Below are 57,671 nucleotides of genomic sequence, written 5' to 3' on the forward strand. Positions count from 1 at the left end.
GCGTCAGAGTTATGACAATGGCTGTTTAGGGGGAAATAGTTGTAAGTAAAGCAGTAGATCTGATGGAAAACTTTATTGAAAGGTCACTGGGCGCTCCCCTTTTAATCAACTAATTTTCTGTGCACTGCAGTCTGTGGCTTTGCTTATCTTTGACTGGCTCAATTGAATACACCTATTATATTATTCATCACAAATTAAAATGTTTCACATATAAAAATATAATTATATTTATGTGTTTAAAATCTCCATACTCCTGCCTCTCAAAATTCAGTAGAGGCAAGGAAATAAATTCCTGTCTATTTGCCTTGTGCTGAGAACGTTAAATTTTATTTAGGATCTATTGGTATGCGTTGGTTATTTTTATTTTTGGGTATTTCTGTTTTCTCGCTTTCTAGCCCAAATGTGCAGGCTAGCGGACAATCTGTAGCAGTTGACTATTTGCATGGTGAAAGCGACCTAGTGGGGGTACGCTTGGCTTATCGTCCCTATCACACTCAAGTCACAACCTTTGAATGGCTGGGCGAGCTTGATTTGTATTGGGAGCTTAGTTTGAACTTCTGGGAATTTGGTCAGGAAAACCAACATGAAACGAATTATGCGATTGCATTGTCACCAGTGTTTTCGAATCAGTTCGATACTTTATATGGTAAATATCCTCTTAAATGGGAATTTGGTATAGGTGTGTCCTTGATCACAGATACTCGTTTTGCTGGCAAAGATATTGGTTCCCACTATCAGTTTGAAGATCGTTTAGGTTTGATCTTGGAGTTTGGGGAGCAACTAGAAGAGTCTTTGGCTGTGCGTTATATGCATTATTCAAATGGCGGATTGAATGATCATAATCCTGGTATGGATTTTCTGAATGTGTCGTATGCAAGGAAGTTTTGAAAACCTATGTGATCTGGCTGACACTGAGCAGAGAACAACTTTATTTAATGCGCCTTGGGGCAATGGACCGATTGTATTAACGAATAATCCCTCACAGGCACTATTTTTGAGGTTGTGATGTCATGTGCCATCCCTTACATAGGTCACAGTAATAGGTGAATAGTTGTGAGGTACCTGCTCCCTTTTTTAGCCGGTATATTACTGCTGCCTTGGCTTTAGATTGTGTGCTAAACAGATGTTTGCCACAGTGACCAATCACCGCTTTTATTTTTTCTCGTTTGGGATGTAAAGGCAGTTCAACTGAAGATTGGTCTTTTGGTGCTGACTGACTCAACGAGTCAATCAGCACCATAAGCCTTAGCCTTTCTTTTTCTTTATGATGTTTCATATATTAAAAAATACGAATTAGCGCTGGTGTATTATTAGTTGTCATTGGAATTGGATCTTTTAATAAATTTAAGTAAAACAGCAACAATGACAACTATGCATGATTTATTGAAGTGACTTCAATAGGTAAAGTCAATTAGTGTTGTTGTGTTTTACTTTTTATTCGCCTGCACACAACTCTGGATTGCTTTTACATAAACTGTCCATCACTTGAGCTGTTTCGAGTTTTACATTGCGGCTTATGATGCGTTTTAATTGATCACGTAACCAGACTAACCCTTGATCCGAGTCCTGACGTTTGTGCCAAATGGCGGAAATTTGTTGGGGCATGATTTCTATAGGAGGCTTAGTGGCAGAAATTTCTCCTGAGATGATTTCTTTGGCTACCGCTGATATGGGGATGACGCATATCAAGTTGCTGCGCTTGACTAAGTTAGCAGCTGAGGAGAAATGATTAACTGTTGTGGCAACACGTCGCGATAAACCATGTTGCAGTAAAACTTGATCAGTATAGCCAGTGACATCACCGGATAATGACACCAAAAGGTGATCCGCATCGGCAAATTCTTGCAGACTTAGATCCGCTTTTGCTAAAGGATGGTCATGGTGCATGATACAAATATAAATAGGCGCAAACATATATTCGGCTCTAAAGGTGCTTGAAATTACCCCTGTGACACCAATCACCATATCCACTTCAGCATCTTCCAAAACCTGATCTGTATTAACTATGGTATAGGGAACGGCATGAATATTAATGCCTGGTGCTTCTCTCTCGATAACGCAGCGTAATTCCGCCCAAGCCATATCAACGAATATGTCATTTGCAGCGATTCGAAAGGTACGTTTGGCAGTGGCCGGATCAAAACTTTTGGGATCAACCGCTTCGGTAAGTGCAGTAAGAGGGGCACGGATCTGATTCCAGAGATTTTGTGCATGTAAGGTTGGCTGTATATTACGGCCATCTTTGACAAAGAGTTCATCTTTCCAAGCGGCTCGCATTCTGCTGACCGAGTTTGATACCGCGGGTTGTGTCATAGATAACCTATGGGCAGCTCGGGTAATTGAACGTTCGGTCATGATGGCATCAAATACCATTAAAAGGTTGAGTTCTTGTGGGCGCATAACTTGTCCAGATGAAAAATTATAACTTAATAATACATCACGTTATGAAATGTGTCATATATAAATATATAATTATATTTATGTCAAATTGAAGTCCATACTCTCGCCATTAAGATAAATGAGTTAAGCGGTTACACACATGAATACAAAATTGTCGAAAATGGTGGGTCATTTCAGTCGAACTGGACTGCTTATATTGGTCACTTTGTTTGCGAGCTTAAGTTATGCAGACACCATCAACCCTCAGGTATTGTTAGAAAAAGTCACTAAGGCTACCTTTGAGCGAATTGAATTAGAGCAAACAAACATCCAAGCCAACCCGGATCAACTACGAGTAATAATAGAGCAGGAGTTGATGCCCCATATTGATCATAAATTTGCTGCGTTTAAAGTGTTGGGTAGTCAATTTAGATCTGTACCTAAAGACAAAATTCCTGAATACGTAGACGAATTTAGGGAATATTTGGTGTCTAACTTTGCCGTAGTATTATCAAGTTATGGCGGCCAGGAACTGCTTTTTGAACCTGTTAAAAGTGCTGAAAATCAAGATGATATGACTGTTAAGGCTATTATTAGAAAGGCCGGTAACCCAGATATACGCATTAGCTTTAAGTTACGTAAAAACAAAAAAACGCAAGAGTGGAAAACTTACGATCTAGTGGCAGAAGGGATCAGTTTGTTATCCAGCAAACGCAATGAATTTGCCTCTATAATTCGCCAACAAGGGATAGAAGCTGTAATAGATGTAATGCGAAGCAAAAATAACAAACCTTTGAATATTGCTTCAAATACTAACTAGGTTTTTCATCGCTAGTTGATGGCCAATAACGATACCTAGTCACTGTGTGCTTATTTTTCCATTAACAGACTTTTATTACTAAACGAGTGTCAAGGAAACCCCTTAAAAAGACCTGTAATATTATAGGACTAAAAATTAACTTTGACTGTCTAGTAATTGCTTTTCAATTTTTATCACTATTTCGAGCATCGCCTGATTAAAACGCATTAATTGTGTTGCGAATTTTGGGGTGCTCTCTTGTTTTTCATTATAGATAGTGGATTCAATTGATTTTGCCAATTTTGCTAAGTTATCGGCGCCAATATAAGTGAGCGCCGGCAGTAGGTCGTGAGTAATTTTATAAATGTCTTGGTATGCATTTTTTGCGATGAGTGTGCCCAAGGTATTAATGGTGGGTTTCTTTTCAATAAAATCCATTAATAGGCTGACAAAGGTATCTTCGTCTACAAATAGCCTTTGCATGGCGTTGGGTTGATCCATTATCAACAGTGTTTCGATGGGATCTATTGCAGATTGATTCTCAGTATTTAACTCAGATTGTTGTAAGGTTTCGGGTAGTGCCTGCGGACTAACCAGCAAAATTTCAGCTAGTACTTGATAAAAATATTCTGGATCGATTGGCTTAGTGATATGTGCAGTCATTCCTACTGAAGCACTCTTTTGTAAATCCTGATTCATGGCATTGGCCGTCATGGCGATAATTGGTAAGTTGCACTTTAATTCCTTACGCAGAGTCAATGTCGCTGATAACCCATCCATCTCTGGCATCTGCACATCCATTAAAATACAGTCAAAGTTGCCTTGATGTTTAAAGGCTTCAATCACCTCTAAACCATTTTCAACTAGCACGACCTCTGCATTAGTATATTTTAAGAAACCAAGTGCTACTTTTTGATTCATCTTGTTATCTTCTGCTAATAAAATACGCTTGGTGCTTAGATCTGGAACATTTTTCATTTCTGTAAAGAAAAGTGAATTATTCGGTTTTAGATTAAATGCTACTTCTTGCAACTTATTGATTAACTCGCTGGCACTAAAGGGTTTTTCAATAAAAACGCTAATGCCTAATTGATTGGCTTTATGCTGCATTTTTAGGAAGTCAAAGGCAGACAACATAATGATTTTGGGTTTATTAGCGTTAAATTCCTGATTAATAATGGCCGCTACTTCTAGACCGTCGATATCTGGCATTTTCCAATCTAGTATCAATACGTCATAAGGCTGGTGATTTGCAGCCGCAAGACGCATTTTCTTTAAGGTTTCTTGCCCGCCGTCAGCTAAATCTGACTTAATGTTTGCCTGCAGTAGGATCTCTGAGATGACTTGGCGTGACAAATGTATATCGTCTGCGACTAATACTTTAAGGCTAGAGAGTTGTTTTGATGGCGAGATAATGTGCTGAGTTTTATCCTCTTTAAGTGGCAGGGTAAAATAAAACGTGGTGCCTACACCAAGCTGGCTTTCCACCCAGATTTTGCCACCCATTAACTCAACGAGTTGCTTGCAAATGGCTAGGCCTAACCCGGTACCGCCGTGTTTGCGAGAAATAGACTCGTCTACTTGAGCGAAAGACTCAAACAATCCATCCATTTGAGTTTGAGTGAGTCCAATGCCGGTATCTTTGACTGCAAACTCTAGTACCCCTCCTTGCTCAGAGACTTTGTTTTTTACAGTGACATATACCAAACCTTCATCAGTAAATTTCACTGCATTACTGAGTAAATTAACGAGTACTTGTTGAATTCGAAACCCATCACCTTGCAAATGTATAGGCACGTCTCGAGCAATATGCTGAATGAGTTCAATATTTTTTTGGTGGGCATGTATCAATTGTAAACGAATAGCCTGACTAACCGTTTTATCCAGCTGAAAACTCGTGGTAGAGATATCTAACTTGCCAGCTTCAATTTTTGAAAAATCCAAGATGTCGTTAATAACGCCTAACAAAGAATGTGAGGCTTCATCAATTTGTCGCAAGTTGGTCATGTCGTCATGATTCACTGCGGATCGTTGCATCAACTTAGTCAAACCAGAAATAGCATTAATAGGCGTGCGAATTTCGTGGCTCATGCGTGCAAGGAAGTTTGACTTAGCTTGAGTGGCTTGTTTGAGTTCTTGTGAGTAACGATTAAGTTGCGCTCGCTGCTTGAGAGTGCGTATTAACAAAGCAACGACTATCAGCAGGGCGGCAAATACAGTCAGGGTGAAATACAGTTGATATTGATTATTCTGATCTTGAATGAGGTTCTTTTGCAGCTGTAATTCGTTTTCTTTTTGTAATAGATTAATTTCTTTTTCTTTTTCAAAGACATTGAGGCGAACATTATTTAGCGCCAACAATTGTGACTGTTTCTGGTTAAAATTCTGTTTGTATAGCTCGTTGTATTGTTTTAAATAACCAAGTTGTGCGCTTTCATCTCCTGTTATTTCTGTAAGCTCAAGGAGCTTTTCTAAAATTTGTAGGTACTGAGTTTGGTCTTTCTTCATGGCGTCCATACGAACGCTTTTCGTCAACTCGGCTATGGCCTTAGGGGTATCTCCTTGTTGATGGTAGATATCAGTTAACAGCAAAAGTCGCGGAACTTCATTGTATAAAAAGTTTACTTTTCTATCGGCTTCAATGGATTGACTAATATTTTTTAACGCTAGGTCAAAATTGCCTTGGGCAATGTTGAGCTCAGCAAGTAAGCAATATACAACGCCAATAAAGGGGTAGTCAGTTTGCTTTAATATTTTTATTGCTAAGGTGGAGTTGACTTCAGCATCGGTCAATTTGTGCAACATGGTTTGTGCCATTGCGATACGGTAAAATGCAAGTCCTTCAAAATTTTTATCGTTGTACTCTTGCGCCGCAGCAAGTTGTCGATAGGAATTCTTTAATATGGCTTGGTAATCGTTTAATGAAAGGTAAACGTTTGATAATGAGCTATAAACACTTAGAACTTTTGGGCTTTTTAATTCATTGAATAGCGCAAACGCTTTATTTAATGCTTCTATCGCAACGCCAAATTTTCCAATTGTGTCTAATATCGCGCCCTCAAGCCGAAAGGTTTCCGCTAGTTGTAGTTTATTCTCAGAAAGTTCTGCTTTTGAACGCGCCTGTAGTAACTTTTCGTACGCCGCTTCTAAATCTTGATTTAATAAATTGGCGTAGGCCCAAACATTTAAAAACGCACTTTCATTAAATGCGTCTGAATGGTTCAAAAAGAAATGTCTAAAATACTCAATTTTATCAGGGACAGCGGGGTCATTAGTTTGAATTTGTGTTCTTAATAATTCGAGTTGCTCGTTGACACTTTCATCAACCTTTGCATAAAGGCAAGTTGAAAACACAGCACAAGCTAAAAGACCGCTGATAACAACGGACTTAACTTCTCTTATTAAAGTGTTAAAGGTCAAAGTTTAATATGTGTGGACTTTGGATCCTTTTCCTGAACTTTCAAATAGTTTTTTCACCGTATCCCAATCTTTATTTTTAATCACATTAACGTCTTCATCGGTTAGACCATAAGTCTTAGCGGTGGCCACTGGATCTTTAAGATAAGCTTCTTTAAGTTCAGCATTCGAATCTAGTTCTTCTAAAAAATCAGCGAGGGACTTAGCCATCATATTTTCCTTTTAGGTTGATTAAAATAAGTACAGTTGTGAAATTAAGTATTCCGGAAACCCGTTACCTGTTCTTGAGTCAACCCCAGTTTTGCTAAACGTACCTGATGATAGTCGGGTAACCCCAACGAAGGCACCACTAGGGTTGAAATGAGTGTGGGTTTACAATTGGTTAAATTAAATAATGGGAAACGTTCAATTTTAGGGCCATACAATGGCATGGTGGCCGCTTCATACAGAATGATTTCGTGATTCGCTGGGTACATTTCCATTAAAATTTCTTGATAAAGCGTTAAGCCCGCTTTGCAGTGTTCTGCATTCAACACGCCAAGTGTGGCTTCTCCTGCTAAGCCTATTTGCCAGATAATCTGAGTCATATGCGGGTCGAGCTTATAATCACGAAATAAAAACTGAGTGGCTTCGTAAGACTGACAACCATATCGAGCCGGGTCGATACCTAAATCAGCGACCAGGCAATCTTCGGCAGAAATACCGGGCAACATTTCAGCCCGTAACCCCAATTCTTGTACTTTTTGTATTGCCCCATGGGATGGGTTAACAAATACCCCGGGGTGACCATAAAAGGCAGCACAGACTTTTTTCCCTGCTTTTACTGCGTCTACAATTCGATCTGTCATCTGTTGGTATGTAATAGCGCGAGATTTACCTGCTTGGTACAGGTCATCTAACTGCACAGTATTTGGGTTTAGTTTTTTAACCACATTTTCGGCGATAGTATTGCTGATACCCATAAACACTATGTCTGCGTTTTCAATATAACTCTGGGTTAATAGAGTCATTTGGCCCGCAACACTAATACCTGTACCAACGACTACTAAAGAGCCTAGTTGTTTTGTCAACATACAGTCCATGTTCATATTTTTGTTATATCTAACAATAACAGTACTTAGGTTTTAAGAATAGAGTGTTTATTTACCCAGTGGCGATTTTCATTCCTAAAGGTGTTTGTGATGGCAAAACATATTTTCTAACCATTGATTTACAAGAACAAGAACAAGAACAAGAACAAGAACAAGAACAAGAACAAAAACAAAAACTGGAATGCGGTCATGAATATCAATTATTACCTGTCATTGACTAACCCCCACTGTTGCTAAGCTACTCACAAGATAACCTCTTTCAATAAGTGAATATCGTGAAAATGCCGATTTAAAACAATACCGACTCAATCTATCAATATACACAGCATCATTGTTACGGATTAATCAGGGGAGTGTGTTCTTGATTTCCCTTACACATTTCTGGATTATTCTTGCATAAACTATCCATAACCTGCGCTGTTTCCAGTTCGACGTTTTTACTGATGATCCGTTTAAAGTGTTCTCGCAACCAGATTAATCCTTGGTCTCTGTCTTGGCGTTTGTGCCAAATGGTGGAAACTTGTTGGGGCATTAGTTCTAATGGGAGTTTGGTGGCTGCGATCTCTCCGGCAATGATTTCGTTAGCAACAGCAGAAATTGGGATCACGCATATCAGGTCACTACGCTTTATTAAATTGGCAACTGAAGAGAAATGATTAACCGTTACGGCAACGCGTCTGGATAATCCGTGTTGCAGCAAAACCTGATCGGTATATCCGGTGATATCGCCCGACAAGGATACCAAGAGGTGATCTGCCGCAGCGAATTCCTCTATACTGAGGTTTGCTTTTGCTAATGGGTGATCATGATTCATGATACAAATATAAGTAGGTGAAAATAAATATTCAGCTCTAAAGGTGCTTGATATCACTCCAGTTCCACCAATCACCATGTCTACTTCGGCATTTTCCAAAACCTGATCTGTATTAACTATGGTATAGGGAATGGCATGGATATTAACGCCCGGCGCTTCCTTCTCGAAAATGCAGCGTAATTCTGCCCAAACCATATCCACAACTATGTCATTTACTGCGACACGGAATGTTCGTTTGGCGGTTGCAGGATCAAAACTTTTGGGATCAACCGCTTCGGTAAGTGCAGTAAGAGGGGCACGGATCTGATTCCAGAGATTTTGTGCATGTAAGGTTGGCTGTATATTACGGCCATCTTTGACAAAGAGTTCATCTTTCCAAGCGGCTCGCATTCTGCTGACCGAGTTTGATACCGCGGGTTGTGTCATAGATAACCTATGGGCAGCTCGGGTAATTGAACGTTCGGTCATGATGGCATCAAATACCATTAAAAGGTTGAGTTCTTGTGGGCGCATAACTTGTCCAGATGAAAAATTATAACTTAATAATACATCACGTTATGAAATGTGTCATATATAAATATATAATTATATTTATGTCAAATTGAAGTCCATACTCTCGCCATTAAGATAAATGAGTTAAGCGGTTACACACATGAATACAAAATTGTCGAAAATGGTGGGTCATTTCAGTCGAACTGGACTGCTTATATTGGTCACTTTGTTTGCGAGCTTAAGTTATGCAGACACCATCAACCCTCAGGTATTGTTAGAAAAAGTCACTAAGGCTACCTTTGAGCGAATTGAATTAGAGCAAACAAACATCCAAGCCAACCCGGATCAACTACGAGTAATAATAGAGCAGGAGTTGATGCCCCATATTGATCATAAATTTGCTGCGTTTAAAGTGTTGGGTAGTCAATTTAGATCTGTACCTAAAGACAAAATTCCTGAATACGTAGACGAATTTAGGGAATATTTGGTGTCTAACTTTGCCGTAGTATTATCAAGTTATGGCGGCCAGGAACTGCTTTTTGAACCTGTTAAAAGTGCTGAAAATCAAGATGATATGACTGTTAAGGCTATTATTAGAAAGGCCGGTAACCCAGATATACGCATTAGCTTTAAGTTACGTAAAAACAAAAAAACGCAAGAGTGGAAAACTTACGATCTAGTGGCAGAAGGGATCAGTTTGTTATCCAGCAAACGCAATGAATTTGCCTCTATAATTCGCCAACAAGGAATAGAAGCGGTAATAGATGTAATGCGAAGCAAAAATAACAAACCTTTGAATATTGCTTCAAATTCTAACTAGGTTTTTCATCGCTAGTTGATGGCCAAGCACTCTTTTTGAAAGGGATTTCACGCACTCTTAGTGCGCTCAAAAATGTCCTGTCGTTAAAGAGTGTTGCGGCTATTTAGTGTTCTCTAGTGATTCATTTATTCAAACAAGAAATCTAGCTGTGACTGTAACGCTAGACCTAGATGAACCCTGCTACCTTAATATCTTAAATAACTCCTCCAAACTAAAACGATTAAAAGTCGCCTTCTATGCACACGCCTCTCTGTATTCAATAGGGCTATAGGTTAGGCGACATGTCTTTTAAAAAATCACTTATTCCCGAGTGAAAAAATTTAGCGAATATTGAGTTTGTGGATAGGGATATGTTTGACTGTTTTATGGGTTTTGCTGTTATTTTGTGAGAGCTTGCGCCACTCAAAAGATTGAAAAAAGTGACAAACAACTTCTCACATTTACAAACGTCTTCTATATATAAATGCTACGTTAAGTCATTTGATAGGGCAATGCTGCATCGTATTGTTGTAGGAACAAATTATTCTTAACATTATTAATGTAAAAAAACTCAGCATGTTAGTTTGCTTTTATGGCTGTTTTTTTTATTGCCTAGCTATATCTGCCAGTGAGACCTTAGCAGATACACTTGATGTCATAGAAGTGACGGCGCAAAAGCGTATTCAATCAGTTCAAAATATTCCCATTTCCATTACGGCACTTTCTGCAGAAACCTTAGAATCAGTCACTATTCATCAGTCTTCAGAAATAGCGACTCTGATCCCAAATGTGAACAGTACCCGTTCGATAAGTGGTATGAGTAATTTTTATATACGCGGTGTGGGAATGGACGGATTTAATCTTTCTTCTGTTGCAGCAGTGGGGATTTATGTCGATGACGTCGCCATTTTTAATCCTATGTTGGCTAATTTCACCTTGTTTGATATTGATAGAGTGGAGGTGCTCAAAGGCCCACAAAACACGCTCTATGGTAAAAATACCACAGGTGGTGCAATTAATTTTATAACAAATAGACCTCTCAAGGATGAATTCACTAGCGGCTATGGTCAGGTCACTTTAGGCAATAACAGCCAGGTTTTTGCTAAAGGCGCTTTTTCTTCTAATGTCAGCGAACAACTTAGTTTCAGATTGGCTGGTTTTTCCCATCACAGAGATGGTTTGGTCAGCAGTGAAATAGAAGGCAATAACACTGAATTTAACGATATAGATCAGCATGGGATACGGTTGCAACTGGCTTATCAATTAGCAAAAAATATAAGCTTAACGGGCAATTTATACGGTGGTAAACAAAGGCAAATAGCTGAAGTTAAAACCCCAATTAACGCTGTAAGTGCTGAGGGTCTCATTGATTTAGACGACCATGACTTGTCTAAAAATCACTCTTCGATCATCAATCCACCTAATGATATCGATGCCTTAGGTGGTTACTTTAAAGTTAATTTACAGCAGGATAATTATATATTTAACGGTATATCCTCTTTTGAAAACGTTAAGTCTAAACGAATGGATGATTGGGGCAGTCAACATTTAGAATCCAGTGTTTATCAGTCGTTAATCTATAACTCCACAGATACTGCTTCTGTTTCACAAGAATTTCAGTGGCAATCGAATTCGCAACAGCCATTACAGTGGATCGCTGGGGTACTTTACAATGATGAAAAGGGGGATTTATTACAAGCTGCGTTAATTGATCCTGCAGGCCCTGGTCGACCTGATGATAATATTGAGGATGCCGGTATTGGTCCTATGTTTGACAGAGGCGCTTGGGTTGAACATAAAAGTCAAACTTTCTCAGCATATACACAATTCATTTATGAGCTTAAGGAAAAACTCAATGTCACCACTGGGTTTCGCTGGACAAGACAAAAATTAACACCCACAGTAAATTCTGTTGGCATGATGATGGATCTTGCAGGCCAAGAATACCCCTTAGGTAGTTTAGGTTGGCTTAGTTTAGGCAATGAAGATTTTGATCGTTTTTCTGATTATTTGGGATTTGATAGAGCCAATCGCTTTATTGAGGCAAACGGTGGTTTTCCTGCTTCAGCGCAAATAGACGAGCGGTTTAATGAATGGGGAGGCAAGTTTGCATTGGACTACCGTGTATCCCCAAATCTGATGATTTACAGTGCTTTGTCTCGGGGATTTAAGATGGGCGCGGTTAATTCCAACCCGACAACCACTGCATATCAAAGCTTACTTGATAAAGTGGTTAAGCCTGAAACCTTAATCACCACTGAGATAGGTTTTAAAACGGACCTATATAATAAATCTCTACGTATCAATGCTGCCGTTTTTAAAAATCTATGGCAGGATTATCAATTTTTCTTAGTCTACAATCCAGGTAATCCCGCTGATTTATTTGCGTCTTTAGTGAATTTACCAGAGGCTGAGTCTCTAGGTGCTGAGTTGGATCTAAGCTGGAAAATATCACCATCATTACGGGTTAATTTAGGCATCGGCTGGTTAGATAGCGAGATAACTAACGGCAATCTAGATACCACAGGTATTCCTGAAGACAATATCGCGGGCTTTCAAAGCCAAGTGATAACAGGAAACACGTTAACCAATACACCTAAATGGAGTTATAGTGTTTTTGCGGCTAAAAATTATCAATTGAATCATAGTGATATAGAGCTGAGTTTTCACTACGCCTATTTCGGTAAACATAACCATCAGTTGGCTGGTAGCAATAGTGAAATATGGATTAATAATTTTTCAGAGAGTTCTACTGCTATATTAACGGTTAACGCATTATGGATATTTGGTAACAATAGAGAATATCAACTTGCATTTTGGGCTAAAAATCTAACAGATGAACAATATTGTAGTGAACGATCTGTCGCTCCAGGCGCCTCGCCAGAAATTACTCGGTTGTGCGCCCAAGGTGAGTCAAGATCTCTTGGTCTAACTGGGAGGATAAGATTTTAAATGTCTATGAAACAGAAACTAAACAGTTTGATATTTACAAATACTAAGTACTACCCTTGGATAGTCTTAATAATTGGTATTATGTGTTCTGTATTCATGTATCAATCGGCGGTCACTAAAGAAAAAAGTATCACCTTAGATAAATATCAACAACGAGCAAAAATTTACGCCAAAGATATTGAAGCTGAATTCCAACGTTCATTTTTTCAAATATCCTCAGTTGCGAATCTTTTTACTTCTTCCAGTTGGGTTAATTATGCGGAATTTTCGGAGTTTGTTAACAGGGTTTTTCCGGAGTTTCCAGAGGGCAGGCGGGTATCCTCTATCTATCGATTTCCTGCTGAAAAAATCAATGATGTCATCACTAAATTTAGAGAAAACCCCGAACCTCAATATAGCAATTTTTCAATTTTTGATTTTACGCCTCCAAAACAATTTTCGCCGGCCACTATAGTCGATGGTCACTATTCAGTATTAAGTTACACCTTTCCTGAGATTACTGACCAATCCTTTATCGGGCGAAATATTTTGCGAGAGTCTCCTATAGGCCCGTTAATTTTTCCAGTCATTCAGAATCAAACCCCCGTCATTTCTGACTTTTCTAAACCAATAAAAGGCATAACAACAGAGCCATTTATTCTTTATGTGCACCCTATTCTAACCAAAGAAACAGCAAACGCGGATACGCCAGAGACCAAAGGTTTAATTGTTTCTAGTCAGTATATTTCAAGTTTATTTATACAGAATGTCACTGGCGGGGAAGCTGGAAATTTTACTTATTTACTTAAAGATCAAAGTAACAATTTTTATCACTACCCTGATAAGCAATTACTAGAATCGGGAGATATCAAGCAACCTAAGATAAGTTTTACTTTTCCCATACAACTAGTGAATAATCGATTCGAATTAATTATCACGCCCCTTGACCAAAAGCTGGAAAATCCCGACAGCTTATTATTTGAATTATTTATCGCCGGAGTTTTATTAACTTTTGCCCTTACTTTTATTGTTCATTCATTATTATCGATTCAAAGTAACTTAACCCTAGAGGTTGAGCGTAAAACCTCCGAACTGGTTAAGCAAAAAAATCAGTTAATTAATAAAAATAAGCAGTTAGCTACAGCAGTTGAAGAAGCAAAAGTCTCTGAGAATGCAAAGACTGAGTTCTTGGCCAATATGAGTCACGAAATAAGAACACCGTTAAATGGCGTAATAGGGTTAAGCGGATTATTAAAACAAACAAAACTGGATAATGTACAACGGGAATACCTCGCAAAATTAACTTTTTCTGGTAAACATTTATTAACTGTAATCAATGATATTTTAGATTTTTCTAAAATTGATTCCGGCAATATCATCTTAGAGCAAAAAGCATTTTCAATTCACAGCGTGATAGACAACCTTAAAGTGTCATTTGATGAACAAGCCAAAGCAAAAGGTATTCGCTTTACTATCAAACTAGAGGGTGTGTTTTACCCTGATTTAATTGGAGATGTTTTTCGTATCAATCAAGTTTTGATTAATCTTTGTGGTAACGCCCTCAAGTTCACAGAAAGCGGTGAGATTGAAGTGATTATTTCCATGGAAAAGGTGCCATTTTCTGAGCAAGATTTTAAGGTGAAATTTAAAATTTCCGATACTGGTGTCGGTATGGAAGAAAGTGATATCAAACATTTATTCACCAAGTTTAGCCAAGCAGACACCTCTACTACTCGAAAATATGGTGGCACTGGCCTAGGGTTGGCAATTAGTCAAAAACTTTGTCATACAATGGGTGGGGACATCAGTGTTACGAGTCGTAAAAATGTAGGCAGTAGTTTTACCGCCTCGATGCTTTTACAGGTCAATAAAAACGTACTGATTAGCACTGGTGAGCATGACTATATTCCAGGTAATGTGGATATTCTTGTTGTTGATGACAACCCTATTGCACTAGAAGTGTTATCAGATTTTTTTGTCAATATAGGTGTGAGGCCTATTGCTGTGCTTAGCGCTGAAGAGGGATTACTGGCATTACAAAATAAAGAGTATGACATAAAAGTACTAGTTACGGATTGGACTATGCCAATCATGGATGGCGCGAGTTTTATTAAAGAAGTCAACAAATTAGATTTATTATCAGCACCCAAAATTATAATCATTTCAGCCTACGAAACCTCGATAATAGAAAATACTAAAGAACTGCTGAACATTGATTATGTGTTAAGTAAGCCTTGTCCTTCTGACATCTTATTCAACACTATTGAGCAATGTATTACTAATAGTAAGGTGACGGATACGTCGGTAAACCTAGAGGCTACGCTAGAAAACGTGCATGTATTGGTAGTTGAAGATAATGAAATAAATCAAATTGTAATTAACCATTTATTAGTCGAAAAAGGGGCGATTGTTACTCTTGCTCATCATGGTAAAGAAGCCATTGATTTACTTAACCAAGACAATGATTTTCAAATTATATTAATGGATATTCATATGCCTGAAATGGACGGAATACAGGCAACTAAAGTCATTCGAGCACACCCTGACCCTAAAATTTCGCAGCTTCCTATCATTGCACTATCGGCTAACGTTCTTGAAAAAGATGTGGCCATTTACCTTGCAGCTGGCATGAATGCCCATAGTGGAAAACCCGTTGATATTGATGTACTGATGGCAACTATGGCACCCTTTATTCAATCGTGATTAAAATTAGTTTCTAGGGGTATTTAAACAACAAAAGCAGTGACTTCTATTTAGACGTCACTGCTTGGATTTAACTTTTGACAGTTGCTTTTTCAACTGACTTTTTTGTGGGTTTTTCAGTCGATGTTTCAGAAGGGAGTGCAACCGCTGTGCTTTCACTAAGGGCAAGTAATTCTTGGTGTGCATCTTTCATATACTGCGCCAGTTCGTGTATGTCGGGCATCAATTTCTGACAAGAGATTAAACCAAAGTCGAGCCAACCGTTGTAGCTTTGCAAGGTAATATTCAGTCCCATTCCGTGATAAGGGATCGAGACTGGGAAAGTACTGATTTGCTTAGCACCTGCAAAGTACAGGGTAATGTTAGGTCCGGTAACATTAGAAATCAAAACGTTAGCAAAGGGTGGCACGGCATTGACGACTCTGGTTCGCGTCAGTGTTGAGGCTAAGCTGCTCATTAGCCAAGGCGCACCAATCGAAGGGAAATCAGTCGGCATGATGGCTTTTACATCAGACATCAATGATTTGGTGTGGGTCGAGGAGGCTTTGATTGCTTGTAGCCTTTCCAGTGGATCTTTAATGGTAGTCGCTAGGCTCATTCGGGCTATTGATACTTGATTGCTCAGCTCGGTGTTGCCTTCAGGTCTAACACTGACAGGAATGGCCGCCAACAAAGGCTCCGCTGGATAAAATCCCTCATCAGCAAAATAACGCAACATGCCTTCCCCTGAGATAGCCATAACGACGTCATTGAGGCTGACATGGTTGATTTTAGCGATTTTTTTAGTTTCGGAGTATGGAATGGAAAAGCGCGCAAAACTACGTTGATTGGTAATAGTCGCGTTGAGCGGAGTTTTCGGCGCAAGCCAATTTAAACGCTCGGCATTACTGCCGTCGGGCGCTTTAGCCGGTTTAAACATATCAAAGGCTTTAAGTGTTAACTTTGGCAGGTTTTTGGTCAATTTAATGGATTGGCTGACGTTGTGCATCACCCCTGAGGCAGTGAGTTCGGCAATACCGTAGTTATCACCCCTAGTTGATTCTCTGCGGCGTTTACGTTTATTCGGGGCACGGGGCACGGCAGAGATATCCATAATGGCTTCCATTAACACTTGCCCACCCATACCGTCGAGCGCTGCATGGTGCATTTTAGAATAGAGTCCCACATAGCGGGTGCCCTTAGGTAAGTCATCGGGAACAGGTAAACCATCGAGAATATGCATTTCCCACAAAGGGCGGCTGCGATCCAATAAACTAGAATGTAATCGCGCTACCAGTTTATCTACGTTTGCACGTGTTGCTGGGGGCGGAACAATGACATGGCGAATGTGATAATCAATATCGATAGCTTCGTCCATCACCCATATAGGGTTGGCAATATCGAATGGCATATTAATAAGCTTACGCTGAAAAATAGGGGCCATGTGCATACGGTTTTGGATGTGAGTACGCACATCATCCATAAAATTTCCTGAATATTCAGGAGGCAGCTCCATAATACTCAGGCCGCCAACATGCATAGGCGTTTCAGGTGATTCCAAGTGTAAAAAGGCCGCATCTAAGCCGCTTAGGTGATCCATTGCGTTTCCTTCAGGTTATTGAAAAACGATAAGTATCTTGGTTTTGGAAGTGTTAGTTTTTGGCACAAAGACCTTAACCCCCAAAACGCTGCAATAACAATAATGTCAACTGACAACCTCATGATTCAAATAACTCAATGCAATTGCACCGCGCTCTGTTGTTTCATGTTCTAGCGACAAATCTAATGTAGCACAGTCAAATGCAGTAAGTACAAGAGTCACTGCTCATGCCAGTGCTGCGTTCACCAAAAAAATATAGGCGAATTAAGTTTCTCCTATTCAAGAAGCTGCTGTAGTCCTCACATCAAGCATTTTTAACCTACACACCATGACATTATTTTCACTATAAATGGATCTAATATTTATACCTCCTGGACTGCTTTGAAATCTCACTTTTTATAAAACGACCAAGTTAACCGAGGTTTATTGTGTCCTAGTAAATAATATTTAACCAATTTAAATTAATAAAATGTTGTTTAAATTATTTTATATGGGTAATATTATTTTGACTTAGGCAAATAAGAAAGCAAAATGAATAATCAATATCTGGCAATTTACGATAATAAGGTGGTTTCAAGGGGCTCACTTGAAGACATCATTTATCAGGTAAAAGCGTTACAAACTCCAATCGAACCTTTGGTATTCGAGCAACAAAGTTGCCAAAGAATTGACTTTAGTTGGCACGGCGATGCGGCCACAGTGTTAAAGGCAGCTACTGGCGGGAATACAACGGCTAATAAACGGGGGCGACCCAAACTCGGTGTTAAAGCAAAAGAAGTGACTTTATTACCCCGTCATTGGGAGTGGTTATCTACTCAAAGGGGAGGGGCTTCGGCGGCATTGCGGCGCTTAATTGATGAGGCTCAAAAAAATGCCTCAACGGAAGACGTGATATGCACTAAACAACAGCAATTAGATAAATTTATGCTGACATTTTTGGGAGATGAACCGGGCTTTGAAGAAGCAAGTCGTGCCTTATATCGTAACAGTAAAGTCAGCTTTGAAGCGGCGATTGCGACATGGTCTAGCGATATTAAAGAGTTTGTTATGGCCAAGTTTATGGCTATTTCAGATTTACATAGTGGCGCAACACCCACATGACAGAGTCATCTAAAAGCAACCGTTTTCTGAATGCGCCTTTGCCTTTGGTTTTTTTTAAAACGGCTGCACCTATCATTTTGATTATGTTGGTAAATGGTTCGTTTTCATTGGTCGATGCGTATTTTCTTGGCGTGTTTGTAGGTGCTGACGCGTTAACCGCTGTTACTTCTATGTTTCCAGCTTTTATCATGATTGTGGCTTTGTCTACTTTAGTTTCTAATGGTTTTGCAAGTTTGATGGCGAGGCAGTTAGGGGCTGGAGATCGCGCTAATTCGGTAGAAACTTTTTCCCAAGCCATAAGTTTGTCTTTAGTAGTGTGTGTGTTGTTGATTGTTTTATTTTCTATGGGAGGGAAGGCATTAGTCGCATCGGTGAGTAATGATGTCACTGAGATTGCAGCTATGAGCTATAGCTATATTGCAATTTTGGTTTTTTTCTCGCCCTTGGTCTTTATTTTAAGCATAAATGGAGACAGCTTACGGTGTGAAGGTAAAGTCGCATTTATGGCCTTTATCTCTCTTTTTTCGGTGCTGTTAAATGGGCTATTTAATTATTTGCTGATTGTAGAAATGAATTGGGGGGTACAAGGTTCAGCTTATGGCACTGTTTTGGCACAGGCCATGTCACTGCTAATCATCTATTTCTATCGTAAGTACCAGCCAAGTGACCTTGAACTTCAGGTTATTCGATTTTCAAAATCACGACAGCATTGGTCGCGGTTTTTAGCATTAGGTGCGCCATCTAGCTTAAATTATATAGGTTTAGCCCTATCGTCGGCAGCAATTCTATATAGTTTGCAAAGCTGGGGAGCCGAAAATTATACCTCCACAGTAGGCGCCTACGGCATTATCACGCGTTTAATGACCTTTATCTTTTTGCCTCTTTTAGGTTTGAGCATGGCCTTTCAAGCAATAGTGGGCAATAACTTTGGGGCAAATGAGCTAGGCAGAGTGAATGCAAGTATCAAAATTGCGTTAGGTGTGTCTTTTATTTACTGCCTTTGTTTACAGCTTATTGTTTTTAGTTTTAAAGGCGAATTAGGCGCACTCTTTGTCAGTGATCAAGTTGTTATTAGCGAAGTGATTCGAATTTTGCCTTTGACCATCTTAGCGCTTTTTTTAGTTGGGCCGCAGATGATGGTTAGTATGTTTTTTCAAGCAATTGGTGATGCAAAGCGGGCTGGTATTTTAGGCATAATGAAAACCTATGGGTTTTCATTACCTTTGATTTTTATTCTGCCTTTTTTCTTTGACGAATGGGGAATATGGTACGCGGCGCCTAGTACTGAGTTGTTAGCCTTGTTGTTGACTGTTTTAGTGTTAAGTTATCGGAATAAACAAGCCAACATGAGTTTTGGTTTGTTTTTTAAAGATAATTAGTAACGGCTATCAGACTTGTAATTGAAAACAATATGTCAGTCTTATATTTATTGACGCACATCTTGTATGATTTGCTGAGATTACCCTAACTTTTAAATAAAAGGGCGACAGATGCCTACTGTAGGTTCCAGTAAACTCAATGTGTTGGTGGTTGATGACCGAGTAGATGTGCGTATTAGTGCGCGCTTTGTACTTGAAGACAACCATTATCAAGTCACCGAAGCTGAAAGTCCCGCTATGGCAAAGGAGTTAATCAAACAGCAACAGTTTGATCTAATACTTCTGGATATGAATTATTCTCGTGATACCACCTCTGGTGAGGAAGGCTTAGAGTTATTGAGCTGGTTAAATAAGGCTGAGTTAGGTATTCCCGCGATCGCCATGACCGCTTGGTCTAACGTCGAATTAGCTGTAAAAGCCATGCAATTGGGTGCCGGAGACTTTCTTGAAAAGCCCTGGAAAAATCAACGCTTACTGCAAGTGGTGGCGCAACAAATCAAAGTGAGTGGTCTTAAAAAACAAAATCAAAAACTGCAGCAACGATTAGAGAATACTGAGATAGAAAAAGGTGATTATCAATGGCTTTCGCCATGTATGGACGAGCTGATGCAGCAGATTCATAGTGTCGCGGGTGCCAATGTTGCCATATTGCTTACCGGTGATAATGGGACAGGTAAAAGCCAATTGGCCAGTTACATTCATGCACAGTCACAGGTGAGTAGTGGGCCATTTATTGCCGTTAACATGGGCGCCATTTCAGAGTCTTTATTCGAAAGTGAAATGTTTGGGCACACCAAAGGTGCCTTTACTGATGCCAAGTCTAGTCGCATCGGCCGCTTTGAATTGGCTAAAAATGGGACCTTGTTTTTAGATGAAATTGCCAATATTCCTTTATCACAACAGGCCAAACTATTACGGGTATTAGAAACCGGTGAATACGAGGTGCTAGGCTCTAGCCAAACTCAATTTACTTCAATACGTATGATCAGCGCGACTAACGGCAATTTTAAAGAGTTGATTGAAAAAGAGTTATTTCGTGAAGACTTATTTTATCGGATCAACACCATCGAATTTAGAGTGCCATCCTTAAAAGAGCGTACTTTAGATATTGTTCCTTTGGCGGAACACTTTATTGACATGTACTGTAAGAAGTACACAAAACCTAATATTACACTGAGTCATGACGCTATGAGTGCTTTGCAAGATTATCACTGGCCAGGCAATATTCGAGAGTTGAGTCACCTAATGGAAAGAGCGGTTTTATTATGTCGGGGTGACACTTTATCTGTTGGTGATCTCAATATAAGATCCAGCCAAGAGGTCGATTCAGTAAGCACTAACTTACCTATGATGACCTTAGAAACCGCTGAAAAGCAGCTTATTACTCAAGCCCTTAATCAAGTTGACCAGCACGTACCTAAGGCCGCAAAATTGTTGGGCCTCACAAAATCCTCACTTTATCGAAGATTAGAAAAATATGCCGATCTTCAGAAGTAACAGTTTAAGCGTTTACCTTTTTACTGTTTTAGCTTGTTTTTCGTTACTGTCGTTGTTGTTACTGTGTTGGATTTTAGTGTCTGCACAGTGGCAAGCGTGGAATATTGGTTTGACCTTAGTTGTGGTCAGTTTGTTTTTATTATTGGTGGTAATGCGTGTCAAACATAGGGTGATTTCGTCTTTTGACCGCGCGCTGTTACATATCGAAGCAGTCAAAGTGGAAGATTATAATCAGTACGCTAAGTCTGAGTTTAAAGAAGGGGTCACTGCTCACTTTCATGATGAGCTGACTATGCTCAGTAAACAAATGCAGACCCATAAATCTCAATATGATCAACATGCTTTACTCTTGTATCAACTGATAGATCAATTGGACACACCTATGTTGGTGTTTAATCAAAAACAAAAGTTAAGCTATGCGAATGCCGCTTTTTCGAGTTTATTTGGGCAACCATGGCAAATGTATCGCCTTGCTTCGCCTAAATTACTCGGGTTAGTTTACACTGACAAAGGCTGGCAATTACCGAGTCAAGATCAGCAGTGGCATGTGAGTCAAAGTGAATTTATTGACAGTGGTGAACGCCATCAATTACTGGTATTTACTAATATTGACTCAGCTATTCGTGCTAGCCAGTTGAATGCTTGGCAGCAAATCATCCGTGTTATGGGCCACGAAATTCGTAATTCACTTACACCCGTATCTTCCTTGGCTGAAAGTCTAGCGAGTAAGTCCGTTTCAACCAGAGATCAACAGGCATTAGCGGTAATTTCCGAGCGATGCCATCATTTGCAAGATTTTGTTAATCGATACTCCTCTTTGTCACAAACTTTGGCTCTGGATATCCAAAAAATTCACGTCCCTGTGTTTACGGAGCGTCTAAATGCTTTGTTTTCCCAACATAACCTGACTTTTGTAAATAAGACGCAATGGCTTTGGGCAGACCCCACTTTTATTGAACAAGTATTTATCAACCTATTCAAAAATGCCTTTGAAGCAGAGGCCACAGAAGTCAAAGTGGAAATCAAAGAAAAGGCGCAACAATCTTTGATTAAAGTCGTTGATAACGGTCATGGCTTGGCGAATACAGACAACCTATTTGTGCCGTTATTTACCACAAAACAACAAGGGCAGGGAATAGGCCTCACTTTTTGCCGCAACATTGTTGAACAGCATGGCGGTACCATTGATATTAAAAATAATATAGCGCCTCAAAAAGGAATGACAGTTACGCTGGTCTTGCCTGTATTACACAATACGGATACCTAAAAATACTAGAGTGTATTTTTTGAGGAGTAAAGTTGGATGCTAATGGTAAGTATTAGCCTGCGAAATGTGTTCTAGGCCATAGTTCCAATATGCCATCTGAGTTAATGGTTTGTAAGTGCCCTTGCTCGTTAATACCCCAATCAAGTAAATGGGTGCCTAAAGTTACTATCTTTAATTGCCAATGGCTGAGCATTTTCCCGGAGTGGCTGTCCCACAACCAGATGTTTTGTTTTGTTGAGGCCGTGAGTAATTTTGTATTATTGTCGACAAATAAGGCTTTTTTCAAAAATAACCAGTCATGTTCAATATCTAATTCGGTAATCACTTTATCATCACCTCGAGTCCATATCTTTTGTGAGTATAAGTTGTCAGCCGCAAACATGAATTTCTCAGATACGGCTAAAGCCATCACTCTATGAGGTAATTGTTTCTCGTCCACTAGTTTACCATCTGTAGCTTGCCAAAAAGCGATGCTACCGTCTGTGCTGGCAGACCAAATCTCCATTGAAGACTGGTAAATTAATTGGGACACGGGTCCGGTATGCATGGCAAATTTAGAATGTATACCTTTATGTAAATCGAAGAATAGAATGCCACCGTCTGACATGCCCACCAAAACAATATCACCTAAATCATGAAGTTGAATAACAGTAACTGTTGCGTCGTCTAAGAAGCTATGTACATCCCATTGACTTGTAGCTTGGTCACTGTCCACGTCGTAAATAGCGATTTGAAACTTACCAGCAATAGCGAGTCGTTGGCTATTATTAGAAATTGCTGTGTGATAAGCATTGAAAGGTGTTGACCAAGTTTTCACAACTGAGCGGTTCTGGTTATTCCAAAGGGTAAGGTTATTAACGTCCAGTAGGGCTGTATAATGACCGTTTTTTGAGAGCTTTCCATCTACTACTTTACTTTGAGTATACTGATATTGAAACTCAGATTTCACAATAGCATCGGGTTGGCTACAACCTAGCAAAGTTAAGGCTAGGGTCAATAAAGTATAAGTGTAGAATATTTGGTTCGACGTCATTTAATGCATTTAGATTGCTGTATGAATGTGGAGATAGCTTGCCATACAAAGGGTGTTTGCAGAACAAAAAAGCGTATCTACCCTATCCATACTAGGCTGGCAGTGGTTGCCACTGTAGTTGAGCGGATTGACTTCACACCTACTTGAACTTCACATTTTTTTCGCCCTCAGTACATTTCGATATCGGACTATCCTAGTCCGATATCGGACTGAATATATGCATTAAACATTTCTTTGTTTTTAAGTGTATGAATAGTAAGCACTTTTGTTTTTGGCACAACTCTTGTAGCAGTTAGGTTATTGAAACCGAAAAATAATTGAGTTGCCAATAAAATGGACGTAGTAAAAACCAAAAAATCCTCATCTCTTAAACTCACTAAAAGTAATTTATTGATAGCTTTGATCGCCGTGATTGGGGTACTGGTCTATGTTGCTGTGACCAAAAACGCAGCTGTGTCTGTGGACAGAGAAAGCCTGATAATTGAGTCGGTTCAGCAAGGTGATTTAGAAGTTATCATTGAGGGATACGGCACCTTAACATCTGATAAGCAGCAACTAATTACTTCATTTTCATCCGCTACGGTGAAAGAGATAGTACTCAAGCCCGGTGCCCAAGTCAGTGCTAACAGTGTGATAGTACGTTTAGAAAACCCAGAGTTAGTACTACAAGTTGAAAATGCACAACAAGAGTTAATTCAGGTGCGAGCTAATTTGCGTCAATTGAAACTCAATAATCAGCGTGAAATCCTCAACGAAACGGCAAACTTGGCGGAAATTACCGCGCGTTTTGATACTGCGTCACTAAAACGTGTTGCAGAAGAAAAATTAGTGAAACAGGGCATAGTGTCGCAACTGACGTTCCAGCAATCAGTCTTAGATGAAAAACAACTTAAACAACGAATTGCTATTCTAAAACAACGTATAGAGCAGCTTAAATTGGTGCACCAAGAATCGGTCAATATTCAGCATGAGCGGGTAAAACAACAGCAAGGGCGGTTAAGTATCGCAGAATCACGTTTAGATAAATTAACCGTAAGAGCCGGTTTTGCTGGGGTGTTACAACGCTTATCTGTTGAGCTAGGACAGAGTCTCGCCGCAGGACAGGAAGTTGCTTTAATAGGTAGCGTGACTGATTTGATTGCACTGATTCGTGTACCCCAAAGCCAAGCCCAGCTAATCACAGTAGGTAAAGTCGCCATTATAGATACCCGCCGAGACAAAATTGAAGGTGTGGTGAGTCGTATTGATCCTGTTGTTGATAACAATACCGTAGAAATTGAAATAGCCTTGCCTGCTTCTTTGCCAGCTAGCGCTAGGCCACAACTTAGCGTAGACGGAGTCATCATTGCCGACACCTTACAAAATGTGGTTTTTATCAAACGACCTGCTGGTGCTAAGGCAAATGTTAGTGCTTCTTTATACCGATTAAATGCACAGGACAATGCCAGCTCTCAAGAGTTACGTTTTGGCGCACAAGCCGGACAATTTATGCAAATTTTGTCGGGCGCATCGGTAGGTGAACAATTCATTATTTCTGATTTGTCGAATCTTCAAACGACCAGTCAAAGCATCAACATTAACTAACAATAATTAATAACCTAAAAAACAAATTACAGACAATTAAAGGACAGTACTTATGAGCGATATTAAAATTCAAATGAAAAACATTTCTAAAATTTTTGAAACAGATGAGCTTGAAACCCATGCCCTAAAGAATATCGATATCACTATCAACTCAGGTGATTATGTATCGATTTCAGGCCCTTCTGGTTGTGGTAAGTCGACTTTGTTATCCATTTTAGGGTTGTTGGACATGCCTTCTGGTGGCGAATATTTTATCGAAGGCACCAATGTGACAGATTTGTCTCTAGATGAAGCGGCGGAAATCCGTAACAGCAAAATTGGTTTTATCTTCCAGTCATTTAACTTGATTGATGAATTATCAGTCTTCGACAATGTGGCTTTACCTTTACGTTACAAAACCAAAGTACCCAGCGAAAAAGAGATTTCGGACCGAGTGCATGAGTGTCTAGAATTAGTCGACATGAGCCATCGCACTAGCCACAAACCCAATCAGCTTTCTGGTGGACAACAACAGCGTATCGCCATTGCACGTGCCCTTGTGGCTAACCCAGCCATTTTGCTGGTGGATGAACCGACAGGAAACTTGGACTCTAAAAGTGGCGATCAAGTGATGGACGTTTTGGAAAAACTCAATGACAGTGGCACCACTATTTGTATGGTGACACATGACCCGCGTTATGCCGATATGGCCAACATTCAGCTTAAATTATTAGATGGTTCAATCTTAACCACTCCAGAGTTGCAGGAGGCGGTATGAGCCAGTTTCTCTACCAGCAAAAACAAGCTTGGATGAGCCTTAAAAAAAAGGTGGGCTTTGTGGCTACTGTTGTGACCACTATGGGCACCACTTTAGGGGCTTTGCTATGTATTTTAACCTTAGGGTATCTATTGATTGTTGAACCCTTACCTTATCCTGAGCAAGAAAAGCTCTATAAGGTTAATCATGCCATTGGAGACAGCTCAGGGGAAACCAATGCCACGGCATTTACTTATCCAGGTTTAATCCACCTATACAAAAATCAACAGGTGTTTGATAGCACCGCATTGATTCAATATGGCGAGGATGTCCTCACATCTTTGCCTAACCAACCCACTCTAAGTACAGGTTATGTCACCCCTGAATGGTTTGCATTATTAGGTGCAGATATGCAGATGGGCCGAGCGTTTGAAGAGACAGAGGCATTGGATACTTTTAATCCAGTGGCAGTGATCAGTTACCAAACCTGGCGAGACGAATTTGCATCTGCTGCAGATATACTTGATAAAAAAGTGTCATTTAGTGGTGTGAGCTTTCGAGTCATTGGGGTACTAGGTGAAAACTTTGTGGAGCCGCAAATCAGACAAACTGGGCGTAATGTGGGTATGTGGTTTCCTTGGGATTATAACCTTGATGCACGTATGAAAGAGCGTTGGGGCAATATTAGTGGTGCTTTGACTTTTGTGGGCAAACTCAAAAACACATTGACCGCAGCACAAGCAGAACAAATCCTGACTCCTTTAGTGAGTGACACTTGGGTAGAGAATGTCGCGTCAATCCCCTTCTTTAGCGGTTGGTCTATCAAAATGAAACTTGAATCGCTGCAAATAGCTATTGTGGGTGACAGTCAAAATACTGTTTATAAATTGTTAGCTGGGGTAGTGGGGTTGGTTTTAATTGCCTTTGCCAATATCGCTAATTTGTTTATGTCACGCACCGCCGAACAGCAAAGACAATTAGCTATATATGCGGCTCTTGGGGCAAAAAAATCCCATCTGTTTCGTGGTTTATTGGCTGAGTCAGGCTTGTTGATGGCGCTTTCGTTATTGGTTGCACTAGTCGTCGCGTCTTTGGGGTTTTCTATTTTAAAAGCAAACTTAGCAACTGAGTTACCCCGTGTTAATGAGCTAGGTGTTAACTATATAACCTTTATTGCTTCGATAATTTTGGCGCTGGCATTTGCGCTTTTATTTGCTTTTCTAAGTAGCAAAATGATTAATTACCGTGCCCTAAATTCTATGTTGCAAGCCAGTGGTAAAGGTACAGGTGTACAGGTGTCTAAGCGTTTTAGGCAAGGGCTGATTGTAAGCCAGGTGGCGATTGCAACAGTATTGGTTTTTGCCAACATCACCTTGTTTAAAGAAGCGGTTAGCACTATCAATCAACCCACTGGTTACGATGTGCAGAATATGCAACAACTGAGTTTATCAGTGTCAGCACCAGAATTTCCCCCTGTGGAAGAAGTGGCTGCCACTATGACTGAACTTAAGAAAATACTATTAGAATTACCTGAAGTAGAGAGTATTTCGCAATCTGGTTCTGTTTTGAACGGCTTTGGTTTGTGGGCTTTAAATGCAGTCGCATCGGGTGAAAATTTCACACCTGAAAGTAAAAGTGCCAGCCACCATTATTTTCAAATGTTTAACCAAGAATTACTTGAAGGCGATGACTTTAGTGAAGCTGATGTGAAAGACCGAGCGCGGGTAATGATAGTCAACGATGTGTTTGCCAAGCGACTTAATCCTGAAGGCAGTGCATTAGGATTTCAGCTTTCCTCTGGTCCAGGTGATGAGCCTTTCACCATTATCGGTATAGTGAAAGGCGTAAAAATGCCGGCTCAAACGGAGATCCCAATGCGGGTTTATACGCCATCATCTTTAAGCACTGCGCAAATGACCCTGAAATTACGTGATGGGCAAAGAGTCAGTCGAGAGCAGGCCGTTGCAGCAATTAGTGGTGTGAGTAGCTTATATGCGCTATTTAGTTTGGATACTTTGGAAAGCGAGAAAAAGAGACGACTATTTACCCAATATACCACTGCCACTACCACCTCAGCACTGGCTATTATTACCTTATTTTTAGCCAGCGTTGGCTTGTATGGCATCTTAAGTTACGGCACACAAATGCGAAGGTTTGAGCTGGGTACTCGTATGGCTATTGGTGCCAAACGCAAAGATCTGGTGGGGCTGATTGTCAAAGATAATGCTTGGGTGATTGTACTGGGAGTGGCTTCAAGCATAGTGGTCATGCTAGGGGCGTATATCGGTTACAAAGATGTTTTGTCGGCTTATATGAATGTTGATTTATTGCCAATATTTTTGTTTACGATTTTGTCTATTGCGCTTTTGTCTCTTTTTGCATGTTATTGGCCATTACGTCAGTACATTAATCATCCAGCAATTCGTTCATTGCGTGGCAGTGATTAGGCAATACGTTATGAATCATTCTCACTATTTACTGAGACAAGCTTGGGCTAGCCTTAAAGGCAAGCCTGGGTTCGTTACTGCTGTTGTTACGACAATGAGTCTCACATTTGGGGCGCTGTTATGTGTGTTTACCTTGGCGTACTTATTATTAGTATCACCACTGTCTTACCCAGAAAGTGACAGCCTCTTTACAGTTGAGCATAACTTGATTGATAGAAATGGCGACGTTGATGGTAATGCCTTCACTTATCCTAACTTGATGCATCTGTATGCTAAGCAGACTGTGTTTAGTGAATTAGCCGTAATGTACTACGATGCTGATGTGCTTGTTTCTCAGCCATCTCATCCTACTCTTCCAATTTCTTTTATTACGCCAGAATGGTTTTCACTGTTGGGTGCAGATATGGCAGTGGGGCGAAGCTTTGCAGCAACAGAGGCGCTGAATACCTACAACCCAGTTGCAATTCTGAGCTACCAAACGTGGAAAGATGAGTTTGCTCTTGATACTGACATTTTGTCGAAGAAGCTACAGTTTGGTGACGTCAGTTATCGCATTATTGGTGTGTTGAGCGAAAAATTCATTGAGCCTCAAATCTACGGAGTCGGTAATAAATCCCAAGTGTTTTTACCTTGGGATTTTAACTCTGTTAGTCCCAGTGAGCGCAAAAAGTGGGGTAACGATGATAGTGGCTTGATGATGTTAGGTAAATTGAAGTCAGAACATTCGCCGGTTCAAGTTGAGCAACAACTGGCTAGTTTGGTGAGTGATAATTGGCAACAACAGGTGGCTGGACATCAATTTTTTAATGATTGGAGTATTGGCGTTAAATTGCATGGATTGCAGTCGGTAATTTTGGCTAATAGCCAAAGTACAGTCTATTTATTATTGGCTGGGGTATTGGGTTTAGTACTGATTGCAATGACTAATATCGCAAATTTGTTTATGTCACGAACAGTGGAACGCAGCCGACAACTCGCTATCTGCGCTGCAATAGGTGCTTCTCGTCGGCAAGTATTTACAATGTTGTTAGCAGAATCGACATTGTTGCTGGGGGTGGCCACACTTATTGCTATTTATATCGCCACTTTAGGGTTTAAAGGCATGCAGCTATTTTTAAATCACTATTTGCCAAGAATAGATGAGTTGTCTTTGCAGTTTAGTACCCTCGCTTGCGCTTTGTTGTTAGTGGTATTTTTTGCTTGGTTCTTTGCTTATTTATGTATGAGGATGATTGATTATCGTGAGTTAAATCGTTCAATGCAAAGTGGTGGCAAAGGCACCGGCATACAAGTGTCAAAGAAAGTGAGACAGGGCTTAGTGCTAGCTCAAATTTCTATAGTGACTGTATTAGTTTTTATTAATATTGTGTTATTCAATGAAGCGGTAAGCACTATTCAACGTCCATCAGGGTTTGCAACAGAAAACATTTCCTTTTTAGTGCTCTCTTTACCTAAGGTTAATGAAGAGCAGCGCAATGGTTTACGGGCAAATGTGTCTGAAGTGAGGAATAAATTAACAGCATTACCTCAGGTAGAAGGCGTCAGCCAGTCTATGGCACCTATGCCCTTTTTTACCCTAGCATTGGGTCGCTTGGGTGGCGAAGAACGTTATTCAATCAGAGCCAAAGATGTTGATCACCGTTATTTTCAACTAGTAGAGCAACCCTTATTAGCGGGTAATTATTTCAGTGAAGCGGATTTTAATGATAATAATAATGTCGTAATAATAAATGACATTTTTGCTAAACAACTGGCACCAAATGGTAACGCGCTGGGTTTGAAGTTTGATAATGGTGCAACTGTAATAGGTGTGGTTAAAGGTATACTGATTCCTGGGCAAACCACAATTGAGCCACGTTTTTATTATCCTGCATCACCCACCAGAAATATGTTTCTAGTGAAAACCAAGGTGGGCCAAATACTCACCCGAGAGCAAATAGTGGATGTTTTGCAACAAGTCTCCGGCGAGCTAAAACTCTTTAGTTTGTCCACATTGGAATCCCGCCGGGTTGAGCGTTTGTTTGCGCAATACACTACCGCTTTTACCAGCGGCGCTTTGGCAATGATTACCTTTGTTTTGGCCGGTTTAGGATTGTACGGCATTTTAAGTTACAGCACCCAAATGCGCCGCTTTGAAATTGGTACTCGATTAGCCATAGGTGCTAAACGTTTGGATGTGATTTTACTGATCTTAAAAGACAATGCCTCGATGATTTTTCTTGGCATGCTAACGAGTGTGTTGGTATTGCTAGGGCTAGGGCTGTTTTTAGGACTTAAACAAGACTTAATTACCTATCTAAATGGAAATTTGCTGTTCGCTTTTGTACTGACCATCGCGCCTATTACTTTGTTATCACTCTTCGCCTGTTATTGGCCTTTACGACAATACATCAATCAACCTGTTGTGCATTCATTGCGGGGTAGTGATTAACTGTATTTTGGGGGCGAGGGGGAGGAGTAGGTAATGCAAATATTGTAGAAATAATTGGTCATACCGATTATTTCATATACTAATGCGTTATTTATTTATGCATTTATGAAGTGTTAAGTTTCGTTTTAGTGGTTATTATAAGCCATACCTTAAAATGCTTGGTTCAATTGGCCCTACCCCTTTGGACTTTACTTCAACGTTTTGACGTATAATGTTAAATCGCTAAGCAAGCATTGTTAATTTAAATAAACATTGGAATTTTATGAAAACACTATCTGATATCGGCTTAATCGGCCTTGCTGTCATGGGTGAAAACCTGATTCTGAACATGGCAAGTAAAGGTTATACTGTCACTGCTTATAATCGCTCCACCGACAAGGTTGAAAACTTTATTAATGGCCGAGCAAAAGGCGAAAGCATTCGCGGTGCCTATTCAGTAGAAGAGTTAGTTCAATCACTAGCCACTCCTCGTAAAATTATGATTATGGTGAAATCAGGGGCACCAGTCGATGCCACAATTGAGCAACTTTTACCTTTATTAGACAAAGGTGACATCATTATTGATGGTGGAAACACACATTTCCCAGATACAATTCGTCGCGAAAAATACTGCGCCGAAAAAGGCATTAACTTTGTGGGTGCCGGTGTATCAGGTGGAGAAGAAGGCGCATTAAAAGGCCCTTCAATCATGCCAGGTGGTTCGGCTGAAGCATGGCAAGCAGTGAAACCTATTTTTCAAGATATCTCAGCTAAGGTTGATGATGGTTCGCCTTGTTGTGACTACGTAGGTGAAAACGGTGCTGGCCATTTTGTGAAGATGGTTCATAACGGTATTGAATATGGCGATATGCAGTTGTTGTGCGAAGCCTATCAAATTATGAAAGAAGTTCTGGGCATGTCGGCTGACGAAATGCATGAAGTGTTCAAAGAATGGAACACCACTGAATTAGACAGTTATTTAGTCGAAATTACCCGTGATATCTTAGCCTATAAAGATGAAGATGGCGGTCCACTCGTTGAAAAAATTCTTGATACTGCTGGCCAAAAAGGCACAGGTAAGTGGACAGGTGTAGTGGCGCTTGACTTAGGTGTGCCATTAACGCTTATTGCTGAGTCGGTATTTGCTCGTTGTATCTCTGCCCTTAAAGAAGAGCGTGTTGAAGCCTCTAAGGTCATCTCTGGTCCAGCTAAAACCTTTGATGGTGATAAAGCTGCTTTTATTGAAGACTTACGCCAGGCTGTGTTAGCCGCTAAAATTGTTTCTTATGCACAGGGTTACACTTTGATGCGTGAAGCAGCCAAAGAATTTAACTGGAACCTAAACTATGGCGGCATCGCATTGATGTGGCGTGGTGGTTGTATCATCCGTTCTGCGTTCTTAGGTAAAATTAAAGAAGCCTTTGATAAAAATCCTGAACTAAACAATCTTTTACTAGATGATTATTTTAAAGATACAGTTGTAGCAGCCCAAGAGGGTTGGAGGCGTGTGGCGGTGAATGCCATTACCACTGGTGTACCCGCACCTTGTTTAACGGCTGCCCTTAACTACTTCGATGGTTATCGCACTGCACGTTTACCTGCTAACTTGTTACAAGCACAACGTGATTATTTTGGTGCCCATACTTACGAGCGCACTGATAAACCAAGAGGTGAATTCTTCCACACTAATTGGACAGGACGAGGTGGTAATACATCATCGTCTACTTATAACGCTTAATTCGTTTTAAGAGTAATAAAGGCCGTAGCTTGTATACAAGTTACGGCCTTTATTGTTTCTGGTATACGAGCATAATAATGTTGGTAACTTATCCCTCTCTAACCGCACTAAGCTAATTGATGTCTGCTATTATCCGGCGCTCTTTTTAATTGTTGAATATTGTAATGAATTCAAATTTTCCTGCACGTTCCCTTTTTTCCTCTGTGATTTTGATTTTAGGCATTTTATTGATAGCAGCCAATTTACGCGGCCCTATCACCGGTATTGGTCCCGTATTAGATCAAGTGATTGCCAGTTTCGAACTAACATCCTCTCAGGCGGGTATGTTAACCACATTACCGTTACTTGCCTTTGCTATTGCATCGCCTTTGGCAACAAGTCTAGCGAAAAAACAAGGCCTTGAAATATCCTTGTTTATCGCACTGGTGTTGATTGGTGTGGGACTTGGTACCCGTATGTTCGATTCAGTGATTATCCTTTACCTGAGTACTGCGATCATCGGTGTTGGTATTGCAATAGGCAACGTTTTATTGCCCAGTTTAATTAAGCGAGACTTCCCACATAAAGTTGCAGTAATGACCTCTGCATATGTATTAGCCATGGGGGTGTTTGGAGGTAGTTATTCTGCTTTAATTATTCCATTGGCTACCTATCAGGATATCGGATGGAGCCTTGCGCTAGCGAGTTATGGCTTAATCACGCTTTTCAGCCTTTTTATTTGGCTACCGCAGTTAAAGTTACATACTAAACCCACCAAAGACCTGACTCAGTCTTACACTAAAGGTAAGATTTGGCATCATGGTATAGCATGGCATGTGACTTTGTTTCTTGGTCTTAACTCATTTTTTACTTATGTCATTATTGCTTGGTTACCTAACATATTGATGGAAGGTGGGCACGATGCGCAACAAGCAGGCGTGTTTCACGGCGCATTTCAAATTGCCGCTGCTGTGCCTGGTATTGTATTAATACCATTATTATCCAAACTAAAAGATCAAAAAGTACTGGCGTTATTGTTAGCCATTTTGGGATTCTTATGTGCATTAGGTCTATTGTATTTGCCTAACTTTGCTTTTATATGGTCAACCACTTTAGGCTTTTGCTCTGGGGCCATTTTTATCTTAGGTTTATCATACATCAGTTTGCGCACTCATGATTCAAGACAAGCAGCTTCGTTATCAGGGATGGCACAATGCATCGGTTATTTACTGGCAGCGATAGGGCCAATGTTTGCTGGTGGTTTACATTCGTATTTCGACAGTTGGGCGCCCGTATTGTGGTTGTGCGCGTTAGCTAGTTTGATTTGTGGTGTGTTTGGTTATTTAGGTGGGCGCAACATTAGTTTACATGAACATGCCTAAGCACAGCCTAATCAGTAATGTAAATAGCTAAAGAATAGTCATTAGTTGTAAAACTGCTTGTATGGACTTTGATAGACTAATGGGGACCTTCGCAGTTTGGCTATCTTTTTAAGTTTATGTTTTTTAGGCGCTAAGGCATTAAAATAGAGGCATAACTAAAATTTTGAAGTGCAATTAAATTAAACTGCAGAAGGCAGGTAATAAAAAGGAAATTGAATGCCTAAGAAATTAATGTTGTTTTCCATAGTAATACTATTCAGTACCCCAAAAGTCATAGAAGCCTTTGAAAATTCTGATGGTTTATTAGTGGCTAGTGCAGCGGACAAGTCGCTTACCAGAACATTAAACAACACAAAAGAACAAGAGCAACAACTCCTACTCGGCATTCAAGCCCAACAACAAGAAGAACTAGCCTCGCTACAAACCAAGAATACCGACCGCATTGAATTAAAAAACGCTCAAATGGACTTGGCTATTAATACTACTCTGAGGGATGCCCAAGTACCTTTAGTTAACGCAAAAACGGTTTATCAAATTGGTAGTACCCACTTTAAGATGAAAAATATCCCAATGGGCAGCTTTGCAATGGGCAGTAACGAATACTATTCAGAAAAGCCCATTCATCGAGTCGACGTTTATGCCTTCGATTTAATGGAAACAGAAGTGACATTTGCGATGTGGGACCTTTGTGTAGTTGAGGGAGGCTGCAACCACAAACCTGAAGACGGAGAAAAAGTCGGAGACAAAGGGTGGGGCCGAGTCAATCGCCCTGTTATAAATGTTAGTTATGATGATATCACTCAGCAGTTTATTCCTTGGCTCAACAAAACGACAGGTCAAACCTTTAGGTTGCCCAGTGAAGCTGAATGGGAATACGCAGCTAGGGCCGGCTCAACTAGGAAATATCATTGGGGTGATAGTATTGATTGTTCAAAAGCGCGTTATGGATACCACTCTCGTGAATGCGGTGGACAGAAATCAACTGATCCAGTGAAAAGTTTTAGCCCTAATGCCTTTGGTTTATACGATATGCTCGGAAATGTAATGGAAATGACTCAAGATTGTTGGAACGACTCATACCAAGGCGCCCCAACTAATAGCAAAGCTTGGCTGAATGGTAATTGCAGTAGACATGTTGCTCGTGGTGGATCTTGGTACCCAGTTCCGTTCTACGTGCGTTCGGCTTATCGTGGTAATGTTTCCTCTGATGCTCGCATGGCTACTGCCGGCTTTCGGCTCGCTCAGTACACGGTTGACGCTTTTGATAGCTATGACTAGTTTATTAAGAAAGCGGGCATTCGAATCAATGAGGTGGAATCATAAGTGCGTAATAACCAATATTAGGTAATTAGGCCCTGAGTCTTTATTTCTCTTTAAAATTCTCCGCTAGTGACTGAATAGAGATCTCTTTAAAACGGCTTAGCATTAGTGCTTCAGCTTCGTTTAATACCCCACTAAGAGAGGCATTCACTGCCATTTCTATAGGGCAATTATTATGTTCATCGGTCAAACCTATGGTAAATACCGAACTCTCGCCCACAATTTTGTATATGTCGTAAAGTGTTATATCTGCTAAAGATTTATTTAAAGTCCAGCCGCCGCTATGCCCTTTTGCGGATGTGACATATCCAGCTTGTTTAAGTAGTGCCATAGTGCGTCTTACTACCACAGGGTTGGTATTTAGCATTTTACCTAATTCTTCAGATGTGACTGACCTTTCTAAAAACTTAAGATGGATAAGGGCATGTAAAATACGGGATAAGCGACTGTCTTTTCTCATTGGTTCAACTCGTTGTGCAACTTACTATTATTCTATCATGAAACTTTAAAAGTTACATGTGTTGCCGTGAGTGTTTCTTTATGTAACTATTACTGTTACTTGATATTATTAAGGACATATAATGGAAACTGAAGTGGTAATTATTGGTGGTAGTTTTGCTGGGCTGGCAGCAGCAATGCAATTAGTACGTGGCCTTAGAAAAGTGGTTGTGATAGATGCAGGTAAACCGAGAAATCGCTTTGCGTCTCACTCTCATGGTATATTTTGTTTAGATGGCAAATCGCCACTAGAGATTAAAACAACGGCTTTATCTCAGTTAAGGCAATATCCCACCTTCACCTTTGTCGAAGCGCAAGTAATAAAGGTTGCAGCTAACGCTGAAAATGGTTTATTAATTCACACGGCTGAAAACAGCTTTTTTGCCAAAAAGCTCATCCTTGCATCAGGGGTGCAAGATGAACTACCAAATATTCCCGGACTTTTAGAGCATTGGGGTAAGTCTGTGATCCATTGCCCCTATTGTCATGGTTATGAATTGTCAAACCGAGAACTTGGCGTACTTGCAAATCATCCTTTATCTGCACATCAAGCAGCCATGATCCCTGATTGGGGCCCCACCACGCTTTTTACTCAAGGAAATTTCATGCCGGATGATAAGCAATTAACCATGCTGACTAAACGAGGGGTAAAAGTAGAAAACGCGCCCATCACTGGTATTAATGGCGATGGCAAAAATATCACATCCGTTGCACTAGCTGATGGTTCTGAACGAGCACTGCAAGGCCTATATGTTGCTCCTAAAATAAGCGCAATCACGCCTATTGTTAAGGCCTTAAATTGTGAATCAGAAGACTCACCTTTAGGTGAGATAATAAAAGTGAATGAGTTTAAGCAAACCTCAGTGAGCAACGTATATGCCGCAGGAGACATGTCAAATCCTATGCAAAATGGCTCATTAGCGATTACATCTGGTGTTATGGCTGGCATAAGCGTGCATCAATCACTGATATTTGATTAAGCCAAGAAGCAGATCCCTTGTTTGGTAAGGTCTGCTTTCCGCTAAGTCCCGCTAATTCGGCAAGTGAGGGATAACGGTCGGGAAATGGCACAAACCTATATGTATGATTTTTAGGCAAATAATTGCTACTTGTCAGAGGCTATGTGAATATGAACATTCAGCAACTTAACAAGGATTACGTATGTTGGTCGGTGTTCAAGGTGGTTTTTTAAGCCTACCAAGCTTCAGTCAGATTAAACGCTTTGTTGAATGGAATGGTGAAAATTTCGAATGGGTACTAGTAGTGCTGGTAATTGTCGGTTTAATGCTTTCCTCTTGGCATGACAGCCGAGTCACTAAAATGGTGGTGGAGCAACCACAGCGTAACGATTTTTTCTTTGTAGATTATTTGGCGATTGATGGCAATTCTGACGCAAAATATCGCTATATTCCTATGCGAGTGATGGAAGTTAAGGAAAATTCACTGGTATTTAAAGTGGGTAATGTTGGACAAACAAAAAAGTTGTCGCCGACAAAACATGTGAAGTCTGACAGGGCTATGCACAAATATTACTATCGTAAAGATACCTTGGAATTGAACTTGAAGCAGATAGCAGAATTGTTCGAGTCTGATGCCATATATGCCGCTGTCAGGCCGAGAAACATCTATATCAACGGTTGGGTAGTCATGAAACTCAGTGAGCTTTAATAACCAGCACTATAAAAACAACAAGCGCCGACTTATATCATTATAAATCGGCGCCTCTGTTTTTTGAGGCAATCCGTCTTCTGCCGTTATAACTATTAGTTGTTATTTTTGGCAATCAATGTGTTGTCTGTACACTTTGATTAGTCCCTACCTCTAGAAGACGAGATCCCTCGTTGAGCCATACTTAGCAGATATTAGGCCAGTATTTTTTATTCAATAAAAACAAGTGGTTAGGTTTCGGTGACTGTGTATATCTCGAATGGCTGCACGGTCTTTGTGAAAAAAATCCGTAAAATCACCAATACAGTGCACTAGACCGGATGGTCAACATGTTATGAATTGCTGCCAGGCTTTGAGTAAAGTTTGAAAATCAGCTAAGCCACAGCCAGATTGAATATGTAAATCAGCTAACTCTTGGCTTGCATCATCTTCTGAAGCTGTCATCTCTTGGATAGCGTTGTTATTGAGTATAAGTTCCACTTCGTCTCTATCGAGGAGCAAATGGTATTCTTTGCCATTGTGCTGATAATTATTTAGTCCCTTGCTTTGCAGCTGTTGGATAACGTTAAGTAATAGGGTGATTTGTGTCGAGTCTTGGGCAATATCATGGCTTAACCAATCACCAAAAGCTTCACACTCAAGCTCACATGTGGCGATGGGGTTACCCAAAATGTCATGGAAAAATTGATAGTCCATTTGATGTAACCAGTTGCTGAATTGAAGCCTGATATTATAGCCTAAATTAGTCGCGCCTAAGGTACAAATACCTGAAGTTAATTGTACTAAAGGGCTAAGTAGTCTCCTTAAATACCCAGCCTGAACGTTCAAGTTCGGTCAAATATACCCTCACATCAAATTCAATTTGATGATACTCAGGCAACATATGCTGGCAAAGTTGATAAAAGGCTTTGTTGTGTTGTTTTTCTTTTAAGTGAGCTAATTCGTGCACCACTATCATATTTAGAAAAGCCTCAGGGGTGTGTTTAAATAAAGTGCTGACCCTTAGTTCATTTTTACTTTTTAATTTTCCACCTTGTACCCTAGACACATAACTGTGCAAACCTAACGCATGGTTCACTATATGAATTTTACTGTCGTAGATGACCTTGCTCAGGGGCTGGGTTTTCTTCATATATTGATTTTTTAAAGATATTGCATAATCACGAAGATCATTGTCGTTGGCTACTTTGTGGTTTGTTGGATAACGACCACGTAGCCAATCCCCTAATTTATTGGCATCGATTAACTGATTAATTTCGTTCTGAAGATGCACAGGGTAGTGGGCTAAGTAGGTAAGCTTTTGAGACATGTTGTAAACCTTAATCGTAAGCTTACCATTCTACGATTAACTTAAAAATTATTCATGGTTATTTCCATTGACATATGAAAATTCATATATATGATATTTCATATGTATCGAGTCGAGCGAAGCGTTTCATGACACCTGTGAGTTTTTATAAATGTTTATCTGATGACACACGTTTGAAGTGTTTGTTATTGATCACCCTTAAAGGTGAGTTATGTGTGTGTGATTTAATTAGCGCATTGCAGTTAAGCCAGCCCAAAGTTTCTCGGCATCTAGCTGAGTTGAGGAAATGTGGGATCTTGTCAGATAACAGACGTGGCAAGTGGGTGTTTTATGAACTCAATCAAGCTTTGCCTAAATGGGCGCTCGAAGTGTTAGCCCTTACTACAAAAGACAACCACCTTTACTTAAAGGACTGTATACATAATTTAGATGCCACCAAGCAACTAGATAACTGCTGTTAAACTTATTAATTCGATGGAAAATGTTTGATGAAAATTTTATATATCTGTACCCATAATCGTTGCCGCAGTATTTTGTCGGAAGCCATAACTAATCATATTGCCGGTGGCAAAATAGTAGCAAAAAGTGCCGGTAGTCAACCTGTGGGTGAGGTGCATCCCTTGTCGATTAAATACTTGCAAGAAGCAGGGATTGCGACCGATGGTCTGCGAAGTCAGTCGTGGGATGAATTTGAAGCATTCGAAGCGGATTTAGTGGTAACAGTTTGCGACTCTGCTGCTGGCGAAACCTGTCCTCTGTGGTTTGGTAATAGTTTAAAAGTGCATTGGGGATTGGCTGACCCTTCTAAGTTGCAAGGGGATGAAGCACAAATCGCTGCGGCTTTTAGATCGACTATTGAACAAATCAAACAAAGAGTGCAGCAGTTGCTTAATCTTGATGTAAACGTAAACGACAAGGTTGCCTTTAAAAATGCCCTTGCTACCTTAGGTGCACACTGATGCCTGACATTGATTCAATTATGCCAAATCTTGATATGACCCAATTTCGCGCACCGCAAGGGGAGGATTTCCTTAAGGGAAACGCTGAACACAAACCTAAAATACTCTTACTCTATGGGTCATTACGGGCGCGGTCATTCAGTCGACTAGTGGTCGAAGAGTCAGCTCGTTTGTTAACGGCTATGGGGGCTGAAATCCGCATTTTTGACCCAACAGGTTTGCCTTTGCCTGATGGTGATGATGCCAGTCATGCCAAGGTAGTCGAACTCCGTGAATTAATGATGTGGTCTGAAGGCCAAGTATGGTGCTCGCCAGAAAGACATGGAGCAATGACAGGCATTATGAAAAGTCAGATTGATTGGGTACCTCTGAACTTAGGTGGGGTACGACCCACTCAAGGGAAAACCTTGGCTGTGATGCAAGTGTCTGGTGGTTCGCAGTCGTTTAACGCGGTGAATCAAATGCGTGTGTTGGGGCGCTGGATGCGTATGTTAACTATTCCCAATCAGTCATCAGTAGCCAAAGCCTTTATGGAATTTGATGACAACGACCGCATGAAACCTTCACCTTATTACAATCGTATTGTTGATGTGTTGGAAGAGCTTATGAAATTTACCTTGTTAACCAGAGACAACAGTGATTATTTGGTTGACCGTTATTCTGAGCGAGTGGAATCGGCAGAACAAGTAAGTCAACGTGTTAATCAGCGTTCAATTTAGAGGACAAATCGATGGGATTATTTGAGCGTTATTTATCTGTATGGGTAGGCATCAGCATCATTCTTGGTGTGATTCTGGGTTGTGTTATTCCAGATTTTTTTGCCTTAGTGGCAAGTTTAGAATATGCCCACGTTAATATTGTGGTGGCGGTACTGATTTGGTTAATGGTGTACCCCATGATGATCCAAATCGATTTTTCATCTATCAAAGATGTGGGCAAAAAACCTAAGGGTTTAGCCTTAACCCTGATCATTAATTGGTTAATTAAACCTTTTACTATGGCAGCGTTAGGTTGGCTATTTTTTAAAGGATTTTTTGCTGATTGGGTCGACCCACAATCGGCCAATGAATATATTGCCGGGATGATTTTATTAGGCGTCGCACCTTGTACCGCTATGGTTTTTGTGTGGAGTCAACTAACCAAAGGTGATGCCAACTATACCTTAGTACAAGTCTCCATTAACGACATTATTATGATTTTTGCTTTTGCCCCCTTAACTGCACTTCTGCTTGGCGTAAGTGATATTCAAGTCCCATGGAATACCTTACTGATTTCGGTGTTGTTGTATGTTTTATTACCTTTAATAGCAGGGGTGTTGACCCGTTCTACTTTAGATAAAAGAGCCGAAGCACCCGGCAAACACACAAATGTAGACAATTTTGTGGCACAACTTAAACCCTGGTCGATAATAGGTTTGCTTGCCACTGTGGTGTTGTTATTTGGTTTTCAAGCACAAACTATTTTGGCTAAACCGCAAACCATAGTGTTAATTGCGATTCCGTTAATTATCCAAACCTATGGCATTTTTGCTGTTGCCTACTTTATTGCCAAGCGGCTAAAACTGCCACACAATGTTGCGGGTCCCGCCAGTATGATTGGCACGTCTAACTTTTTTGAATTGGCTGTGGCTGTGGCTATTTCGCTGTTTGGTTTACATTCAGGTGCGGCTTTAGCAACAGTGGTAGGGGTGTTGGTTGAAGTGCCAGTGATGTTATCTTTGGTGTACATTGTTAATAGAACTCAGCATTGGTTTGATTAGAAGCCGCCGCGAACTAATAGCAGAGGGGTGAGGCAAAGAATAAAAGTCTGATAGTGTTTGTATTTGCGGCTTGGTCTGTCAACATGTGTCGTAATTGCAATGGGGTCTTTAGGAAAATGTTGGGTTATGAAAGCTGTAGTATTGATGTTGGTCATTGGATTTTCAATCACCGATGTAAAGGGTGCTGAGTCACAATTAGATGAACATGCGGATAACGATAAGTGTTTGTTAAGTGCCCTTAAGCGAGCAAACTCTGAGCAGACTGTGGCTGAATTACAGAAAATCTGTACAGATAAGGTGCCTACTTTATTCAAGCGCCGTGTTGAATTAGAAAAACAGGCGTCGAAAAACCGCTTTGCTATCATTCCACATAAACCTAACTATGTGTTGCCGGCTAGCGTGACCAGTATCAATCAAGAGCCCTATATGGATACAGCGGTTGCGTCTGAGTTAGATGATGTGGAAATTAAATTTCAAGTTTCCTTAAAATATTTGTTTACCCAAGACCTGATATTTAAAGATCTTGACGTGCAATTTGCATTTACTACTACTAGCTGGTGGCAAGCCTACAACAGTGAAATTTCGGCGCCATTTCGAGAAACCAATTACGAGCCAGAGGTGATATTTAATTATCATCACTCTTGGAATTTATTGGGTTTGCCTGTTGAACAAACGTCATTGTCATTCAATCATCAGTCAAATGGGCAAACTGGGCAGCTCTCAAGAAGTTGGAATAGGATTATTCTAGGATTTACCTTCGCAGCTACCGATAATGTGCTCTGGGGTTTTCGAACTTGGTATCGACTACCTGAAACCGAAAAGATCTCAGATATTGACCCCTCAGGAGATGATAACCCCGATATCGAAAAGTATATGGGGTATGGCGAGTTAGGTGGGTTGTGGAGTATCTCTGATAAACATTCCTTAGAATTTATGTTTAGAAACAACTTACGCAGTCAGAATAAAGGCACTATTCAACTGGGTTGGTCATTCCCCATTAACGATAGGATCCAAGGCTATGTGGAGTATTTTAACGGTTATGGTGAAAGTCTAATTTATTACAATCAACATACCCAAAGGTTAGGCATTGGTTTTAAGTTAACGAACTGGTTGTAGTGACTGGGAGGTAACTTATTGGGCAAACTCAGTTCTATTTCGACCATTACTTTTAGCGTTATAGAGCGCATTATCAGCTTGCTTAATTAACACCTCTAGGTTGCGACTGCCATCGCTCATAGTGATGCCGATACTGACAGTGACTGGGCTGTTGTTAACTTCTATTTCAGACATTAAGTTATGCAGCCGCTGCGCCAACAAACGGGCATCAGTGGCGTCAGTATCAGGTAGTAGCATGATAAACTCTTCACCTCCAAACCTTGCTATCAAATCCGTTTGCCGACCAAATGTTTTTAGTCTACTGCCTATTTCCTTTAATACGCGGTCGCCCTCTAAATGCCCATAGGTATCGTTAACTTCTTTAAAGTGGTCAATATCAATCATTAACAAAGCAATAGTGTGTGTAAATCGCTTGGCTTGATTAATGAGTTCTGGTGCGCGCAAGTTTATTTCGCGGCGATTCATCAACCCGGTTAACTCATCTGTTGATGACATGGAATGTAATATTTTTGCTTGGGCTTCTAACTTTTTACGGGTGTCTAGGAGTTCTGCAAAGAGTTTGTCACGTTTAGTGGCACTGAATAAACTCCAATAAATTTGACCTTTGTCATCCATTTTTGCACTGACCATAATAGAGATACGCTTATGGTTACCATCTATTAACGCCAACTGAATTTCGTCACATTTTTTTTCATGTAATAACAAAGGCATTAAATAACTTTCGATAAAAATTTTAGATGAAACCGTAAAGAGATCATCTGAGCTTGTACCTAATAGCGATGCAACTTGTAAATTTAACTCTTCTGAAAAATACGCATTCGCATAAATAATAGTACGATTTTTATCCGTTATTAATGCTCCACACTGGAATGCATCTGGCCCGGGTGCGTCAAGATTGGCATTATCTAAGGTATTAACCAATGTATTCTCTTAACATTTGGTTGATTATGTTTGGGTGGGTCATATGTAAACAATGTCCTTCAGCTTCCACAATCTGTAATTGTGCATCTGGCAACTGCTGTTGCATATAATTGCCAATAGCAACAGAGGCTAGAGAGTCTTGGCTACTTTGAAAAAGCAACACTGGGTGTTTAGCCTTTTTTAACAAGTGGCGACAGTCGGAAAAAAATGTGGCATTGGCAAAGGTTTTCGCAATAACAGGATCGGTCGAACAAAAGCTTCCTGATAATTCTCCTATTAGTTTTTCAGAATTATTTGCCCCCATTACTAGAGGTGCAAGGTAGTTGGCCCACCCCAGGTAGTTTTTGTCCATTAAATCGAGGAGTTCTACTAAGTCAGACTTTTCAAAGCCCCCCATGTAATCAGGTTTAAAATTTAAGAAACAAGGAGAAGGACAAATCATAATCAATTGACTAAAAAATTTAGGTGTTTGCAGTGAAGCTATGAGTCCAATCATACTGCTGACGGAATGACCCACAAAAATGACGTCCTGTAATGCCAAAGCATCACACACCTCAAGTACGTCTTGTGCATAACCTTCTAGTGAACTGTATCGAGATTGATCAAAATGGGATAAATCAGATTTACCAGAACCGACGTAATCAAATAATATCACTCGATAATGGTCTGTGAGGGCAGGTAACATAAACCGCCACATATTCTGATCACAGCCAAAACCATGTGCCAATAGTAGCGTTTTTTCACCTGAGCCTAATATAGTGACATTATTCCTTTTGATAATTTCGTTGGAACATGACATTTGTTTTCCTCATGGCTGTTTAGTTACTTTGATTAACGATAAATCATCTCATCGCGGGTGTGGATCATCGTAGCCAATACTTTGTTTTGAATAGGGTGAGGAACATCAGCTTTAATCATAGCATTGATAAATAAGTCGACACTGTGATTAAAGTTTGCCTCAGTTATATTCATACCACCATGTACTTGTTCCATGGTATCGCCTGTGTATTGACATGGTCCACCAGTCAGTAAACATAAATGTTCGATGAGTTTTTCTCTGAAACGATTGATATCTGATTCTTTGAAAAATTCAAACATGACTGGGTCGAATTCAATTTCAGTAATAAAATTATCGACAATTTCTGCCACTTTATCCTGCCCGCCCAACTGCTGGTAAGTACTGATGTTTTTACTCGCACAGGCATTCAATAATACGCAGGTTAAACACACAAAGATCAAATTTTTCATAAAGTTACCAGAGTTGCCCGTTAAGTGAGAGGTAAAGACCTTGTTGTCCTTTGGCACCGGCAATACTGCCAAGTTCTGCCCAAGCGAGCGTAAAACTGAGATTTTTGTTGGGAATATAACTCACAAACACATCAAACCAATCCTCTTCACCTAAGCCTAAGTTATCGGGTTTTTGGCGGTATTCCGCTCCTACTGCTAAGTGTCGACTGAACAACACTCCGGCCGATGCTTCCGTCATAATTTGATAACTATCATTATTGGCGCCACCAAAACCAAGCAAGCCTAGTTGATTTGCTTTAGTGGCTCTGGCTGTAATACTCCACACCGCGTTAAAACCCGCAATGGCGCCTAAATGTACTTTGGTGGCGGCCAGATAAAAATCCGTTCCACTATTACTATTTTCTGCCCCAACAGCGGTTGCAATGCTGCCATCATCTAACTCTTTATGTTGAATTCCCACACTCACTTGTGGCCATGTTGAATACACTACATCACCGTAGAGACGGTATTTAAGACCATACACATTTTGTTTGATGTCGCCCCCAAGTGTTTTTAAATCGAATCTATGCTGAGCAACACTGACTTCCACGCGGTCGTAGAATGAAGCACTTAAACCTAATACATTTAAACGATAATCATCAATGTCTACTTGGGTGGTAAACCCATTGACGGATATTTGCTCTTGGCTGTCGTATCCGGCTAGAGTGGCCCATGGGACTATGCCTCCGCCGCCACTTCCTTCAATCTGATTTAAGCCTGCGGTACCAATTAACTTACCCTCTCCAGCAAGTGTCAAAGTAGAAACTAGACTAACAATAAATACTAACGACCTACACCAATTTACGGGCATACTATTTCCTTTCTCTATAACCACTTTGTATTTGAATTCTGGTTACACCATGCAATCAAGTTATCTGCAGAAGTCGGTTTACAAATGTAATAACCTTGAGCCAATTCACAGCCCCAATCCGCTAATAATTTAAGGGCTTCAATGCTTTCTACCCCTTCAGCTACTACGTTCATGCCAAAACTATGGGCAAGGCTGATGACAGTTTTGACAATTTTTTGGTCTCCTTCTTGTTCATGTAAATTCAGCACAAAACTTTTATCTACTTTTAAGGTATTAACAGGTAAATTTTGTAAATACGCCATGGATGAATACCCGGTACCAAAGTCATCAATGGCAATTTCAAATCCATTATCTCGAAACGCCTGAAGGTGGCTAATGGCTTTTTGATGATCTTTCACCAAGTCACCTTCAGTGATTTCAAAGGATAAACAATAGGTGGGTAAGTCTTTAGTTTTCAGTAATGCCAATACAATTGGCAGAAGTGCAGGATCCATAATATCTTTGGCTGAAAGGTTAATCGCGACGGACACATCAATATTGGCATCTCTGAACCTAGCCGCGTCATTTATCGCTGTATTGATGACCCAACTGGTAACTTTTTCAATAAAGCCGGCTTGTTCTGCCACAGCGATAAAGTCTTCGGGAGATACAAATCCTAAACGAGCATTCGTCCATCGTATTAACGCTTCGACGTGGGTCACTTTACCTTTCTGTAAATCGAGTTTGGGTTGGTAATTTAGACTGAGTTCATCCTTAGCATGTTCTAGGGTGTGTTTAAGTTCGGTAATAATAGACAGGCGTCTTGAATAACGCTCTTCCAATTCAGCGTTGAAGGGCAAGATAAACTGCCGGGTAATTTGCGCCTCATCCAATACAATGTTTAGGCGCTTAAATACTTCTTCTGCATTGCTTGCATCTTTAGGACAATATATTAAGCCTAACGCCACTTTAATATTTATTATTACATCGCCAGTATCCATAGGGGCTTCTAGTGCTGATTTCATTAGTTTAATAAACTCTGCCGATGGTTCCTCAGATGGTATCCAGAATAATTCGCCCCCGGTCAGCCTTGCGGCCACACCTTCAAATTGTGATAGGCGTTGTGCTAACTCCTTTAAACAAAGATCTCCATTGTGGTAACCAAAAATATCGTTAATGCCCCGGAAGCCAAAAATGTTAATTCCTATAGCTAAAAACTTGGCATTGTCATTAAACCTTTGCTCCAGTATCGTTTTGACATGCTGTCGGTTATAAAGTGACGTTAAAACGTCATGTCGAGCTTGGAATATGATCTCATCTTCACGAGCCTGAATATTATTTTGCATTTTGCTGAATGCTTTAGATAATAAACTGACTTCTTTGGTTTTTGTCAGTACCGCGGCATCCTTAGTGTAATCGCCTATAGCAATTCTTTTTGCAATATTCGCTAACACTACCAATGGTTTGGATATTCTTCGCGAAAATAACGCTGCTAAAAAGGTCGCTAATAAAATAACGATTATGCCTAGCGCGGTAATATTAAATTGCAGTGAATTAAAATCAGCAAATAATAGTTGTGCGTCCTCAGATAAAGTAATGATTGTTTGGTGTGCGAGTGCATCACTTAAAGTAAATTGTTGCGAAACGTAGGGGGTGTCTTTGGTGATTGTTATAGACAACCATGATGGACGTTCATTTACTTGCGCTAACGCTTGTTCTGCAAGAGGGTCGGGTAGAGTGCTAATTTTGAATATTTCGTTTTTCTGACGATAGACTTGTAATGTTGTTTCTAACTTAGTGATGTCTTTTAATTGGGCGAGTATAGGGTCGCCTAACTTAAAACCTACAAGGGCAATTGCAATAGGTGTTGGTGCGTCTATTGTCAACATGATGACCTGATAAAGTTGTTTGTTTAACATCATCAGCGAGGTGTAGCCCCCTTCTTTAATCACCTTATCTATGGTCTCTGGATATGCAAAGTCTTGATCCAGTTTTAGGGTTGCTGGCACACTGGTAATAGATTTTCCTTTTAATGACACGAGCGCCATTAAGTCAGCCTTGATACGTTGCCCATGATTAAACAACGCACTATCGATTGTGCCTTTGTCTCCTGAGGCTACCGCTTGTTTAAAGCCAAAATCAGCCGTTAGTACCGAGGCCGAGATATACAGAAGATCCTCGCGGCTTTGTAACACCCTTTGTAATACGTTTTCAGCGATAGATAAGTCTCGATTTAATTTTTCACGAGTTTGTTCATCTGTGGCCATCCAAACGTTGACAAAGGTGGTGAGGGCCGTGAGTACAACTAGTCCGACAACTAGCCTGAAGATACTTTGATTTAGGGGAGTTTGAGTCAATTATTTATTTCCTCTGTCAAATTTCTTCGATTTAAAGGTATGTTGAGCAGGGGTAACCATATCTTCGAGTAAAGTCAAAACGATTGGATATGGACTGTCGTTATACTCCAAGGGAAGTTGAATGTCTTTTCTGAGCATTTTGTTGGTAGACAAGTTTGCATGCCATAACTTCAATGCTATTCCATAAGCGGGTACTTCAGCTAAGCCTTGAGCATCGGTCATGACGGTTTGCTCTTTATCTGCCACATAAATATAACCTACCATTTGATCATGTATATTACAGCCAAGTACAACTATGCCTGCCTGATCAAAAACCAGTTTTTTAGATTCGCCACCTTTGAACATTCTAAACTCAAAGGGTTTAGGCTTAGAAAAGCTATACAGATGATGACGAATATTGTCGCTGTTTGGAAAAGAAACAGTTTGGTTTTTCTGCACTACTAATACTTGAGGGGCAAACTGCTTATCGATTTGATCCATTGTCAAAACGTCAACTTTATTCGTTTCTGTAGTTTCAGTTGTGGTGAAACTGATCACCACATTTTCGATTGGATGACCAAATTGGTCTTTAATTTGTAGCGTTTCTGCTAATGCAACTGGGCATATAAAGATTGCCGCAACAAGGACAAAAGAAAATGTAACGGTAATCCCCATTAGATTTTCAAGGCTAAATTTTTGAATATTCATACTACCCAACTCATGTAGTTGTCTAAATAAAACTAAGGAATGCAAAAAATTGTTTAATATCGATAACTTAGCAGAATTTGGCGAGCCATTCTTTCACTTTCAAAGACAATTACATTTAGGCTTAGCAAGGTTGCGCTTGCTGTCGCTCTAGTGCCAAATAAAACGTAGTTGACCCATAGATATTTCAATTTCATCTGCGGCCCGCTTAGGTGAGAAAGAATTTAATTCCGTAAGATTAAACAACTCAATGTCCTCAAAATTGTTTATCAGGCTCTGTTTGATAATTTTCACCGTGGGTTGTGAGTCAACATAAGAGTCCTGTTCTATTTTAAAGCTATCTAACACTAGGTCTTCAAACAGATAAGACTCTAAAAATAGGTCAAATTTCATATCCCCTGTAAACACGAGTTTTGCAGAAAAATGTTGTTCGGCACTATTGGCTGAGACTGTCATCTGTAACTTAATAGTCTGATCTAGGGTATCAATCAGTATCTGTGGATCAGAAAATGTCGCTTGGATACCTTGGAAAGATCTATCAACGGGAAACTGCAATGCCAAGTTTCTATTAATTGCTTTGGCTTTAACCAGTTGAAACGAGTTTTCTACTTGGGAATAGGCTGATGAATTGCAGAGAATGCAAAGCCCCAGAACTAACACTATATGTCTTATCATGCGCTTTGCTCCTAATAAAATGCTTAAAACCACTTTTTCCATAACATGCCTATCAGCAACACTATGGCTACTATCACCATAGTTGAGGCTAAATAGAAAAATGCTTTAGGCTCTTCGGTTCCTGGTAATCCGGCGACATTCATACCAAATATGCCAGTTAAAAAGGATAAAGGTAAAAATATAGCGGTGACTAAAGATAACACATACATTCGCATACCTTGTTGTTCGGCAATGCGATTTCGCAACTCATCTTGTAATACCATGGCGCGCTCTTTAGCGAGATCTAGGTCTTCGACGTAACGAGTCATGCGGTCAGTTTGATCCCGTAACTCAAACCCTTGTTGCTGATTGAGAGATTTATTGAAACGATACATTGCATCAAGTGCATCCCTTTGTGGCGCCAAATAACGTCGAATAGCGGCGGCTTGTCTGCGTATCATCGACAGTTTAATTCTATCCCGTTTGGCTGATTTATCTAAGGCTTCAAATTCAGTTAAGTCTTCATCCAACACATCAACAGTTTCGCTGATCCTATCGGCAATTTTAGTAATAATTCTCAAGGCTAAGTCTAATGGAGACGAAGGAATATGATCTTTTTCAAGTTCTTCTTTAACGTCTTGCACAGATAACAATTGACGATCCTTACGTCTGGCAGAAATTAGGATGTTTTCGCCTATCCATAATCGTAAGGACACCATATCTTCTGGATCCGCATCAGGGTTATGATTAATGCCCCGTAAATACACCAGCATTCCCTCGCCTAACTGTATCGCTTTTGGGCGGGTTTCAGGGGTGCAAATGGCGTCTATAATTTCGTTTGGCAGGCCTAAACTTTGTAAACACTCTTTGGAATCTGTTGTATCAGATTGGATATGAAACCAATTAAAACCCGTTGAAATTGAAGCGTCGCTATTTTGCTCAATTGTCGAAACCTCAGCACCAATATTATTGAGTGCCCACAACATGGCCTTAAGTTTTGGGTCAGTATTGGGCATTGAGTTTTCCAGACTATTTAGCATTTTTAGGGGGCTTAGTGCTTTTTTCACGCATAAAGTTAATGACAGCATCAATGCCCTGCTGGCGGATAATAGGCGCAAATTCAGCCCGTTTTGACTGCACCATGCTGATCCCTTCAGCTATTAAATCAAAGGCTTTCCATTCGCCTTCTTTGTTACGGCGTACTTGAAAAGTGATGCTGATATCTGGTTTTCCCGCTTCTTTAATCACGGCTTTAACAGGTACTGTTTTTTTATTTTCGGTAGGTCGTGAGGGCTCGAACTCTACAATTTGATCAGTATAACTACTCAAGGCATTGGAATAGGTGGATAACAGATAAATTCTAAATTCTTCAAAATACAAAACCAATTTTTCACGGGGGATGTCTTTTGCTTGTGTACCCAATACACTTAGCGCCGCATAAACGTGATCAACGTGTGGCAACAACTGTTGTTCTACTATTTTTCCCAAGGCTTGTGGATCGCTTTCTATTAGTTTTTGATCTTGTTTCATCTTAGCGAAAGTGGCAGAAGCAACATCTTTAACAAACATATAGGGGTCGTCAGACGGTTGTCCTGAAGCTGCAAAACTAATCGTCAAAATTAAGATGGCTAGCTTTATCGATTTGAACATTGGGTAAATCTCCAAGGGTAATCCCTAGTATTTATATTGCGCAACATTGTACTATTGGTTGCGGTTTACTTGTATCAAAAAGGGAAACATTTCTCCCTTCAATTAATGAGAATTGTAATTGTCTGTAACTAACATCAGTAAAAAAAATCATTTTGGTAGTTTTGTGTATTGGTTTCTAGCCATAGTTTGTTTTGCCTTAGGTTTGTATTTAAGCAAAATTACTTGGTTGCATACTGAGTGGTTTTCTCGTTCAGGCTGTCTTGTAGTTGTGCTGGGGGTATGGTCTAGCATTGGCGTCGTATTTCATGAAAAACTGATTTCTAGACGGGCAAACTGGATACGTAATAAAGAATTGAGGCAATTGAAGGCTAAGTTTTTAGATGAAGCTGATATGACTTTGGGTATTGATCAGCTGAATGCTGATCACGATCAGCGCCTCAATCTCGCCATTCAGGACCTACGCCTGTCTATAGGTGTGCTTGAAATGTCATTGTTAATCAGTGGCACCTTAGTCTGGGGGTTTGGTGATCTGCTGGTTCAGGCTATGTTTCAGTAACTAAGCAATCTCAAACACTCAGTTTCCTACCTTGTATGTTTCCAAATCTCGCCTCTCTTCGCACCGTTACAATCAATGAAACTTATTCCTAGTCAGTGTGTAAATTTTTCACGTTGAGATTTTAGTCCCTGCAATACTCCATAATGGAATATCTATAAAACTCAATAAAAACAACTGCTTAACTGGTTTTTTGTGTTTGGCACAGATGTCGCATATTTAAAAGTGTCAAATCTTAAAATACAACAAACGGAGGAAACCACTATGTTGGGCTGGGCATTAATGTTTTTTATCATCGCCATAGTAGCTGCGGTTTTTGGTTTTGGTGGTATAGCAGGTGCTGCAACAGGTATCGCTAAAATCATATTTTTTATTTTTATTGTGCTATTGGTGTTATCACTCATATCAAACGCGCTAAGAGGAAAGTCCCCAAAAATTTAAGGGCACAAACTGTAACCATTGATTTTATATAAACGGAGAGAACCATGAAAAATTTTAAATACTTAACAACGACTATACTTGCTTTAACGGCTGTATTCGCTTTATCAGCTTGTGATGGAGAAGCCGAAGATGCGGGTGAGAAACTAGATGAGATCGCAACAGACGCGGGCAATGCAGTTGAAGACGCATGTGAAGATCTTAAAGAAGCTGCAAAGGCTGAAAACAAAGACTGTTAATCATTGACGCTTTGTATAAGAAAGGGCTTCTGGCCCTTTTTTTATGGCTGAGTTTACACCGAGAACCTATCAATAGTTGAGGGATTAGGAGAGTAGCAAATGTTATTAAAAGTATTCATTGTCATTGTGATTGTCACAGTCGGCTTTTTACTCAGTGTTACTAGCCTAGGTAGCGGTGGTTTTATCACTACTTTTTTAGTGGCATTTGGGCTTTTTAGCGTGATTGCACTAGTTGGGCTGATAATGTTTGCAAACAAAAACAAACCAAAGGAATAATCGCTTAGTGCCGTTGGTTGCGTTACTGATGTTTTATTCTTTATCGAAACTGTCGACAATAATGGCACCTAAAGAAGCCGGCATTGAAATGATGACTAGCCTTTTTAGAGCTATCTCTGGTTGTTCGATAATGGGCAATTTATCTAATGCTAACAGCACTAAACACACCACAACTAGGGTGATCAGATAAGCCAGCACTATTCTGATGATGTAGCTGGCAACACGGTATTTAATGTTACTTTGAAAAAGGCTGAAGTAAGTGTAGTGAGTCAGGAAAAACAACGATAACCCACAGAGCAATATTAAGTTTGTCAGTGGCAGTGTCTCAGCCATTTTCCACGCTTCTTGGGTAAAAGCGATAGGCATCGACATCGCAAAAGCCCCAATTGCAATTTGGCTTGCGTCTTCACTATTAAAATATAATTTCGCCGACATCTACTAGTCCTTCTGTATTGGTTTTTAAAGATTATCTCAGAGGATAAAAAAATATGTTTAGAAACCTGCACATTAAGGTGAGGTTTTTCAATCACTATTATTTACCAGTATAGATGTACTACCTGTTTGTTAAGCGTTCTTAGGTAGATAAACAAGGAGGACAAAAATGGCGTTTAGTTATTATTACATTGTGGCGGCATGTTTAGCATTTTTAGCGGGGATCTATTCTCCAAGCATGTACTTCAGTGTGGTTTGGTTTTGGATAGGTGGCTCGCTTTCTGCTGTTGCCATCGCCTATGTTTTTGAGCGACCTGAAATATTCAGGAAAAAACATGACGGCTCTATTCCTTTTTATATTAGATGGTTGTTTATCCCATTTCTTTTTGGGGTTCAGCTCTATAATACTTGGGCTCGTAAAAATGATTCAGTGCCTGCCATACAAAAAATACAAGACAATTTGTTCCTAGCTTGCCGATTATTTCCATCTGACATGGAGGAGCTGAAACACCATGGTATCCGCGCTATCTTGGATGTAACTGCTGAGTTTGATGGATTAGATTGGTCAGCTACGGAGGCCAACCTTCATTATCTAAATGTACCAGTACTTGATCATCAAAGTCCTACATCTGATCAACTAGTGCATGCCATTAATTGGTTAAACACACAAACAACTGAGCACCCAGTAGTGATCCATTGCGCCTTAGGTAGGGGGCGATCGGTTTTTGTGATGGCGGCTTATTTACTCAGTAAATACCCAGAATGGGACATCGCTAAGGCGCTGGAAACGATTCATGGCGTTAGGCGCACTGCTGGACTGAATCGCAAGCAGTTAAAAGCCTTAAAAAAAATTCAGGCTTCTGGGATCCTGTCTATAAAACAACCTTTGGCTATTATTGCTAATCCCGTCTCTGGAGGCGGCAAGTGGCAAGACAATAAAGACGAAATCATCCAACGTTTGTCGGTGAAATATGCAGTGTCAGTTTTCGAAACTAAAGTTGATATTACGGCCGAAAGCCTCACTCAAAAAGCCATAAAGAAAGGTCATAAGGTAGTAGTGGCTTGTGGTGGAGATGGCACAGTTTCAGAAGTGGCCTCTGTCGTGACTAAAACAGCGAATATTTTGGGAGTGATCCCTATGGGAACCACTAATGCTTTTAGTCATGTATTACATGGCACGGGATCAAAAGTGTATCCCATTGCTTTATGTTGTGAAGCGATTATTGCAGGTAAACCTAAAACTATTGATACCGCTTTGTGTAATGACGAGTTGGTATTGCTGATGGCAAGCATTGGGTTTGGACAGAAAATGATAGAATCGGCAGATCGCCAAGAAAAAGACCTTGGTGGGCAATTTGCGTATCTAAAAGGTTTGTGGAATGCAGTACAACTTGATGAAACTTTTCATCTGAAAGTTAAGTTTGATGAAGCCCCTGAATTGACTATTGAAACAACAAGTTTAGTGGTCGCCAATGCTGCGCCATTTTCTACTGTTCTCGCACAAGGGGGAGGGGGTCCCAACATTGCTGATGGCCTGTTAGATATCACTTGGTTGCCTAGCAACCATTCTGTATCCGCTCAGGTGTTTAATTTAGCCGATTTGGCCTTTAGTGGCTTGGCTGGGGCAGAGGTTAACCCTGATATTCAATTTAGGCAAAGTAGCCGGGTTCGAATTTCTAGTCATTCACCACTAAAGTACATGGTAGATGGCGAAAACCGTCAAGCCGATGCACTTATTCTGAAGGTGCAACCAAGCTCACTTAAAGTGATGGTTTAGATGCTTTATTAAAACTGCAGAAAGGCGCAATAGGTCTTTTAATGGAATTAAGCTTATAAAAACAGAGTGATGTGATGCAATTTAATATTATCAAATATGCACCAATAATAGAAAAAGCACGTACCAGCTTTTGGTTTGTCCCTAGTTTTATGGTGTTATCTTCTATAGTACTGGCCTGCTCTGCGGTGTACATTGATGCTTTTTTTATGGCGCGTTATGATCTTAAGATCCCCATCATATATAGCATTGATATTGAGGCTATTCGTTCTTTGTTGGGAACAATTGCAGGGGCGATGATTACCGTAACTAGCATCGCTTTTTCTATCACTATTGTTGCCTTAACCTTAGCTTCTTCGCAATTTGGTCCACGTTTACTGCGAAACTTTATGATGGATACTGGCACGCAAGTCGTACTGGGTTCTTTTATCTCGAATTTTTTATATTGTATCCTAGTATTTTGTGCCATCAGTTTTCAAGAGCCCTACACTTTTAAACCTGGATTGACTGTGATTATTGCAGTGATGATGACATCTATTAGTGTTGGTGTTTTGATTTATTTTATTCATCATGTGGCTAAGTCTATTCAAGCAGATGTAGTAATTGACGATGTTTATCGAGAGCTGCAAAGTGGTATTGCAAGTCTCTTTCCTTGCATTCACAAGCAGCCAGAAACCGCAAAAACTGAAGACTCAACCACTACTGCTTTTACACTGGGTACCCAGCAGTTTGATGTTTTAGCAAAGTGCAGTGGGTATATACAGACCATTGAACAGGATGCACTGTTAACCCTTGCGACTGAAAATGAAGTGCAGATTGAGTGTAGGTTTGGCCCCGGAGATTTTGTTGTAAAAGATTCCGTGATAGCGGTTGTTCATGCAGATAATACAATGCCTGATACCATAGTTAATAACACGTCAGATAAAATAGTGTTGGGAGCATATAGAACACCAGTTCAAGATCCTGAGTTTGCCATCCATCAATTGGTTGAAATTGCTTTGCGAGCGCTTTCTCCTGGGATTAACGACCCCTATTCCGCAATTACATGTATCGATAAACTTAACTCTGTATTGTGTGAGCTCACCAATAAAACGTTTCCGGCAAAGCAGCATTATGACCAAGCTGGCAATTTGCGTTTAGTATGTAAAGTTTTAACCTTTGAGAATATTGCCAGCGCAGCATTTGAACAAATCAGGCAACAAGCCAATAATAATGTCGCCGTCACCATCAGGCTACTCGAGTCTTTGCATAACTTGATGAGGTTTGCCCAAAGTGACGAGCAGCAACAATTTGTTATACGCCAAACTAAAATGATACAAGAACAACAAAATAAACAACCTCTAGCCGAAGACGATACAAAAGCCATTAACGCTAGGATTGCGTTGATTTTTTCAGTCTCTAAATAAAGATAATGCAACTTGTAGTTAGATGAGCTGTTTTGTGTATTTTGGCAAAATGATTTGAGTCTTAGGGTTATTTTTTACTTTATTGTGGGGATTTATATTTAAGCGGGTAAGTTGGTTCGTTCTTCTGCAATTAGGGTATTGGCCACAGATAATTGCCATAAAATAATGGCGCAGCGCAATGACACTGCTCCATTATGTTTTATTAGGGTTATTTTAAGTGTTCTTCAAAAAAATCCTTCATCAATTCCATGGCATGAATTCGGTTTGTGGCATCGTCTAAGAAGTGTGTGCCGTATTCAAATTCTTTATATTTGACGTCTTTGCCTGCTGACTTTAGCTGGTCATACATGGAATTAGACTGGCGGTAACTCACACGGGTGTCTTTCTTACCATGAATAAGTAACACAGGCTTTTTAAATTTGTCTGCATGATAATAGGGGGAAACCGCCTCAATGTCGGTGTCATCATCATTTACTGCATTATCAATATAATCGAAATAGCCTAATCTTCGCCACATTGTCATTTGATCTGCTAAGTCTGAAACACCAGCAATACTGACTATGCAGTCAAACAGTTCAGGTGTTTGGTAACCAGCCACCAAAGCGGCGTAGCCACCATAACTGGCTCCTGCTATACAGGCTTTGTCTTTATGCACTAATTCAGTAGCCAATAACCATTCATAGGCATCTAACAAGTCGGTTTGCATGGTCTTTCCCCATTGATGGTAGCCACTGGTCATGTACTCATTGCCATAACCAGTCGAGCCGCGGAAGTTTACTTGTAATACCGCGTACCCTTCATTCGCCATCATTTGCACATAGGGATCAAAATATTGATAATCTCGAGCAAATGGGCCACCGTGAGGAAATAAAATAACCGGTGGTTTTTCGACACCGTTTGGCAAGGTGATGTATCCATATAATTCCATGCCGTCTCTAGCGTTGAACGTAATGGGGGTTACATTAGCCAGTGATTGACCCTCAAGATAAGGGAACTGACTAAACCAAAGACTCAAGCTTTTTTTATTCTTATCGAACAGATAATATTTGACTGGGCTAGAGTCACTTATTGCAGAAATAATGTATCGATTTTCGTCTAGGCTATAGTCATAAATGTTACTCTGTAAACCACTTTTAGACAGTAGTCCAGCCAACTGGTTGCCGATATTTTTTTGCTCTGAATCCCAATAAACGCGTCGCACAAAATTATCAACGTAGGTATAACCAATGACATTCATTTCAGTATGACTTGGTTTAAAAATCACATCGGTAATATCAAACTTTCCAGGCGCTTGTGCTACAAGTTCAGAAAATTCGTTCTTCTCGATATCGAAGCGCCAAAGTGCGGTTTTATTTAACTCATGGTCAGACAATAGCAGCAGAGAATTAGTTTCTTTTTCATACATGATAGGATCAAATGTTTCTGATTCAAAAGGGGTATAGGTTTTAATCAGTTTCCAATCAGCGTCTTGATTTTCTCTGATGTAGACGTATTTAGTTTCATTTCGAGCCCTATCGCTGCCACCAATTGCCAGTAAAATTTCACCATTTTTGTCGGTGATCCAGTTGTTTATCCTGTTGCTGTTAGCAATATGTTTCTCAAATTTCCCATCATTCACATTCACTTTATAAACGGACGCATAGTTGCCATCTCTCGAATCCCTAGTGGTGACCAGAATGTGGTCGGCATCATTGGGTAAGATATTCAGTAAGCGAGGACTGTTAAAATAGAAATCTAATTTGGTGGTTTTGGTGCTAACCCTAGCGTTCACTGAGCGGCGCATTTCAAAAACGTTTTTAGCTTCAAGATCTGCAGAATATAGATGTGTGGTTCTTAATTTTAAGCCTTCATAATCGTAAGGTTGGCTTACATTAATGAGTAGCCTTTTATTGTTAGCCCAATTAATACTTTCGATGCGATATTTTTCACCACCCAAAGTAACCAGTGCTTTTAAATCTTGAGTGCCAAACGGCATGACCACAACTTGGGTTTTTTCATTACTGTTATAAATTCCTGCCAGATGT

General features: G+C 40.1%; 52 protein-coding genes (1 of these 52 only partly in view). 30 read left to right on the top strand and 22 right to left on the bottom strand.

Translation table 11 applies throughout. The features are described 5' to 3' along the window. Positions 1–345 precede the first annotated feature (345 nt). Positions 346–888 (top strand): acyloxyacyl hydrolase, encoded by a 543-nt coding sequence (locus AAC000_RS06085; protein ID WP_339721010.1) that lies wholly within the window; start codon positions 346–348, stop codon positions 886–888. 100 nt (positions 889–988) lie between these two features. Here the strand turns inward: AAC000_RS06085 and AAC000_RS06090 are convergent, their stop codons facing one another. Beyond that, positions 989–1,276, bottom strand: coding sequence for a hypothetical protein (locus tag AAC000_RS06090; RefSeq protein ID WP_339721012.1), 288 nt, complete (start codon positions 1,274–1,276; stop codon positions 989–991). A 158-nt stretch (positions 1,277–1,434) separates the two neighbouring features. Continuing rightward, the gene (locus AAC000_RS06095; RefSeq protein ID WP_339721014.1) at positions 1,435–2,400 is read right to left on the bottom strand and encodes a LysR family transcriptional regulator; all 966 of its coding nucleotides are present in this window, start codon (positions 2,398–2,400) and stop codon (positions 1,435–1,437) included. A 139-nt stretch (positions 2,401–2,539) separates the two neighbouring features. Here AAC000_RS06095 and AAC000_RS06100 point away from each other — a divergent pair, with 139 nt between their 5' ends. Then, complete coding sequence (locus tag AAC000_RS06100; RefSeq protein ID WP_339721016.1) at positions 2,540–3,199, top strand: ABC transporter substrate-binding protein; 660 nt, start codon at positions 2,540–2,542, stop codon at positions 3,197–3,199. A 135-nt stretch (positions 3,200–3,334) separates the two neighbouring features. On the opposite strand, the gene AAC000_RS06105 is transcribed toward AAC000_RS06100, so the two are convergent. The 3 genes from AAC000_RS06105 to AAC000_RS06115 form a co-directional block, all read right to left on the bottom strand. After that, on the bottom strand, positions 3,335–6,532 hold the full coding sequence (locus AAC000_RS06105) for a response regulator (RefSeq protein ID WP_339721018.1): 3,198 nt from the start codon (positions 6,530–6,532) through the stop codon (positions 3,335–3,337). A 69-nt stretch (positions 6,533–6,601) separates the two neighbouring features. Continuing rightward, positions 6,602–6,805 carry a hypothetical protein gene (locus tag AAC000_RS06110; RefSeq protein ID WP_339721019.1) on the bottom strand — a complete coding sequence of 68 codons (204 nt, stop codon included), beginning with the start codon at positions 6,803–6,805 and terminating at the stop codon, positions 6,602–6,604. A 44-nt stretch (positions 6,806–6,849) separates the two neighbouring features. Then, positions 6,850–7,668 carry an SAM-dependent methyltransferase gene (locus AAC000_RS06115; protein ID WP_339721020.1) on the bottom strand — a complete coding sequence of 273 codons (819 nt, stop codon included), beginning with the start codon at positions 7,666–7,668 and terminating at the stop codon, positions 6,850–6,852. Between the two features lie 62 nt (positions 7,669–7,730). Here AAC000_RS06115 and AAC000_RS06120 point away from each other — a divergent pair, with 62 nt between their 5' ends. Beyond that, the gene (locus AAC000_RS06120) at positions 7,731–7,907 is read left to right on the top strand and encodes a hypothetical protein (protein ID WP_339721022.1); all 177 of its coding nucleotides are present in this window, start codon (positions 7,731–7,733) and stop codon (positions 7,905–7,907) included. 113 nt (positions 7,908–8,020) lie between these two features. Here the strand turns inward: AAC000_RS06120 and AAC000_RS06125 are convergent, their stop codons facing one another. Next, positions 8,021–9,013, bottom strand: coding sequence for a LysR family transcriptional regulator (locus AAC000_RS06125; RefSeq protein WP_339721024.1), 993 nt, complete (start codon positions 9,011–9,013; stop codon positions 8,021–8,023). Between the two features lie 139 nt (positions 9,014–9,152). Between AAC000_RS06125 and AAC000_RS06130 the strand changes: the two genes are divergently transcribed. The 3 genes from AAC000_RS06130 (at position 9,153) to AAC000_RS06140 (ending at position 15,425) form a co-directional block, all read left to right on the top strand. Further along, positions 9,153–9,812, top strand: coding sequence for an ABC transporter substrate-binding protein (locus AAC000_RS06130; protein WP_339721026.1), 660 nt, complete (start codon positions 9,153–9,155; stop codon positions 9,810–9,812). 555 nt (positions 9,813–10,367) lie between these two features. Next, positions 10,368–12,743, top strand: a complete 2,376-nt coding sequence (locus tag AAC000_RS06135; protein ID WP_339721027.1) for a TonB-dependent receptor — start codon at positions 10,368–10,370, stop codon at positions 12,741–12,743. Continuing rightward, a complete protein-coding gene (locus AAC000_RS06140; protein WP_339721028.1) occupies positions 12,744–15,425 on the top strand; it encodes a response regulator in 2,682 nt (893 codons plus the stop codon). A 70-nt stretch (positions 15,426–15,495) separates the two neighbouring features. On the opposite strand, the gene AAC000_RS06145 is transcribed toward AAC000_RS06140, so the two are convergent. Continuing rightward, positions 15,496–17,004 (bottom strand): wax ester/triacylglycerol synthase family O-acyltransferase, encoded by a 1,509-nt coding sequence (locus AAC000_RS06145; RefSeq protein ID WP_339721029.1) that lies wholly within the window; start codon positions 17,002–17,004, stop codon positions 15,496–15,498. 531 nt (positions 17,005–17,535) lie between these two features. On the opposite strand from AAC000_RS06145, the gene AAC000_RS06150 reads away from it, so the two are divergent. The 4 genes from AAC000_RS06150 to AAC000_RS06165 all read left to right on the top strand — a co-directional run bounded on the left by AAC000_RS06150 (position 17,536) and on the right by AAC000_RS06165 (position 22,248). After that, positions 17,536–18,105 (top strand): DUF2239 family protein, encoded by a 570-nt coding sequence (locus tag AAC000_RS06150; protein WP_339721031.1) that lies wholly within the window; start codon positions 17,536–17,538, stop codon positions 18,103–18,105. Further along, the gene (locus AAC000_RS06155) at positions 18,102–19,484 is read left to right on the top strand and encodes an MATE family efflux transporter (RefSeq protein ID WP_339721033.1); all 1,383 of its coding nucleotides are present in this window, start codon (positions 18,102–18,104) and stop codon (positions 19,482–19,484) included. Before AAC000_RS06150 ends, AAC000_RS06155 begins: the two co-directional genes overlap by 4 nt. Positions 19,485–19,595: 111 nt before the next feature. After that, positions 19,596–20,981, top strand: a complete 1,386-nt coding sequence (locus AAC000_RS06160; RefSeq protein WP_339721035.1) for a sigma-54 dependent transcriptional regulator — start codon at positions 19,596–19,598, stop codon at positions 20,979–20,981. Beyond that, complete coding sequence (locus AAC000_RS06165) at positions 20,962–22,248, top strand: HAMP domain-containing sensor histidine kinase (RefSeq protein WP_339721036.1); 1,287 nt, start codon at positions 20,962–20,964, stop codon at positions 22,246–22,248. The genes AAC000_RS06160 and AAC000_RS06165 overlap by 20 nt, the downstream gene beginning before the upstream one ends. A 52-nt stretch (positions 22,249–22,300) precedes the next feature. Here the strand turns inward: AAC000_RS06165 and AAC000_RS06170 are convergent, their stop codons facing one another. After that, complete coding sequence (locus AAC000_RS06170; protein WP_339721038.1) at positions 22,301–23,281, bottom strand: WD40 repeat domain-containing protein; 981 nt, start codon at positions 23,279–23,281, stop codon at positions 22,301–22,303. Positions 23,282–23,614: 333 nt separating this feature from the next. Between AAC000_RS06170 and AAC000_RS06175 the strand changes: the two genes are divergently transcribed. From AAC000_RS06175 to AAC000_RS06205, 7 genes are all read left to right on the top strand, one after another. Next, positions 23,615–24,865, top strand: a complete 1,251-nt coding sequence (locus AAC000_RS06175; protein ID WP_339721040.1) for an HlyD family efflux transporter periplasmic adaptor subunit — start codon at positions 23,615–23,617, stop codon at positions 24,863–24,865. Positions 24,866–24,917: 52 nt separating this feature from the next. Next, on the top strand, positions 24,918–25,622 hold the full coding sequence (locus AAC000_RS06180; RefSeq protein ID WP_339721042.1) for an ABC transporter ATP-binding protein: 705 nt from the start codon (positions 24,918–24,920) through the stop codon (positions 25,620–25,622). Further along, the gene (locus tag AAC000_RS06185; RefSeq protein ID WP_339721043.1) at positions 25,619–28,048 is read left to right on the top strand and encodes an ABC transporter permease; all 2,430 of its coding nucleotides are present in this window, start codon (positions 25,619–25,621) and stop codon (positions 28,046–28,048) included. The genes AAC000_RS06180 and AAC000_RS06185 overlap by 4 nt, the downstream gene beginning before the upstream one ends. Before the next feature lie 10 nt (positions 28,049–28,058). After that, the gene (locus AAC000_RS06190) at positions 28,059–30,479 is read left to right on the top strand and encodes an ABC transporter permease (protein ID WP_339721044.1); all 2,421 of its coding nucleotides are present in this window, start codon (positions 28,059–28,061) and stop codon (positions 30,477–30,479) included. Between the two features lie 262 nt (positions 30,480–30,741). Then, positions 30,742–32,196, top strand: coding sequence for a decarboxylating NADP(+)-dependent phosphogluconate dehydrogenase (gnd, locus tag AAC000_RS06195; RefSeq protein WP_339721045.1), 1,455 nt, complete (start codon positions 30,742–30,744; stop codon positions 32,194–32,196). A 164-nt stretch (positions 32,197–32,360) separates the two neighbouring features. After that, positions 32,361–33,557 carry an MFS transporter gene (locus AAC000_RS06200; RefSeq protein WP_339721047.1) on the top strand — a complete coding sequence of 399 codons (1,197 nt, stop codon included), beginning with the start codon at positions 32,361–32,363 and terminating at the stop codon, positions 33,555–33,557. Between the two features lie 216 nt (positions 33,558–33,773). Next, on the top strand, positions 33,774–34,835 hold the full coding sequence (locus tag AAC000_RS06205) for a formylglycine-generating enzyme family protein (RefSeq protein ID WP_339721048.1): 1,062 nt from the start codon (positions 33,774–33,776) through the stop codon (positions 34,833–34,835). An 85-nt stretch (positions 34,836–34,920) separates the two neighbouring features. Here the strand turns inward: AAC000_RS06205 and AAC000_RS06210 are convergent, their stop codons facing one another. Further along, on the bottom strand, positions 34,921–35,337 hold the full coding sequence (locus AAC000_RS06210; RefSeq protein WP_339721049.1) for an Rrf2 family transcriptional regulator: 417 nt from the start codon (positions 35,335–35,337) through the stop codon (positions 34,921–34,923). Between the two features lie 121 nt (positions 35,338–35,458). On the opposite strand from AAC000_RS06210, the gene AAC000_RS06215 reads away from it, so the two are divergent. Next, complete coding sequence (locus AAC000_RS06215; RefSeq protein ID WP_339721051.1) at positions 35,459–36,355, top strand: NAD(P)/FAD-dependent oxidoreductase; 897 nt, start codon at positions 35,459–35,461, stop codon at positions 36,353–36,355. Between the two features lie 181 nt (positions 36,356–36,536). After that, positions 36,537–37,043, top strand: a complete 507-nt coding sequence (locus AAC000_RS06220; RefSeq protein ID WP_339721053.1) for a hypothetical protein — start codon at positions 36,537–36,539, stop codon at positions 37,041–37,043. Between the two features lie 324 nt (positions 37,044–37,367). Here the strand turns inward: AAC000_RS06220 and AAC000_RS06225 are convergent, their stop codons facing one another. Together AAC000_RS06225 and AAC000_RS06230 are read right to left on the bottom strand one after the other, a co-directional pair. Next, positions 37,368–37,739 (bottom strand): YacL family protein, encoded by a 372-nt coding sequence (locus AAC000_RS06225; protein ID WP_339721055.1) that lies wholly within the window; start codon positions 37,737–37,739, stop codon positions 37,368–37,370. Positions 37,740–37,833: 94 nt separating this feature from the next. Beyond that, positions 37,834–38,352: a M48 family metallopeptidase gene (locus AAC000_RS06230; RefSeq protein ID WP_339721057.1), complete on the bottom strand. Its 519-nt coding sequence runs from the start codon at positions 38,350–38,352 to the stop codon at positions 37,834–37,836. Positions 38,353–38,426: 74 nt separating this feature from the next. Here AAC000_RS06230 and AAC000_RS06235 point away from each other — a divergent pair, with 74 nt between their 5' ends. The 5 genes from AAC000_RS06235 (at position 38,427) to AAC000_RS06255 (ending at position 42,186) form a co-directional block, all read left to right on the top strand. Continuing rightward, entirely contained in the window at positions 38,427–38,813 is a 387-nt protein-coding gene (locus tag AAC000_RS06235) for a metalloregulator ArsR/SmtB family transcription factor (RefSeq protein ID WP_339721059.1), read from the top strand. Between the two features lie 27 nt (positions 38,814–38,840). Beyond that, positions 38,841–39,311, top strand: a complete 471-nt coding sequence (locus AAC000_RS06240; RefSeq protein WP_339721060.1) for an arsenate reductase ArsC — start codon at positions 38,841–38,843, stop codon at positions 39,309–39,311. After that, on the top strand, positions 39,311–40,030 hold the full coding sequence (gene arsH / locus AAC000_RS06245; RefSeq protein WP_339721062.1) for an arsenical resistance protein ArsH: 720 nt from the start codon (positions 39,311–39,313) through the stop codon (positions 40,028–40,030). The genes AAC000_RS06240 and arsH overlap by 1 nt, the downstream gene beginning before the upstream one ends. An 11-nt stretch (positions 40,031–40,041) precedes the next feature. Beyond that, on the top strand, positions 40,042–41,070 hold the full coding sequence (gene arsB / locus AAC000_RS06250; RefSeq protein WP_339721064.1) for an ACR3 family arsenite efflux transporter: 1,029 nt from the start codon (positions 40,042–40,044) through the stop codon (positions 41,068–41,070). A gap of 126 nt (positions 41,071–41,196) precedes the next feature. Then, a complete protein-coding gene (locus tag AAC000_RS06255; RefSeq protein WP_339721066.1) occupies positions 41,197–42,186 on the top strand; it encodes a phospholipase A in 990 nt (329 codons plus the stop codon). A gap of 15 nt (positions 42,187–42,201) precedes the next feature. Here AAC000_RS06255 and AAC000_RS06260 read toward each other — a convergent pair whose 3' ends face one another. The 9 genes from AAC000_RS06260 to AAC000_RS06300 form a co-directional block, all read right to left on the bottom strand. Next, positions 42,202–43,107, bottom strand: a complete 906-nt coding sequence (locus tag AAC000_RS06260) for a GGDEF domain-containing protein (protein WP_339721068.1) — start codon at positions 43,105–43,107, stop codon at positions 42,202–42,204. Continuing rightward, positions 43,100–43,906 carry an alpha/beta hydrolase gene (locus tag AAC000_RS06265; RefSeq protein WP_339721069.1) on the bottom strand — a complete coding sequence of 269 codons (807 nt, stop codon included), beginning with the start codon at positions 43,904–43,906 and terminating at the stop codon, positions 43,100–43,102. Before AAC000_RS06265 ends, AAC000_RS06260 begins: the two co-directional genes overlap by 8 nt. A gap of 32 nt (positions 43,907–43,938) precedes the next feature. Continuing rightward, positions 43,939–44,355: a group 1 truncated hemoglobin gene (locus AAC000_RS06270; protein WP_339721070.1), complete on the bottom strand. Its 417-nt coding sequence runs from the start codon at positions 44,353–44,355 to the stop codon at positions 43,939–43,941. A 4-nt stretch (positions 44,356–44,359) separates the two neighbouring features. Further along, the gene (locus AAC000_RS06275; protein WP_339721071.1) at positions 44,360–45,205 is read right to left on the bottom strand and encodes a DUF3034 family protein; all 846 of its coding nucleotides are present in this window, start codon (positions 45,203–45,205) and stop codon (positions 44,360–44,362) included. A 14-nt stretch (positions 45,206–45,219) separates the two neighbouring features. Further along, positions 45,220–47,541, bottom strand: coding sequence for an EAL domain-containing protein (locus AAC000_RS06280; RefSeq protein ID WP_339721072.1), 2,322 nt, complete (start codon positions 47,539–47,541; stop codon positions 45,220–45,222). After that, positions 47,542–48,228 (bottom strand): methylamine utilization protein, encoded by a 687-nt coding sequence (locus AAC000_RS06285; RefSeq protein ID WP_339721074.1) that lies wholly within the window; start codon positions 48,226–48,228, stop codon positions 47,542–47,544. A gap of 147 nt (positions 48,229–48,375) precedes the next feature. Then, complete coding sequence (locus AAC000_RS06290; protein WP_339721076.1) at positions 48,376–48,900, bottom strand: hypothetical protein; 525 nt, start codon at positions 48,898–48,900, stop codon at positions 48,376–48,378. 23 nt (positions 48,901–48,923) lie between these two features. Next, the gene (locus AAC000_RS06295) at positions 48,924–49,895 is read right to left on the bottom strand and encodes a zinc transporter ZntB (protein ID WP_339721078.1); all 972 of its coding nucleotides are present in this window, start codon (positions 49,893–49,895) and stop codon (positions 48,924–48,926) included. 13 nt (positions 49,896–49,908) lie between these two features. Then, on the bottom strand, positions 49,909–50,529 hold the full coding sequence (locus tag AAC000_RS06300) for an ABC transporter substrate-binding protein (protein WP_339721079.1): 621 nt from the start codon (positions 50,527–50,529) through the stop codon (positions 49,909–49,911). 118 nt (positions 50,530–50,647) lie between these two features. On the opposite strand from AAC000_RS06300, the gene AAC000_RS06305 reads away from it, so the two are divergent. The 4 genes from AAC000_RS06305 (at position 50,648) to AAC000_RS06320 (ending at position 52,035) form a co-directional block, all read left to right on the top strand. After that, positions 50,648–51,085 (top strand): hypothetical protein, encoded by a 438-nt coding sequence (locus AAC000_RS06305; protein WP_339721081.1) that lies wholly within the window; start codon positions 50,648–50,650, stop codon positions 51,083–51,085. 261 nt (positions 51,086–51,346) lie between these two features. Beyond that, entirely contained in the window at positions 51,347–51,523 is a 177-nt protein-coding gene (locus AAC000_RS06310; RefSeq protein ID WP_339721415.1) for a DUF1328 domain-containing protein, read from the top strand. Between the two features lie 44 nt (positions 51,524–51,567). After that, positions 51,568–51,759, top strand: a complete 192-nt coding sequence (locus tag AAC000_RS06315; RefSeq protein ID WP_339721082.1) for a hypothetical protein — start codon at positions 51,568–51,570, stop codon at positions 51,757–51,759. Positions 51,760–51,858: 99 nt separating this feature from the next. After that, a complete protein-coding gene (locus tag AAC000_RS06320; RefSeq protein ID WP_339721084.1) occupies positions 51,859–52,035 on the top strand; it encodes a hypothetical protein in 177 nt (58 codons plus the stop codon). 33 nt (positions 52,036–52,068) lie between these two features. On the opposite strand, the gene AAC000_RS06325 is transcribed toward AAC000_RS06320, so the two are convergent. Then, entirely contained in the window at positions 52,069–52,470 is a 402-nt protein-coding gene (locus AAC000_RS06325) for a DUF2391 family protein (RefSeq protein ID WP_339721086.1), read from the bottom strand. Between the two features lie 166 nt (positions 52,471–52,636). Here AAC000_RS06325 and AAC000_RS06330 point away from each other — a divergent pair, with 166 nt between their 5' ends. Then, complete coding sequence (locus AAC000_RS06330) at positions 52,637–54,244, top strand: diacylglycerol kinase family protein (protein WP_339721088.1); 1,608 nt, start codon at positions 52,637–52,639, stop codon at positions 54,242–54,244. Between the two features lie 74 nt (positions 54,245–54,318). After that, a complete protein-coding gene (locus tag AAC000_RS06335) occupies positions 54,319–55,647 on the top strand; it encodes a DUF2254 domain-containing protein (protein ID WP_339721089.1) in 1,329 nt (442 codons plus the stop codon). A gap of 208 nt (positions 55,648–55,855) precedes the next feature. On the opposite strand, the gene AAC000_RS06340 is transcribed toward AAC000_RS06335, so the two are convergent. Then, positions 55,856–57,671, bottom strand: partial view of a S9 family peptidase gene (locus AAC000_RS06340; RefSeq protein WP_339721090.1) — the 3' portion only. It continues 131 nt past the right edge of the window; 1,816 of the gene's 1,947 nt are visible here — the last part of the coding sequence; the start codon falls outside the window, past its right edge; it ends in the stop codon at positions 55,856–55,858.

The organism is uncultured Paraglaciecola sp. (assembly GCF_963977085.1).
Lineage (GTDB): Bacteria > Pseudomonadota > Gammaproteobacteria > Enterobacterales > Alteromonadaceae > Paraglaciecola.

Coding starts and splice junctions, on each gene's coding strand:
- AAC000_RS06085 (WP_339721010.1), top strand. CDS start 346: ATGCGTTGGTTATTTTTATTTTTGGGTATTTCTGTTTTCTCGCTTTCT.
- AAC000_RS06090 (WP_339721012.1), bottom strand. CDS start 1,276: ATGAAACATCATAAAGAAAAAGAAAGGCTAAGGCTTATGGTGCTGATT.
- AAC000_RS06095 (WP_339721014.1), bottom strand. CDS start 2,400: ATGCGCCCACAAGAACTCAACCTTTTAATGGTATTTGATGCCATCATG.
- AAC000_RS06100 (WP_339721016.1), top strand. CDS start 2,540: ATGAATACAAAATTGTCGAAAATGGTGGGTCATTTCAGTCGAACTGGA.
- AAC000_RS06110 (WP_339721019.1), bottom strand. CDS start 6,805: ATGGCTAAGTCCCTCGCTGATTTTTTAGAAGAACTAGATTCGAATGCT.
- AAC000_RS06115 (WP_339721020.1), bottom strand. CDS start 7,668: ATGTTGACAAAACAACTAGGCTCTTTAGTAGTCGTTGGTACAGGTATT.
- AAC000_RS06125 (WP_339721024.1), bottom strand. CDS start 9,013: ATGCGCCCACAAGAACTCAACCTTTTAATGGTATTTGATGCCATCATG.
- AAC000_RS06130 (WP_339721026.1), top strand. CDS start 9,153: ATGAATACAAAATTGTCGAAAATGGTGGGTCATTTCAGTCGAACTGGA.
- AAC000_RS06135 (WP_339721027.1), top strand. CDS start 10,368: ATGTTAGTTTGCTTTTATGGCTGTTTTTTTTATTGCCTAGCTATATCT.
- AAC000_RS06140 (WP_339721028.1), top strand. CDS start 12,744: ATGTCTATGAAACAGAAACTAAACAGTTTGATATTTACAAATACTAAG.
- AAC000_RS06145 (WP_339721029.1), bottom strand. CDS start 17,004: ATGGATCACCTAAGCGGCTTAGATGCGGCCTTTTTACACTTGGAATCA.
- AAC000_RS06150 (WP_339721031.1), top strand. CDS start 17,536: ATGAATAATCAATATCTGGCAATTTACGATAATAAGGTGGTTTCAAGG.
- AAC000_RS06155 (WP_339721033.1), top strand. CDS start 18,102: ATGACAGAGTCATCTAAAAGCAACCGTTTTCTGAATGCGCCTTTGCCT.
- AAC000_RS06160 (WP_339721035.1), top strand. CDS start 19,596: ATGCCTACTGTAGGTTCCAGTAAACTCAATGTGTTGGTGGTTGATGAC.
- AAC000_RS06165 (WP_339721036.1), top strand. CDS start 20,962: ATGCCGATCTTCAGAAGTAACAGTTTAAGCGTTTACCTTTTTACTGTT.
- AAC000_RS06170 (WP_339721038.1), bottom strand. CDS start 23,281: ATGACGTCGAACCAAATATTCTACACTTATACTTTATTGACCCTAGCC.
- AAC000_RS06175 (WP_339721040.1), top strand. CDS start 23,615: ATGGACGTAGTAAAAACCAAAAAATCCTCATCTCTTAAACTCACTAAA.
- AAC000_RS06180 (WP_339721042.1), top strand. CDS start 24,918: ATGAGCGATATTAAAATTCAAATGAAAAACATTTCTAAAATTTTTGAA.
- AAC000_RS06185 (WP_339721043.1), top strand. CDS start 25,619: ATGAGCCAGTTTCTCTACCAGCAAAAACAAGCTTGGATGAGCCTTAAA.
- AAC000_RS06190 (WP_339721044.1), top strand. CDS start 28,059: ATGAATCATTCTCACTATTTACTGAGACAAGCTTGGGCTAGCCTTAAA.
- gnd (WP_339721045.1), top strand. CDS start 30,742: ATGAAAACACTATCTGATATCGGCTTAATCGGCCTTGCTGTCATGGGT.
- AAC000_RS06200 (WP_339721047.1), top strand. CDS start 32,361: ATGAATTCAAATTTTCCTGCACGTTCCCTTTTTTCCTCTGTGATTTTG.
- AAC000_RS06205 (WP_339721048.1), top strand. CDS start 33,774: ATGCCTAAGAAATTAATGTTGTTTTCCATAGTAATACTATTCAGTACC.
- AAC000_RS06210 (WP_339721049.1), bottom strand. CDS start 35,337: ATGAGAAAAGACAGTCGCTTATCCCGTATTTTACATGCCCTTATCCAT.
- AAC000_RS06215 (WP_339721051.1), top strand. CDS start 35,459: ATGGAAACTGAAGTGGTAATTATTGGTGGTAGTTTTGCTGGGCTGGCA.
- AAC000_RS06220 (WP_339721053.1), top strand. CDS start 36,537: ATGTTGGTCGGTGTTCAAGGTGGTTTTTTAAGCCTACCAAGCTTCAGT.
- AAC000_RS06225 (WP_339721055.1), bottom strand. CDS start 37,739: ATGGACTATCAATTTTTCCATGACATTTTGGGTAACCCCATCGCCACA.
- AAC000_RS06230 (WP_339721057.1), bottom strand. CDS start 38,352: ATGTCTCAAAAGCTTACCTACTTAGCCCACTACCCTGTGCATCTTCAG.
- AAC000_RS06235 (WP_339721059.1), top strand. CDS start 38,427: ATGAAAATTCATATATATGATATTTCATATGTATCGAGTCGAGCGAAG.
- AAC000_RS06240 (WP_339721060.1), top strand. CDS start 38,841: ATGAAAATTTTATATATCTGTACCCATAATCGTTGCCGCAGTATTTTG.
- arsH (WP_339721062.1), top strand. CDS start 39,311: ATGCCTGACATTGATTCAATTATGCCAAATCTTGATATGACCCAATTT.
- arsB (WP_339721064.1), top strand. CDS start 40,042: ATGGGATTATTTGAGCGTTATTTATCTGTATGGGTAGGCATCAGCATC.
- AAC000_RS06255 (WP_339721066.1), top strand. CDS start 41,197: ATGAAAGCTGTAGTATTGATGTTGGTCATTGGATTTTCAATCACCGAT.
- AAC000_RS06265 (WP_339721069.1), bottom strand. CDS start 43,906: ATGTCATGTTCCAACGAAATTATCAAAAGGAATAATGTCACTATATTA.
- AAC000_RS06270 (WP_339721070.1), bottom strand. CDS start 44,355: ATGAAAAATTTGATCTTTGTGTGTTTAACCTGCGTATTATTGAATGCC.
- AAC000_RS06275 (WP_339721071.1), bottom strand. CDS start 45,205: ATGCCCGTAAATTGGTGTAGGTCGTTAGTATTTATTGTTAGTCTAGTT.
- AAC000_RS06285 (WP_339721074.1), bottom strand. CDS start 48,228: ATGAATATTCAAAAATTTAGCCTTGAAAATCTAATGGGGATTACCGTT.
- AAC000_RS06290 (WP_339721076.1), bottom strand. CDS start 48,900: ATGATAAGACATATAGTGTTAGTTCTGGGGCTTTGCATTCTCTGCAAT.
- AAC000_RS06295 (WP_339721078.1), bottom strand. CDS start 49,895: ATGCCCAATACTGACCCAAAACTTAAGGCCATGTTGTGGGCACTCAAT.
- AAC000_RS06300 (WP_339721079.1), bottom strand. CDS start 50,529: ATGTTCAAATCGATAAAGCTAGCCATCTTAATTTTGACGATTAGTTTT.
- AAC000_RS06310 (WP_339721415.1), top strand. CDS start 51,347: ATGTTGGGCTGGGCATTAATGTTTTTTATCATCGCCATAGTAGCTGCG.
- AAC000_RS06315 (WP_339721082.1), top strand. CDS start 51,568: ATGAAAAATTTTAAATACTTAACAACGACTATACTTGCTTTAACGGCT.
- AAC000_RS06320 (WP_339721084.1), top strand. CDS start 51,859: ATGTTATTAAAAGTATTCATTGTCATTGTGATTGTCACAGTCGGCTTT.
- AAC000_RS06325 (WP_339721086.1), bottom strand. CDS start 52,470: ATGTCGGCGAAATTATATTTTAATAGTGAAGACGCAAGCCAAATTGCA.
- AAC000_RS06330 (WP_339721088.1), top strand. CDS start 52,637: ATGGCGTTTAGTTATTATTACATTGTGGCGGCATGTTTAGCATTTTTA.
- AAC000_RS06335 (WP_339721089.1), top strand. CDS start 54,319: ATGCAATTTAATATTATCAAATATGCACCAATAATAGAAAAAGCACGT.